The sequence below is a fragment of the Corynebacterium sp. HMSC05C01 genome (assembly GCF_001807155.1).
In the GTDB taxonomy this organism is placed as follows: Bacteria; Actinomycetota; Actinomycetes; order Mycobacteriales; family Mycobacteriaceae; genus Corynebacterium; species Corynebacterium coyleae.
This window is the reverse complement of record NZ_KV787940.1, coordinates 1-55511: the sequence shown is the minus strand read 5'-3', so window position 1 is coordinate 55511 and position 55511 is coordinate 1. Positions and strand designations below refer to the sequence as shown.

Below are 55511 nucleotides of genomic sequence, written 5' to 3'. Positions count from 1 at the left end.
CATCCCGCTCACCGCGTTTTTCCTCCCGGCGTTTTTCGTCCTCGGGCTCGCGCCTGTGGTGATCAGCCTCGGGAGCAACCTCATCAACTTCTGAAAGGAACAATCATGACTCGCATTTCCACCTTCTTCATCCAGCGTTTGCGTAACGACGCCGGAATGTCAACCATCGAATATGCTTTCGGTTCGTTGGCGGCAGCTGCCCTTGCCGGGGTGCTGTATCTCGTGGTCAACGGCGACGGGGTCGTTTCCGCGATTGAGAACGTGATCACCAGCGCCCTGACCAACACCCCGGGCTAATGACCACGATTGAAACGGCGCTTTCGATGGCCACGCTCGTGGTGGTCACGGCTGCGATCGTGGGCGGCATTGCCACGATGTCCGCCTACATCGCCGCCGTGGACATCGCCGGTGCTGCTGCCCGGGCGCACGCCATGGGGGTGGATTACACCGCCCCGCGCGGCGAGGTGAGCATGCACGAGTCCGCAGGCCTGGCCACCGTTACCGCCGCCGTACCCGCCCCGATTGGCACCATGCGCGCCACCGCGGTCTTCCCCGTGGAGTTCTAATGCGCAGATTGCTTATCGACGACACCGGCTCCGCCACCGTCACCACCACAGGCATCATCACCGCAGTGGTCTCCTTGGCCCTTGCGGTGGTGGTCACCGGGGCCCGCACCGCCGACGCACACCGCGCTCGCGTGGCCGCGGACCTTTCCGCCGTCGCCGCAGCCACCGCGCTGTACCGTGGCGCCGATGCCTGCACCTGGGGCAACGCCACCGCCAACCACAACGGCGCTGAGGTCACCTCGTGCGAGTTCGTCGAAGGCGACGTCATCGTGGCCGTGCGGCTGCGCCACGCCGAAGCGACCGCCCGCGCCGGGCCGTAATGGCTAGCCGGTCAGCCAGTCATGCTCACCAGCGCGCCGAGCAACTTCAGTGCGGCGTGCTTATCCAGTGGCTGGTTGCCGTTGCCGCACTTCGGCGATTGCACGCAGGACGGGCAGCCGTCCTTACAGCCGCAGGACCGCACCGTTTCGTAGGTCGCGGCGATCCACTCGTGGAAGCGGGCAAAGCCCTCGTCGGCAAAGCCCGCGCCGCCCGGGTGGCCGTCGTAGACAAACACCGTGGGCAGCATGGTGTCCTGGTGCAACGCCGTGGACACGCCGCCGATGTCCCACCGATCGCACGTGGCCAAAAGGGGCAGCAGGCCGATCGCGGCATGCTCCGCGGCGTGCAGCGCGCCGGGGATCTCGCCAGCCGTAATACCCAGTTTGTCCAGCACCATCGGGTCGATCGTGTACGCCACCGCGCGGGTGACTAGGCGTTGCTCGGGCAGGTCGAGGGGGATGTGTTCGGAGACGGTGCCGTCGGCAAGCCGGACGACATAGCCGGTGACACGGTCGATGACCTCCACGTCCACACTGGCCACCCACAGTCCCGGCGACGGGTTTTCCAGATCTGTCGGCTCGCCAAGGATCGTGATGTCGGTCGTGGAGCGCGCCTGCGTGGAGTAATCCGGCCGCTCCGGCGCCACCAACGCCACGTAATCGTCCAGGTCTAGCGACTGCACCACAAAGTATTCGCCCTGGTGGATGTACACCGCGCCGTCGTGCACCTGGCTCATCGCACGCCCCGCATCTACGGTGCCCAACAGCCGCCCGTCGGTTACATCGACGATCATGACTTCCTCACCCACGCCTCCGCGAATGCTTACCGACGAATGCGCCGTCTCCGGAGTGACCTCCCCCTCCAACTGGGGCACCGCAAACCACCCCTGCGGCCGGCGGCGTAGCAACCCCTCGGCGGTGAGGTCGTTGACAACGTCGGTGGCGTTGAAGGCGGCGACGTCGTCGTCGCTAAGCGGACGCTCCACCGCTGCGCAGTACATGTGCCCGCGCAGGATGTAGGGGTTGGCCGGGTTGAACACGCTGTTTTCTACCGGCCGGCCCAACAGTGCTTCGGGGTGGTGAACCAGGTAAGTATCCATCGGCTCGTCGCGCGCCACCATCACCACCACGGAGCCCTGGCCGCGCCGGCCTGCGCGCCCGGCCTGCTGGCGAAACGACGCAACCGTGCCCGGAAACCCCGCCATGACCACCGCGTCCAGGCCCCCGACGTCGATGCCAAGCTCAAGCGCGTTCGTCGTGGCCACGCCAAGCAGATCGCCGTTATCCAGACGCTGCTCGAGGGCGCGGCGATCCTCCGCGAGATACCCCGCACGATACGAGGCGACGCGTTCGGCGAAATCGGCACGGCCCGCCACCACCAGGTCCTCCTGGGCGCGCATAGCCACCGTCTCCGCCGCGCGGCGCGAGCGTACAAACGTCAACGTGCGCGCACCCTGCAACAGCAGCGTGGACATGATCGACGCGGCCTCCGTCGTCGCCGGATACCGCACCGGCGCGCCGTTTTCGCCCTCGGCGCCCTCGATAAACCCCGGCTCCCACAACGCGATGGTGCGCTCGCCGGTGGGCGCCGCATCTTCCGTCACCGCAACAACCTCGCGCCCGCACAGCCGCGACGCCTGGCCCGCAGGATCCGCCGCGGTCGCCGAGGCGAAAATCAGCGTCGGCTCAGACCCGTACGCCCTCGCGATCCGCAGCAACCTGCGCAGCACCAACGACACATTCGCCCCGAACACACCCCGGTAGATGTGGCACTCGTCCACCACTACGAACTTCAAATGGCGCAGCAGCCTCGCCCAACGCTCGTGCGCACCGAGCAGGCCCGCGTGCAGCATGTCCGGATTCGTAAACACATAGCGCGTGTGCTCCCGGATACCCGCCCGCGACTCCTGTGGCGTATCCCCGTCATACGGCGCCGGGTGTACCGACGACAGCGCCGCATTCCCCCGCGTCATGGCAAGCGTTGCCTGCAACTGGTCCGAACCCAACGCCTTCGTCGGCGTCAGATACATCGCGCACGCCTTCGGATCCGCCGCCAACGCGGAAAGCACCGGCAACTGATAGCCCAACGACTTTCCCGACGACGTGCCCGTCGCCACCACCACATCCCGGCCCGCCCACGCCAACTCCGCGCACTGGGTTTGGTGGGCGTAGGGGAGGGTGATGGCGTCGTCGATAAGCATCTGCTTCAACCCCGGCTCCACCCACTCGGGCCACTGTCCAAACACCGCGAGACGAGCCGGCTCATGCTCCACATGCGTCACCGTCGCAGCAGGGAAACGCTGCGCAAGCACCGAAACGAGCTCATCGCCAAAACCAGAAACCATGATGGTGAGCCACTTTAGCCGGGCCAAAGCAGTGCCCCCGACAACAAATCGTGGCAGACTGGGCAACGGTCACAGATTTTGTGTGCGCCTCATCAGGTGCTCGCGAGGATTGTGCACGCGGGCACCAGGACCAAACAGGCCCTGGTGGACGACAAAAACATGCAACATTTTGAAAGGTTTCACCATGGCAACCGGAACTGTTAAATGGTTCAACGCCGAAAAGGGCTTCGGCTTCATCGCACCCGACGACGGCTCCGCCGACGTCTTTGTCCACTACTCCGAAATTCAGGGCTCCGGCTTCCGCACCCTCGAAGAAAACCAGCAGGTCGAGTTCGAGGTCGGCGAAGGCGCCAAGGGCCCACAGGCCCAGCAGGTTCGCGCCCTCTAAAACAGCGCGAATCCCCCGGACGGTACACCCGCCCGGGGGAAATTTTTATGCCTACACCGCACTAATTCCGCGGCGAATATCAGAACGCTCGAAGATCTGGTTCTGCAGCTTCTGAATCACAAACCCCACAAGCGAACCCAGCACTACACCCAGCACCATGCCCAGAAGCGGGTACTGCTGCAGGAGCGTGCCACCCAAATACCCCATGCCGACACTCAGGCAGGCCCACAGGATCACGCCGATGGTGTCGAAAAAGAAGAACTTAAACCAGTTGTAACGCACCGACCCCAGCACAATCGTGGCCACCCAACGCGCCCACGGGAGGAACCGCGCAACAATAATCATCGCGCCCGCACCCCGGTTCATGTTGGCCCGCACCCACGTAATCGCCTGGCCAGCCTTCGAATCCGGATCCAACCTATCCACCCGGTGAATCAACTTCGCGCCTAGGGCGAAACAAATATTGTCGCCGATAATCGCACCGATAATCGCCGCGATGATCACACCCCACACGTTTGGCACACCACGCGACGCGGAAAACGCACCAGCCAGATTCAACACCGTTTCAGACGGCACCACCGGCGCCAACGCATCCGAAACGATCAGCAACACGACGAGTGGGTAAAAGATCGGCAACCCCATCAACGTATGCAAAAACTCAATGAGTGAATCGACCACGCTGCGTCCTCCTTTCCACCCCAACAACTCCGCGCCAGGGCACCAACGCAGTGTAATGCCAGGGGCGAGAAAATCCCCCGTCCGTATAACCATGTGCTAGTTGTCTGATAAGAATGAGGAAGTTTTACCGCTCATACGCTTAGTGGGAATCGAGGAAAGGTCAGCGTGACTGCAAACGGCAAGACTCTCGTGATCGTGGAGTCCGCGACAAAGGCGAAGAAGATACAGAAGTATCTCGGCGACGATTACATCGTGGAAGCATCGGTGGGCCACATCCGTGACCTGCCGGGCCGCGCCGCCGACATCCCCGCGAAGTACAAAAACGAGCCGTGGGCAAAACTCGGCGTCAACCCGGAGAAGGGCTTCGACCCGATCTACGTCGTGTCCGCTGACAAGAAAAAGAAGGTCACCGACCTGCGCGCCAAGCTCAAGCAGGCCGACAAACTCCTGCTGGCAACAGACCCGGACCGCGAAGGTGAAGCGATCGCGTGGCACCTGCTTGAAACCCTTAAGCCGAAGGTGCCGGTAGAGCGCATGGTGTTCAACGAGATCACCGAATCTGCCATCCGCGAAGCCGCCGAAAACACGCGCGAACTCGACATGGATCTCGTCGACGCCCAAGAGACCCGCCGCATCCTCGACCGCCTCTACGGCTACGAAGTTTCCCCCGTGCTGTGGAAGAAAGTCATGCCGCGACTGTCCGCCGGCCGCGTCCAATCCGTGGCTACCCGCGTCATCGTCGAGCGCGAACGCGAGCGCATGGCGTTCATCGCCGCCGAATACTGGGATTTGGTTGCTTCGCTCGCCCACTCCTCCGAAGAATTTGACGCCAAACTCGTCTCCCTCGACGGCAAGCGCATCGCCCAGGGCCGCGACTTCAATGACCGGGGAGAGTTGGTGTCGGATGCGGTGGTCGTCGATAAGCAAAAAGCGCATTCGCTTGTCGACGACCTCGGCACCGCACCGATGCACGTCACCGCAGTGGAAGAAAAGCCCTACTCGCGCAAACCCTACGCACCGTTCATGACCTCGACGCTGCAGCAAGAAGCCGGCCGCAAACTCCACTTCACCTCCGCGCGCACCATGCGCATCGCGCAACGCCTGTACGAAAACGGCCACATCACCTACATGCGTACAGACTCCACCTCCCTGTCCAAGCAGGGCCTGGACGCCGCACGCGCCGCAGCACGCGAGCTCTACGGTGCCGACTACGTCTCCGCCAAGCCGCGCGTCTACGACCGCAAGGTGAAAAACTCCCAGGAAGCCCACGAGGCGATCCGCCCCGCCGGCGAACGCTTCGCCACCCCCGGACAACTGGCGGGCGCGCTGGACGCCGAAGAGTTCAAGCTCTACGAACTGATCTGGCAGCGCACCGTCGCCTCCCAAATGGAAGACGCACGCGGCAACTCCACCAAGATCACCATCGCCGCCGACGCCGCCGGTGAGGCTTGCGAGTTCACTGCAACCGGCCGCACCGTCACCTTCCCCGGCTGGCTGCGCGCCTACGCCGACCGCCAATCCAACGAAACCCGCCTGCCGCAACTGGCCAAGGGCGACGAACTGACCACCAAGTCCGTCACCGCCGACGGCCACACCACCAACCCGCCTGCGCGCTACAACGAAGCGTCGCTGGTGAAAAAGATGGAAGAACTCGGCATCGGCCGCCCGTCCACCTACGCGTCCATTATCAAGACGATCCAGGACCGCGGCTACGTCTTTGTCCGCGGCAACGCACTCGTGCCGTCCTGGGTGGCGTTCTCCGTCGTTGGGCTTTTGGAAAACAACTTCGACGCACTCGTCGACTACGACTTCACCTCCTCCATGGAAGACGAACTCGACGAAATCGCCCACGGCAACCAAGACCGCACCAAGTGGCTCACCGGTTTCTACTTCGGGGACGCCGACGCCAAGGAATCCATGGCCCAAGCCCTCGCGCGCCGCGGTGGACTGAAGCACATGATCGAGAACAACCTCGAATCCATCGACGCGCGCGCCGCGAACTCGCTGACACTTTTCGACGACGCCGAAGGCCGCCCCGTCGTCGTCCGCGTCGGCCGCTACGGCCCCTACATCGAGCGCGTCGTCGGTAAGACCGCCGAAGGCGAGCCCGAGTACCAGCGCGCCAACCTGCCCGAATCCGCAACCCCGGACGAAATCACACTCGAGATGGCCGAGAAGCTCTTCGCCACCCCGCAGTCCGGCCGCGAACTGGGGGAGAACCCCGCCAATGGGCGTGTGGTCGTCGCAAAGGAAGGGCGCTTCGGCCCATACGTCACCGAGCTTGTGCGTGACGACGAACGCACCACCGCCGAAGCCCGCGCCGAAGAAATCATCGCCGCCGAGCGCGCCGAAGAGGACAAACAGCGCGCCGAAGAAGGCAAACGCGCCAAGAACTGGGAAACCAAAACCGCCGCCGCGCAAAAAGAAAAGCGCATGGCGCAGTTGGTCGACGAGCAGCTCAAACCCGCAACCGCCTCCCTGTTCGCGTCGATGGAACCGTCCTCCGTCACACTCGAAGAAGCGCTGAAACTGCTGTCGCTGCCACGCGAAGTCGGCGTCGACCCCGCCGACGGCGAAGTCATCACCGCCCAAAACGGCCGCTACGGCCCATACCTGAAGAAGGGCACCGACTCGCGCTCGCTCGCGTCCGAGGACCAGATCTTCTCCATCACCTTGGAAGAAGCCCGCCGCATCTACGCCGAACCGAAACGCCGCGGCCGCGCCGCCGCCAAGCCACCATTGAAGATGCTTGGCGACAACGACGTCTCCGGCAAACCCATGACCGTCAAAGACGGCCGCTTCGGCCCATACGTCACCGACGGCGAAACCAACGCGTCGCTGCAACGCGGCGACACGCCAGAGACGATGACGGACCAGCGCGCCAACGAACTGCTCTCCGCGCGCCGCGCCCGTGAAGCCGAAGACGGCGGCAAGAAAGCCACCAAGAAAAAGACGACAAAGAAGAAGGCAACCAAGCGCGTGACCAAGCCGAAGCAGACCACAAAACGCGTGGTCAAAGCTCGCAAGCGCTAGGGATTGCACAATATAGTGGACAATTCCTTTACAAGGGTTGTGCTGTGCGCTTAGCGTGCATGGCATGACATTTCGCGAGATTCTCGAGGCCCTGGCGCACGCCGACATCAGCGTGCTCCAGGGTTTCGACGAGTCCGCGCCCGCCTTCGCCGCCCTCGATCCCGCCCTGAAACGCAAGTGGGCGCAGGCGCACGCCACCTACTTCGGCGCGACGAAGTTCACCCGCAAACAAGCCGACGCGCGCCGCTTGGCCGCCGGGATGCCGCTCGACCAGATCTGCCTGCTTGAGCGCAAACTTGCCGCCGTCGCCGACCTTGCCGAGCGCTGGCGCCTCCGCCTCGAACTGTTGCGCTTCCGGGGCTCCTACAAAGCGCTGTCGCGGCGTATCGACGACACCATCACCACCCCGAAACCCACCCCCAAGAAGCAGTGCCGCTTCTCCAAATCACGCTCCGGGATGCGCAACATGTCGCTGACCTACTCCGAGCGCGATATCGCGGACCTGGAACACCTGCTGCGCTCGCTCATCGACCCGTCACTGCCCGCCGCCGAGCAAATGGCCGACGCGTTGGTGAGCCTGCTGCGCGGTGGCGCTGGGGGTGCTGACGGCGCCGGTGCCGGCGCTGCTGGGGCTGGCGCCGGGGTCGCCATGCCGTATGCCGCCCCGCGCCCCATCATCCTGGTGCCGCTGCCGGAGTGGACCCGCATCCAGTCCGGCCACGGCGACGAAGTGGAGCTCATCCTTACCGACGGCACCACCATGACCGGCGCCGAATTCCTCGCCCGCGAGTTCGGCGCCGACCTGGAGGTTGCCGCGTTCCACCCTGCAGAGGGGGCGGTGAACCTCTACCGGGCGAAGCGCTTTGCTAACGACAAGCAGCGCACGTTGGCGTCGATGATGTCGCCGACCTGCCCGGTGCCAGGCTGCCGTCACGGAGCCGATCACTGCGAAATCCACCACATCACCGCCTGGCGACACGGCGGGGAAACCAACCTGGCCAACCTCGTGCCCCTGTGCAGTTACCACAACGGCACGAACGACGACGACCCGTGGATCGTCAGACGGGGCCGAATATGCATCCGGGACGGCATCCCAGTGTGGGTCTCACCCAACGGATACGAAGTGCCGAACGACACCCCCGGAGCCATGCAGCTCCTGTTCGGAAACAACTGACCGGGCGCGATTGAGCGCGCCCGCAGGCCTGAGTTCTGCCGCGCTGCGCTGGGCCGGGGCTGCTGCCGCGCCGCGCTGCACTGGGGCCGCGCTGGGCGGTGCCGCCGAGCCCTATGAGCGGTCCGCCATTGTGGAGCGCACCGGGCGCGCCAACTGCGTCATCTTGTTGCGCCCGCGCAACTCCACCGACTTCATCAGCGTCCAGCGCTGCTGCTCAACCTCGTTCGCCGCGCGCAGGGTTGCGGCGTTGGTCAGCACCATGCCCGGGGTGTCCTTCGCCAGGTCGGTGAGGCGGGCGGCGCCGTTGACGGCGTCGCCGATCACGGTGTACTCGAAACGGTCCTTGCCGCCGATGTGGCCAGCGACCACGTGGCCCGAGGCGACACCGATGCCGGCCTTGAGCTCGAAGCCTTCCAAGCCGCGCTGGATTTCACGGGCGGCTTGGAGGGCGTGCGAGGCGGCGTCGTGAAGCGAAACTGGCGCTCCGAACACCGCAAGCGCCGCATCGCCCTGGAACTTATTAATCACGCCCTTGTTGCGGTGCACCACCTCAACGACAACCTCGAAGAACTCGTTGAGTGCCTCCACGACCTCCTCGGGGGTGTGCTGGACGGTGTAGGTGGTGGAGCCGACGACGTCGATAAACAGCACCGCGACCCTGCGTTCCTCGCCGCCGAGCTGCGGGCGCTCCTCAAGCGCCTTCTGTGCGACCTCAGCACCGACGTACTTGGCAAACACGTCGCGAACACGCTGGCGGTCCTGCAGACCCCGCATCATCTCGTTAAAGCCGGCTTGGAGGACGCCGATCTCGGAGCCGTCGTAAATGTCCACCTGCGTATCGCCCTCACCGCGGCGCACACGGTTGATGGCGACCTGCAGCTCCTTAATCGGATCGACGACGATCACCGTCGCAAACGACGTCCCCACAAACCCCGTGAAAATACCCGCCGCGATCAGCGCCACGATCGCCGCCGTCATCTCACCCGGGGTGTCCCGGAAGTAGCCGACGCGCTGCGCCACAGCCAGCAGCAGCACCCCGACCATCGGCACGGCGGAGGTGGTGAACCACGTCAGCATCAACCGAGACGCGATCGGCGGCTGGAGCGTCGAATCCTCGAACCGCCGCGCCAGCGCCGACGCCGCAATCGGACGCACGAGACGCTCCGCCTGCAGATACGTGAGCACCGACACCACAAAACACGTCAGGATGGTGGTGGCGAGGACGACGATGCCCAGGGGGACGTCGACAAGCAACGTGCGCACCGTGACAATCGCAATGCCCAACCCCCACACCGCAACAACGATGATCGTCTGCAACACCGGCAAACGCATCACCAAATGCCGCACCATGTTCGGGTCATGATCATCCGGGCGCCGCTGCCACTCCAGCACCGGCCGGAACAGGAAAAACGTGACGATCATGCCGAGCACAACAGCGATCGCCGCATACAACACCCCGATAAACCCAAGCTGGCCGTTGAGACCTAACTCGTTGACGGCATCCATCGGGATGAGGAAGCGCACGAACAACATGCAGCCCACGGCGCCGAGCAGGTTGGTGCCCAGCACCGTCGCGGCATAGAGAGGCCACGACGTGCCCCAAAGCCACTGCAGCTCGCGCCAGATACGTTCCATGGTCTATCACCTTAGCGCGCGGGTACTCTGGTCACCTGTGACTACCCGCAGCGTTAGTGAGCGTTTGGCTGGCACCCCGGCGGTGCGCGACATCATCTTGTCGGCGGCTGCCACGGCGAGGGGGCAGGGGGATGCGTATGCGATGACGCATGCGTGGCTGTTTACGGGCCCTCCGGGCTCGGGGCGGTCGAATGCGGCGTTGGCGTTTGCGGCGGCGTTGATGTGTGAAAACCCGGACGAGATTGGGTGTGGGCGGTGTAAGGGGTGCCGTGATGCGTTGGCGGGGTCGCATACGGATTTGGTGCATGTGGTGCCGCATACGTCGACGATCAAGGTGGATTTTGTGCGTGATGAGATCGTCGCAAAGGCAGCTCGCTTACCGACGGTCGCCCCCTGGCGCGTTGTCATCATCGAAAACGCGGACCGCCTTGCCACGTCGATCACCACCGCGCCGGCTGACGCGCTGTTGAAGACGGTGGAGGAACCGCCGGAGCGCACCGTGATCATCATGTGTGCGCCGTCGACGGATCCGCAGGACTTTTCGCAGACACTGCGTTCGCGCTGCCGGCATGTGTATGTGCCGTCGCCGTCGGAGGATGAGTTGGTGCGCATTCTCGTCGAAGAGGAGGGGGCGTCGGAGCATGATGCGCGCCTGGCGGCGGTGTCGTCGCTACGCCATATTGGCCGGGCGCGGTTGTTGGTGCGTTCGGAGGCGATTCAGCAGCGTCGCGCGATGGCGATCAACTTGGCCGAGTTGGTGTTTCACGGCCCGCAGGCGTTTCAGGCGGTGGGGTCGTTGCTGAAGGCGGCGGAGAAGGAGGCCGTCGAGGCGCATAAAGCTGACGACGAAGCCGAGCGCGCCAAGCTCGAAAACGCCCTCGGCATGGGTGCGAAGGGGAAGGGGGCGGCGAAGGCGCTGCGGTCGGTGGCGTCGTCGGTGCGCCAGTTGGAGGAGGAGCAGAAGCGTCGTGGCACGCGCCGCAAGCGCGACATGCTGGACCTCGTGTTGGTGGACCTGGCGGGGGTGTACCGGGATGCGATGGTGGTGCAGTCGGGCGCCGAGGTCGGTCTGACGCACCCGGATTTTGAGGGGCTCGCGCGTGAGATTGCCGGCCAGGTGTCGGCGGAGGGGCTCGTGGAGTGCCTCGAGGCGATCGGCCAGTGTCGTGAGCGCCTGGACCAGAACGTGACTCCGGCGGTGGCGTTCAACGGCATGATTGGCCGCATAAGGCTCGCGTGCAACGTGTCTTAACCTGCGGGTTTCGCAGGTCGCGCCCGCTAGGTTAAGCTGTCTTCCCGGTGCAGCATTGCTGCCCGGCCACCTTAGCTCAGTCGGCAGAGCGTCTCACTCGTAATGAGAAGGTCGCGAGTTCGATTCTCGCAGGTGGCTCACCCAAAAGCCCAGGTAAAACGGTGTTTTACCTGGGCTTTCTTTTCGTTTCGCGCGCTCCGGGTTGTCGCTTAACCCACATTGCACAGCTCGGGATACAAAGGGTCTGGCCCTAGGTGCACAAAGACCCCGCACTAGGCGGGGTCTCCGGCAATGTGGAGTTGCACACGACGTGCAATCTCTACGCTTCGAACAGTAATGGAAAGCCATTGGTTGGCACAAGAGGGGCGAGCCTGGGTGGCTCAATTTTTTTGCCCTAGCCCGGGCAGGAAGCGCGGTACGACTTTGCCGACGGCGTTGCGCGGCAGCTTATCGACGAAGTGCACGTCCCGGGGGATCGAGTGATCGGCCAAGCGTGAGCGCACCCAGTCGCGGACGGCTTCCTCGGTGATTTCGGCGGTTTTGACGACCCAGACGGCGATGCGTTTGAAGGTGTCGTCGTCGTCGACGCCGTGGGCGTAGACCTCGCCGATGCCGGGCATGTCTTCGAGCACTTCCACCACGGATTGGGGGTGGACGTTTTCGCCGCCGACGATGATCATGTCGTCGCTGCGTGATTGGACGTGGAGGTAGCCGTCGGCGTCGATGTAGCCGAGGTCGCCCATTTCGATGAGCCCGTCGATTTCGACGGTGGGGGTGTTCGGGTTGGTGTAGCCGCGCAGTGCGGTTTCGTTGTGGAGGAAGATGCGGCCGGTTTGGCCGGTGGGGGCTTCGCGGCCGTTGTCGTCGTAAATTTTGAGAACGGTGCCTGGCGCAATTTTGCCGACGGTGGTGGGGTCTGCCTGCATTTGTTCGGGGGAGGCGGCGGCGGCGAGGGCGAGTTCGGTGGAGCCGTAGATGTTGGCCAGGATGGGGCCGAAGCGTTCGGTGGTGTGGCGCAGTAGTGACGGGGTGACGGCGTTGCCGGCGGTGGCGAGGTAGCGCAGCGACGAGGTGTCGTAGTTTTCGTCGAGGTCCAGCATGTGTTTGAAGAAGATCGGCGAGGAGATGAGGCCGTCGCAGCGGAATGCTTCGATTTGGCGGAAGCAGTTTTCCGGGTCGAATTCGCGTTGCGTCACGATGGTGGAGCGGGTTGCTAGCGCGACTTGGAGGGCGGACCAGCCCCAGGTGTGGAAGATGGAGGCGGTGAGTTGGATGGTGTCGCCGGCGCGCCAGGGGATTGCTTCGAGGTATCCGGCGACCACGAATGGCAGGCGTGGTTCGGGGCGCACGATGCCTTTGGGGATGCCGGTGGTGCCGGAGCTCATCAGGACGAGGTTGCCGTGTTTGGGCCAGAGGGGCAGTCGCTTGTCGACGACCCCTTTCACCACCACGTCCTCATACGCGCGCACCACGGGTATGTGGGGGATGTCGTTGGGGATGCGGTCGGCGAACTCGTCGTCGATAAAGAGGATGTTGATGTCGTTTTCGGCGATGATGCCGCGCAGTTGCTCGGTGGAGGAGCCGATGTTGAGAAGGAAGATGTGGCCTCCGGTGTAGCCCTTGGCGCCGAGGGGTAGGACGATGCCGCGGCCGTTGCGGGCCATGACGCCGATGCGTAGTTCGTCGAGGCCGCGCTCTTCTTTCTGGGCCAGCAGCCACTTGGCTACGGTGCGGGAGTCTTCGCGCAGTTGGCGGTAGGTCAGCGCCCCGGTGTCGTCGATAAGAGCGAGGCGATCGGGCACTGCTGCGGCGCCTTGTTCGATTTCGCGGGCGGTGGTGAACCAGTAGCGCGCGAGATTCGGGATGAGTGCGAGCGCTGCGCGGGGGCCGCCTTCGGCGCTGATGATGCCGGCGCGTGTAACGGCGGGCACGAATCGCGCGAAAGACTTCAGTAAGAACAGCGGACGATGGGTGGGACGCATGAGGATAATGTAGCCTACCGATACGTAAGTGTCTCGCGTGAAAGGATTTTCGTGTCTGTTTTCCGACGTCTCGCAGCCGCCTTTGTGGCCGCTGCCGCCCTCGTCGCCCCACTGACCCCGGCCGCCCACGCGCAGGAGCGCAACATGGTCATCTTCGGCGACTCCGTTATTTCCGACCCCAACATGGGCCAGTGGGCCGCCGGCAAACTCGGCCTCGACCCGCGCGGGCGCTCCGACAACGGCAGCTGGTGCCCGACCTCCGCCACGAACTGGGGCAAGCGCTCCGCCGCGAAACTTGGCCTGCCTGCGCGTGACTACTCCTGCACCGGCGTGGTCACCATTTCGAAGGGGCCGGGCTTCTTTCAGCAGGTCGACCGCGCCATCGCGGACCGCGGCCTGTCGCCAGCAACCGCACGCGTGATCATCTCCGTCGGCTTCAACGACACGTACAACAACAATTCGCGCCCCGACGCCGACGTCCGCCGCGACTTCACCCGCTACATGGTCCCGCAGATCAACCGCATCCGCGCCGCCGCCCCGAACGCGCGCATCCAGATCGTCGGCTACCCGAAGGTCACTGCCGGCGACCGCGTGTGCCTGTTCCACATCGCCCCGAATGCCTCCGATTGGACGCGCTTCCAGGAAGTTCAGCGTTGGGAGAACCTCGCCCAGTGGATGCAGGTCGACGCCGCTCGCGCCGCCCGCGTCGAGTTTTTGGACCTGAAACCGTCCACGATGAACAACAACATGTGCGCCCCGGATAACCAGCGCATGTGGGCTGGCCTGGTCGATTTCTACGGCGGGCCGGGCAACCTGCCGATCCACGTGAACCAGCGTGGCCACGAGCACGTGGCAAATATCATCGCCCGCTCCTAGTCTGGGAGGGCATGACACAGACTGTTCAAGGAGTAATCGCCCGCGAAAAGGGCGCGCCCGTCGAGGTTGTGGACATTGTGATCCCCGACCCCGGCCCAAACGATGTTGTGGTCAAGGTTCAGGCCACCGGCGTGTGCCACACGGACCTTGCCTACCGCGACGGTGATATTGCAGACGAGTTCCCGTTCCTGCTCGGCCACGAAACGGCCGGCGTCGTGGAAACGGTGGGCTCGGATGTCACCCACGTCGAAGAAGGCGACTTCGTCGTGCTGAACTGGCGCGCAGTCTGCGGCGAGTGCCGCGCCTGCCGCAAGGGGGACACGAAGAACTGCTTCAACACCCACAACGCGTCCCAAAGCATGACGCTTGACGACGACACCCCGCTCACCCCAGCCTTAGGCATCGGCTCCTTCGCCGAAAAGACCCTTGTGCACGAGAAGCAGTGCACCAAGGTGGACCCGGAGGCGGATCCGGCCGCGGCGGGGCTGCTCGGCTGCGGCATCATGGCCGGCCTGGGTGCTGCCGTGAACACCGGTGAAGTGCAGCGCGGCGAGTCCGTCGTCGTGTTCGGCCTCGGCGGGGTAGGTCTTGCGGCCGTGGCGGGTGCTGCGTTGGCGGGGGCGTCGACGGTGGTGGCGGGGGACGTCGATAAGCGTAAGTGCGATGTTGCGACCGAGAAGTTCGGCGCAACCCACGCCATCTGCTCCAAGGATATGAGCGAAGACGACGTCATCGAGGCCGTGCGCGACCTCACCGGCGGCTTCGGCGCGGATGTGGCCATCGACGCCGTGGGCATCCAACCCACCTGGCGCCAGGCGTTCTACTCCCGCGACCTCGCCGGCCGCATGGTCATGGTCGGCGTGCCCAACCAGACCGACCACGTGGACATTCCCGCGATCGACCTGTACGCCCGCGGCGGCTCCATCAAGCCGGCCTGGTACGGCGACTGCCTGCCGGAGCGCGACTTCCCCACGTACGTTGAGCTGTACAAGCAGGGACGGTTCCCGCTCGGCGAGTTCGTCTCCGAACGCATCGGCGCCGGGGACATCGAGGAATCGTTTGAAAAGATGAAGCGCGGCGACGTGCTGCGAAGCGTGGTGGAGTTCTAAATGCGTATCGACAACGTCATCACATCCGGCCTGTTCAAACTCGACGGCGGCGAATGGGAGGTGGACAACAACGTCTGGATCGTCGGCGACGACTCCGAGGTCTACATCATCGACGCCGCCCACAACGCCCAAGCCATCGCCGACGCCGTGGGCAACCGACGCGTCAAGGGCATCCTGGCCACCCACGGCCACTCCGACCACATCGACGCCGCGCCCGAGCTGTCGCGGCTTGTCGACGCCCCGGTGTACCTGCATCCCACCGACGGGTTCCTCTGGCAGCGCGAGAACCCAGGCGCGCACTACCGCCCGCTTCTCGACGGCGCCACCTTCGACATCGCCGGCACCGAACTACGCGTCATGTCCACCCCCGGCCACTCGCCGGGCTCCGTGGTCATCTACGCCGAGGAAGCCGGCGAGTTGTTCTCCGGCGACACCTTGTTCCAGGGCGGGCCGGGCGCGACGGGACGTTCCTTCTCGTCCTTTGACACGATCATCCACTCTCTGCAGAAGTCCGTCTTGGACCTGCCACCGGAGACGGTCGTGCGCACCGGCCACGGCGACCACACCACGATTGGCGACGAAGCCCCGCACCTGGAGGAGTGGATCCGCCGCGGCTTCTAATCGCGTTCCGGCGCTGCGCCCGCTGCGCTGCCCGGCGCTTCGGCGTTTTGTAGCGCCACCGCCCGGGCGAGGCGAGCGTAGCGCAGTTCCTGTTCGCGGAAGCGGGTCCAGGTGGAGATCGTCGTAAAGAAAAATGCGATGACCAGCAGGTAAAGCATCAGGTCCGTGCCGCGGTCCACGCCGAGCCAGTTGGCCAGCACGGTCACATCGTCGGGGCGAACGATCGCCCACACGGCGGCGAGGATCATCAGCACGAAGCCCAACTTCACCCACGCCTTCGCGTTCGCCTTGCGGCGGTTAGCGAAGAAGAACCACGCCAGCGCCACAATGGCCAGCAGCAACAACGCCTGAATCATGGCAGCCTCCTTGCCACGAGCCCATCCGCGAGGATGTTCACCCCGTTGATCAACGATTGCCCCTTGGACATGGAGTATTCGGTGTAGAGAATATCCACCGGCTCTTCGTCGACGCGCCAGCCGAACTTCTCGATCATCGCGACGATCTCCGAGGCGTGCGACATCCCGTTCATGCGGATGTTCATCTCGTCGGCGACCTTCTTGTTAAACGCGCGCAGCCCGTTGTGCGCATCCGACAGGCCGAGTTTGCGGGTGCGCGGCGACAGCATCACCACCGTTTTCAGCACGACGCGCTTAATCCACGGCACCTGCGAGTTGTCTTGGCCCGCAAACCGCGTACCGACGACAATATCCACCGGCTCCGTCCGCAACCGCTCAACCATGCGCGCCACGTCTTTGACCTGGTGCTGGCCGTCGGCGTCGAAGGTGACAAAGTACTTCGCGCCGGGCTGCGCACGCGCGTACTCCACGCCGGTCTGGATCGCTGCACCTTGGCCGAGGTTCACCGGGTGGTTGACCAGGTGGGCGCCGGCGGCGCGGATTTGTTCGGCGGAGTTGTCGTGGGATCCGTCGTTGACGGCGACGATGTTGGGGAAGGTTTCGCGGGCGTGGCTGAGCACGTCGAAAATGACCGTGCCCTCGTTGTAACAAGGCACGATCAGCCAAGTGTCTGAAAATCCGGTCATGTCGCTTAAAGAGGTTACTCGCCGCGGTGGAAGAGCACGGAGTAGACGCGCTTAGTTAGCCCGATGGGCAGGGCGCGGTACAGGTTGCGCACGGCGAGGTTCACCAGCGCGCGCGGCCGCGAGATCAGCCCGTATTCGACGAGGTTGGCCTGCATGGTGCGCTCGGCGCGGCGGGTGTCGGCGCTGGCGCGGCGTCGCAGTTGATCGTCGGTGACGCGGAAGTAGGTCAGTGGCTCGTCGAGGTTGGCCAAGGTGTGGCCGGCGGCGATGAGCCGGGCCCACAGGTCGTAGTCCTCCATGAACGGCACGTGTTGGTAGCCTCCGGCGGCTTTCACGGCGTCGGTGCGGAAGGTGACGGCGGGGTGGTTGAGCGGGGAGTTGATCTTCACGTACGCGTTCGGGTCGCGTGGCAGCGTGCGGATGGTGCCGCGGTCGCCGGGGGTGTGTTCGAACTCTTCCATGGCGCTGCCGAGCGCGGCCACATCCGGGTGCGCCTCCAGGTAGGCGAGCTGTTTGGCGAAGCGTTCCGGTTTGGCGGCGTCGTCGGAGTCGATGCGTGCGGTGTAGGTGGCGTTGATCGTCGCTAAGCCTGCGTTGAGTGCCCGGCCGAGGCCGACGTTTTTGGGCAGTTCGACCACGCGAGCGCCATGCTTTGCGACGACCCCACGCACCGCCCCAGACACCTCCCCGTCAAAGACCACCACAACCTCGTCGGCGGGGCGCGTCTGGTCGTTGAGCGAGTTCAGCGTGAGTTCGAGTTCGTCGGCGTCGGTGGCGTGGTAGACGCTCATGAGGGCGGAAAGGGTGGGCATTAGGCCTCCTCGGCGGCGTCGATAAGGTAGCGGCCGTAGCCGGATTTGAGCACGGCCTCGCCGAGTGCGCGCAGTTGGGCGGCGTCGATGAAGCCTTCCCGGTAGGCGGCGACCTCCGGCGAACCGATGACGGTGCCGGTGCGCTTCTGCAGCACTTCGACGTAGGAGCTGGCCTCGCTCATCGAATCGATCGTGCCTGTGTCCAGCCACACATCCCCGCGGTGCAGGCGGTGCACCTTCAGGTCGCCGCGGCGCAGGTAGGCCTCGTTGACCGAGGTGATCTCCAACTCGCCGCGCGCCGAGGGGGTGATGTTCTTGGCGATCTCCACCACGTCGTTGTCGTAGAAATACAAGCCCACCACCGCAAAGTTCGACTTAGGTTGGGCCGGTTTCTCCTCGATGGACAGGGCGGTGCCGTCCGCGTCGAAGTCCACCACGCCGTAGCGCTGCGGGTCCGACACCTCGTAGGCGAAGATCGCCCCGCCTTCAATCTCACGCACCTGGCCGAGCGCTTCCAGGATGCCGGCGCCGTCGAAGATGTTGTCGCCAAGCACCAGGGCGACGGCGTCGTCGCCAATGAAATCCTCGCCGATCAAAAACGCTTGGGCGAGGCCTTCCGGCTTCGGCTGTTCGGCGTAGTGGAGCATGATGCCGAGGTGGGAGCCGTCGCCAAGCAAACGCTCGAAATTCGCCCGATCCTCCGGCGTCGTGATGATCAGAATCTCCCGAATACCAGCGCTGATCAGGGTGGAGAGCGGGTAGTAGATCATCGGCTTGTCGTAAATCGGCATCAACTGCTTCGAGATGCCCTGTGTAATCGGGTACAGCCGCGTACCCGATCCGCCCGCCAGAATGATGCCTTTCATAGCCCCGAAGTCTAGTGGGCAGCCAACTTCCCACTAACTTCCCATGTTGGTAAGTAGTTGGGAAGTTGATTGGGAAGCTCTACTTCGTAAGCCGGTACCGCTGTTTCGGGCTTCGAGAAGGCTCAGTGCGTTCAACTCGCCCTTCTTCCATCAGCTGATTCAAAGCCAACTGGATTGCGCTGCGGCTTCTCCCCGTTGCATTTCTTAGTTCAGTGCTTGACCAGGAATGTTGTTCATCGAAAAGTCGGAGAACCTGTTGGTAAGCCGTTTCATGAGTTTCTTCAGCAGCGACTTTCCTCTTATGAAAAGTCACAGAGAAATGCGTGAGAGAATTACTGAAAACAGGAGGCGGCATAAGCGCATCAGCGGTCGCTCGTGTCATCGTCGCGATACCCGTACCTCTATTTTCAGCGACGAGACCCCCGTCATCGAAATGAAGGTCTTCCAAAAAAGTTGCTAGCTGTTGGTTTCTCGTAGAAGACGCACCAGGGGTTCCCAAATTCTCCTTAGTAACACCGCCGTAAAGTCCGCCAGGATTAGATATGACTAGCCTGTCCACGAACATGTCGATCTGTACTGGTGTGCCGAGTGCAGTCGGGGAATAATCGCGATGCATAAGTGCGTTGACGAGTGCCTCGCGAACTGCGATTTGAGGATAGTCCGGTAAATCTCGGCGGAAAACTCCTTCTATAAGACCAGCAGTTCGCATATTTTTCTCAACTAGGCGGACACCTTCGTCTACCAGCTCGGGGATAGGGCCTCTAAGTCGCGCACTATCCAGCAGTCGAATTCCTTCTCCTACCTCGCCTTTTTCGGCACCTGGATAGAGGGCGAAAGTGACTGTCAGTCGTGGATAGAATTCTTGAGGAAAGTCGCCCATTGCTAACAGTGCTGCGAAGGTAGGGGAGTCGCCTTGGAGCACTTGAAGCCGTCGGAGCGCGATGTCTTCCCCGTCCTTAAAGGTCTTCGGACGTGAATTGCGTTGTTGCTGAAGGTAGGACCGAAGAATATTTTCATCTAAGTCGGTTAAGCGTGCTTCTTCGACGGGAGTGCGATCCCAGCGTGGTTGGTGGCTTTCCTCGCGCAATCGATCCACTTCATACGCGGTAAGGCGATGTTCGCTTTCGCCTAAACGGATATAGCTGCCACCGTAGGGCCCACGTGCGGTGATATAACACGGTTTATCAAACGGAGCCATTTCTTTGAAATGTGCAACGACGACACTGGAACCTTCGAATGGCATGACTTCGACCGTTGGACGGACTGGCGGAGTGAGCTTCTCGCAAAATGAATTTAGAGAGTCTTGAGTTTTCCGGGAATCGAAGTTGGGAACCGGGGTGAAACCCGATTCTTCGTCGATTCCAAAAATGATGATTCCGCCGTCTTTGTTAGAAAAAGCACTGAGTGTTTCCAACATGTTTTTGCCGGCGCCGGATTTAACTTCTACGTGCTGCTGTTCAGTACCGATTATGCGGAGTTTGTCTAGCAGCTGAGCAAGATCGACCGGCAACATGCCACCAACTTACCAATCAACTTCCCATGTTGGTAAGTAGTTGGGAAGTTGATTGGTAAGTTGCCTGCGACCCCAGTTAGCGCAGGCTCGGGATTTGGATTCCCAACTGCGGTGCGAAAGCCGCCGCGATACCGACCACCGCGAGCACGGCGGCGATCACGCCAACCACGATGCCGGCCGTGGAGGAGCCGTCTTCCTTGCTCGGCTGGCTCGCGGGCTTCGTCGGGAACGCAACCGTGGTGTTGCCTTCACCGAGGCAAGCTTCCTCAGCGTCCGCGTTGGCGTTGAGGAAGGCGTTCAGGCCCTCGAAGTACTTGCCAGCGGAGGTTTTCTCGAAGGTGGAGTAGAACTTCTCCATCTGTGCCTCGTTGCCAAGGACATCGGTGAGACCAAGCAAGAGAGCTAGCAGGGCGCCAGCGAAGTTGCCTTCGATATCGCCCTCTTTCTTCCTCGCTTCGACGTAGTAATTATCCCAGTCTGTTTCCTCGGATTCGGTGCCGCCGGCGAGGTTCTGCCCATAGGCAGCTCGCGCGCGCAGCTGCAGATAAAACTTCGCGGTCGACTCATTCATACCTGCCATACCCAGTCGGTTCAGGTACGAGTCCTTGTTCAGGGCGTCGAATGCTGCGTCGAAGGCATCGACAGTCTTGTGGCCGGTGAGTGGTTGCTTGTTGGCGTCGACGAAGTCATTGCCAACGGGACGAGCGGACGGGTATGCGGCTTCGAGCGACAGGTTGATGTCGCGTGCAAACGTCGAGTCGAGTCGGCTTGCCACGTCCTGTTCCATCGATGTCAGGAAATCCTTCTCCGCCGCGGTGAAGGTCACCTTGCATTTGTTTTGGTCGAGGGGGCCGACCTGTGCTGCCTGCGCAGGCGTGACAGCGGAAAAGGCCACAGCGGTGGCAGTAGCAAGAGCAAGGAAGCGCGACGTTTTCATGGAAATCTCCTGGGAACGGGGTGGGGACTTCCGTAAGTATAAGCGGGATTCACCCCCTCAACTGGGCTATCGCATGGCGACGTAGAGCGCGAGTGCTGCCCGCCAGTTTGATGGTGCGAAGCCTGTGGCCTTGATCTTGTCCAGCGACAGGGTGGACTCGCGGGGGCGCACGGCAGCGTCGAGGCCGTACTCCTCGGTGGTCACGGGGTGGACGTCGGCGGGGTCACCGCCCATGGCGATGTAGACGGCCATGGCGATTTCGTCGCGGCCGACGGTGTCGCCGTCAGAGGTGATGTTGTACACGCCGTACTCGGCTTCCGTGGCAAGCAAGTGAGCGATTCCTTTGGCCAGGTCTTCGGCGGAGGTGGGGCGGCCGCGCTGGTCGGAGACCACTTTCGGCGTGGCGCCCTTCTCGGCGAGTTGGGCCATGGTTTCCATGAAGTTGGCGCCGTCGCCGAAGACCCAGGAGGTGCGGATGACGTAGTGTTTGCGCGCGGTTTGGGCGGCGGTGTCGCCGGCGGCTTTGGAGGCTCCGTAGGCGGACAGTGGCGAGGGCACCTCGGTTTCGTCGTGGACTTCGACCGTGCCGTCGAAGATGTAGTCGGAGGAGACGTGGACGAAGGTGAGGTCGTGTTCGTCGGCAAGTCGCGCGAGTGCGGCGGGGGCGGCGGCGTTGGTGGCCCAGGCGGCGGCGCGGTCGGTTTCGGCGCCGTTGACGTCGTTGTATGCGGCGCAGTTGACCACGGCCCAATACTCGGACCAGTCCATCGCGGGTGGCTCGGTGATGTCGAACTTGTCGCGGCCGACAAACAACGCTTCCTCGTCCGTCCAGATGGCACGCAGTGCACGGCCTAACTGCCCGTTGGCGCCGGTGACCAGGATGCGGCGGGGTGGCAGTGGGGTGGCGTCGGCAAGCATGGGGTGTGCTTGGTCGGCGGCGGAGAGTTCGGTGGGGTCGAGCGGCCAGTCGATCTCGCGGTAGGAGCAGTACGCACCGCCGGGGCTGTAGCGCTGGTTGACCAGGTAGATGTAGGTGGTGTCGTCTTCGAGCGCCTGGAAGCCGTTGGCTACGCCGCGGGGGACGAACACGGCGGTGTCGGGTCCGATTTCGCAGGTGAAGGTTTCGCCGTAGGTGTCGGAGCCGGCGCGCATGTCTACCCAGGCGCCGAAGACGCGCCCCGTTGCCACGGAGACCCATTTGTCCCAGGGTTCGGCGTGCATGCCGCGGGTGGCGCCGCGTCGGGCGTTGAAACTGACGTTTTGTTGCCGCGGCACGAGGGCTTGGCCGGCCCAGTTTTCTTTGAACCAGCCGCGGTTGTCTTTGTGCAGTGTGAGGTCGTGGATTTCAAGTCCTGCGATCATTACTGTCCCCTTTGCGCATATTGCTTCTCGACGACACCCTTACCGTCCTCCCACCACCGACGGTTTTCTCGGTACCAGTCGATGGTGTCGCGCAGGCCGGTGTCGAAGTCGTGCTTGGGTGTCCAGCCGAGTTCGGTGCGGAGTTTGGTGGCGTCCATGGTGTAGCGCTGGTCGTGGCCGGGCCGGTCGGCGACGTGTTCGTAGGTGCCGCCCATGATTTCGCAGATTGTTTCGATGACCTGCTTGTTTGTGGTGTGTGGCTGGTTTGCGCCGATATTATAGGTTTCGCCGAGCCGGCCGTGCTCGAGGATGGTGAGGACGGCGTCGTTGTGGTCGTCGACATGGATCCAGTCGCGCACCTGGGCGCCGGTGCCGTAGAGCTTCGCCGGCTGGCCGCACAGGATGTTGGTGATCTGGCGGGGGATGAACTTCTCTACATGCTGGTAGGGGCCGTAGTTGTTGGAGCAGTTCGAAATGGTCGCTTTGATGCCGAAGGAGCGTACCCATGCGCGCACGAGGTGGTCGGAGCCGGCCTTGGTGGCGGAGTAGGGCGACGACGGGTTGTAGGGGGTGGTTTCGGTAAACGCGTCGGTGCCGCCGAGTTCGAGGTCGCCGAAGACTTCGTCGGTGGAGATGTGGTGGAGGCGCTTATCAAATTTGCGCACGGCTTCTAACAGGGTGAAGGTGCCCACCACGTTGGATTGCACGAACGCACCTGGGTCCCGCAGGGAATTGTCGTTGTGGGATTCTGCGGCGAAGTGGATGACGGCGTCGGTGCGGTTGACGAGGTCGTCGATAAGCGATTGCTCGCAAATGTCCCCCTGGACGAACTCGACGCCCTCGGGGACGTTGGCGCGGTTGCCGGCGTAGGTGAGTTTGTCCACCACAACGACGCGGTAGCGCTGCGCCGCCATGCGTGCGAAGTTCGACCCGATGAAACCGGCGCCGCCGGTGACCAGCAAAGATTCCATATCGCGTTACCTTACAAGGCCTGCGAGGTGCACGAGCGCACCGACAACCGGCCCGACGAGCAGGGCGACGGTAACCGAGGTAGCCACGCCCCACGGCGCGATGAAGAGGACCGCGAAGGCGATCAGCGTTGCCGCGACCCACCCCGCGACGTAAAACGCATGCCGTTCCAGCGCGAGTACTGCCACGCCGGTGATCATGAGCATGCCCATAAACGCCGAGGCGAACGTGAGCAGTCCGAGCGTGAGGCCGGCGACGAACAGTTCCGGTTTGAACGCGAGTCGCAGGATCCATGGGCCGATGAGCCACGCGGCGACGAAACCGACCACGCCGAGGGCGAGCACCGCGCCGATGGGGGCGGCCAGCGCCTTGTAAATACGGTCGCGGTGTTCCACGAACCGCACCACCAGCGCGGATTGGAAGCGTTGCAGTGGCACGAGCACGGGTGCGCGGGTGAGCATAACGGCATTCGAGATCGCGGCGACGGTCAGGGAGGTCTGCGGGTCGTCGGGAAACGCGGCGCTGACGGCGGTGGGGAAGCCGGTGATCAGCGCTGCGGAGGCGCCTGAGGCGGTCATGGCGGAGAGGACGCGGCGCACGAACGTGGCGCGGTCCACGTCCAAGGCGACGCGCACCGGGTCGACGGCGAGGATGACCACCCAGCTCAGGGCGCCGATGACGGTGATGATGAGGAACTCGCGAAGCCCACCGCCGAGCAGCAGCGTGAGCACGGCGAGGACCAGGCGCGCGCCGGAGTCCAACGCCACGAGTGCGGCGTAGCGCTCCCACAGTCCCGCGCCGGACAGCACGCCGGAGAGCACCGATTGGAACGCGTAGGACAGCAGGCCGAACGCCAGTAGCGCGGTGGCCAGCGTCGGGTCGGAGGGAACGATCGTGCCCATGCCGAACAGGCCGAACACCGCCACGAGCGCCAGCGCCACCCCGCCGATGACCGCACCCATGCGCCACGGGTTGGCGTTGCCGCGAGTGCCGTCCTCGCGGGCGGCGGCGACGGCGCGGGTGGTTTCGTGGGTGATGCCGTCCACGATCCCGGCGCAGGCGAAGAACAACCCCCAGTAGGCCAGGAAGTACCGGTAGCCGGTTTCTACGTCCAGCGCCCACCCGGCGACCCAGACGACGACCAGCCCGCTGATGGCGGCGAACACTGTCGCCAGCGAGAGGTGTTTCACGGGCACTCCGGCAGTTCGGCGTGCTGTACCCAGGCGTCCAGAATCCCTGTGACCTGCGCGGCGTCGGCGCCGTTGCGGGCAAAGGCGTCAATGAGCGTTTGCGTATCGACGATCCCGTCCGCGTTCGCAGCCACATAATCGCGCACCGTGTTGAAGAAGACTGGGTCGCCGACGCTTCGTCGTAAAGCATGCAGCGTGATCGCGCCACGTTTGTACACGCGGTCGTCGAACATGTCGCGCGGGCCCGGATCCGCCAGGGTAAACCGCATGGGGGTGAGTTTGTCGTAGTGGGTGCGCACGGAGTCGTCGATAGGCATCTGTCCTGCGTGATCCGCCCACAGCCACTCGGCGTAGCAGGCGAAACCCTCGTTGAGCCAGATGTCGCGCCAGTGGCCGATGCCGAGCGAGTTGCCGAACCATTGGTGCGCCAACTCGTGCGCGATCAGCCGCTCGTTGCGGCGCAGGTGGTTGATGCCGAAGATGGACAGGCCCTGCGCCTCGAGCGGGATTTCCAGCGCCTCCTCGTGCACGACTACCTGGTAGTTCTCAAACGGGTACGGCCCGAAGACGGTTTCAAAGTAGTCCAGCATCGCCTGCTGTTTGTTTAGGTCGCCGGGTTGCGCGCCGGGCAGCCATGCGACGACGTTGCGGCCGAGCTCCACGCGTTGGAACTGGCCGACCTGCACCGTGGCCAGGTACGTCGGCATGGGGTGCGCGGTGGTGTTGGTCACGGCGACGTAGTCGCGGTCGGTGCGCACGTTAAACGTGTAGGTCGCCTTCTCGTCGGGGGTGTCGTTGCAGGGGAACCAGGTGGGTGCGCCGTTGGGCTGGTTGGCGGTCAGCGCGCCGTTGTCCAGTTCCTCCCAGCCGAGTTCACCCCACGCGGTGCGTCGCGGGCGGGGGTTGCCGCCGTAGCGGATGGTAAGGGTGAATTCGGTGTGGGCCGGGAGGTCGTCGTGAAGCGAGATGCGCAATTTTCCACCCGACTGGCGGAAGCGCTTGATGCCACTGCTTATCGACGACTCCACGCGCCGAACCGCAAGCCCCTCCGCCATATCCAACGTCAGGTGGTGCAGGGCTTCGGTGGTGGTCAGCGTCAACGTTGCGGTGGCGTTGAGCCGGTTGGGTCCGACGATGTAGTCGAAATCCAGGTCGTAATGCGTGACGTGGAACCCACGGTTGGGTTCCACGCCCGTGTAGTTGTCGCTGCGGCGTTTCATCGCCTGCGAAGTCTAGTCCAGCGCGGGCTTACACCCCGAGTGCCGGTGCGATAGTGGTGCGCCAGGCCTTGTCCAGGTCGTCGCGCCAGTACGGCCAGGAGTGGGTGCCCACGTTGCGCAGCTCGAAGTGCGCCGGGATGTTCAACCCGTCGAGCTTTGCCTTGAGGTCGTGGGTGCAGGTGTTGATCGCAGCCTCGATCACGCCGCCTTCTACCTGCAGCGTTGCCGCGCCGATGTGTGCGATCGGGTCCGGTGCGCCGAGGCCGATGAGGTAGCTGACCTGGTCGCTGCGCCCCGCCAGGCCGGTGCCCGCGGAGACGTAGAGCTTCAGGCCGCGCAGTTTCTCGGCGTTGAGCAGGGCGTCGTTCCAGCGGTTGTACGGTCCGCCCATTGGGCCCCACATCATCTCCGGGGTGACGGTTTTGAAGTCCTGGGTGGCCGACGCGCGGTTCACGGTGATGCGGGCGAAGTTGTAGCCGGCTGGCGAGGACGTCGCCGCGCAGCCGGAGAACGACGCCGCCGCCTTGTACATGCCCGGGTTGTGTTGCGGCAGGACGAGCGCCGAGGTGCCCGACATGGAGAACCCGGCGATCGCTCGGTTGTTATTTGCACCGAGGGTGCGCTCAATCGGACCAGGCAGTTCCTTGGTCAGGAACGTCTCCCACTTCTGCGGGCCGTTGAGGTAGCGGGAGCGCACGGTTGGGGCGACCCAGTCGGTGTAGTAGGAAAAAGCGCCAGCCTGCGGGATGACCACGTTGACACCCTTGCCCGCGAAGTAGTCCTTGGTGGTGTGCAGGTGGATCCAGTCCTGGTCCTGCTCCGCACCGCCTGCGCCGTTGAGCAGGTAGAGCGTCGGCGCCCCCTGGACGCGCTGACCGGCCGGGTTGGTGGCGGGGATGACGGCAACCGGGATGTCACGGTTCATCGACGGGGAGAACACGTTGTAGGACAGGACCGTTTTGTGGTCGACCTGCTTCACCCAGGACTGCGGCTTGCCGGTGTGGATGACAGTCGGCGGGTTTGCCGTGGCGTCCCACGCCTTGACCACGCCAACCGGCTGCGCCACCGCGGGAGTCGTACCGCATGCGAGGGCGACGGCGGTGAGTGCTGCGAGCGCAGCTTTCTTCAAGGTCTTCATGAGGCGGGTCCCCGTTTCTGTAACGAAAGTGTGTTGCCTGACGACATTCGAAGCGTCATTGTACGGTACATACGTTAAACCTGTGGCTATTGTTACAGATGTTCCACGTTTTGAAAGGAAAGCGACATGAACCCGATCGAATCCGTCCAGCTGCAGATCAATGAGGTCCTCGGCCAGCTCATCCACTTCGGCTCCTCGACGTCCTCCACGATCGCCTACGGCCTGGGCATGTTCTAAAAGCTAGAAAAAGAGGCACCCTGTGGCAGGGTGCCTCTTTTTTATTGCCTGTTTTTACAGGCGCGGTTACAGGCCGAGTGCCGACTTGAACACGGTCTCGTAGGAGCGCTTCAGGTCGTCGCGCCACACCGGCCAGGAATGGGTGCCCACCGGGCGCAGCTCAGCGTGAGCGACCTCCGCACCGTTGGCACGCGCCTTGACCAGGAAGTCGTGGGTGCAGGCGTTCATCGCGGCCTCGATCGCGCCGCCTTCGACCAGCAGGGTCGCGGCGTTCGCGGAACCCTTCACAAACGCGTCGGAGGAGTCCAGGCCCGCATCTTCGAGGCGCTTCCGCAACGTGCCCGGCATGTCGGTCTCCGCTGCGAGGCCGGTGCCGGTGGAGATGTACACCTTCGTGTCAGTGCCCGCCAGAGCTGGTGCGTTGACTAGGGCATCGTAGCGGCGGTTGTAGTCCGAACCCATCGGGCCGAAGATGTACTCAGGCGTCATGACACCCGGTGCAGCACGGTCCACCGTGAGGTTGATGAAGAAGCTCGGCAGCGGACGCGACGTTGCCGGGCAGCCGGAGAACGAGCCGACGGCCTTAAACATGTTCGGGTTGTGCTCAGCGAGCAGCAGCGACGAGGTGGCGGACATAGACATGCCGATCACGCCACGGCGGTTCGGGTCAGCCTTGATGTACGGCTCGATGGTCTGCGGCAGTTCCTTGGCCAGGAACGTCGACCACATCTGCTTGCCCTTGTAAAACACGTTTTTCTCCGTCGGCGGCTCTGCAGCCCAGTCGACGTAGTACGAGAACGCGCCCTCCATCGGGATGACCACGTTCGCGCCCGAGCGACCGTAGACCTCGTGGACTTCTTCGAGGGCCTGGGAAACCCAGTCGGTGTCCTGCTCGGAGCCACCAGCGCCATTAAGTAGGTAAACCGTCGGGGCGTTCTCGACCGTTTCGCCCTTGTCGTTGGTGGCGTAGAACACCGCGACCGGAATGTAACGGCCCATCGATTCCGAGTACACGCGCAGCGCTTCGTTCTTCCACACGTGCTGGTTGTCGGCCAGACGCTTGACCCAGCGCTGCTCCGCGCCGCTCATCGTCTTCGGCACCTCGCCGAGTTCCTTGATCGCCGGGTGCTGCTGCATATCCTCACCCATCGGGTTCAGCTTCGCCGCATCCTCCGAAATCACCGTGGCGTCCGCATCTGTGTCAGCGGCTGAGTCGTCCTTGGCGTCCGCGTCGTCCTTCGAGGTGAGGTCCTCGTTGGTCGTGTCCTTGCTGGAGCCCTCCGGTACCAGCTCGGACGTGGTGGGGGTGGGCTCGTTCGAAGTTGGGGTTTCGGACGTTGCCGACGTTGTCGACTTCTCTGTCGGCTCGGTCGGGGTGGTCGTCTCCGAGGTGGTGGTCTCAGGCAGTGTTGTATTCACTGTCGACTGGGCAGCGCTGAGGACGGCGGGGGTGTCGTCGTCAAGCGAAGATGCGTAATGGACAACGGGAACGGCACCTGCTGTAACAAGGGCGACAGCGGCTACGGCGATGGCCGGACGCGTGAGTTTCACGGAACTGTGCTCGCTTTCCTAAAGACTTGGGGAGATCCTCCGCCACATTTTGCCAGACGGGGACGTACCATATGCATCGTGAGTAAAGAACATTTTGACGTTGTTGTCCTCGGCGCGGGCCCCGGTGGCTACGTCGCCGCCATCCGTGCAGCTCAGCTGGGTAAGAAAGTTGCTGTCATTGAGAAGCAGTACTGGGGCGGAGTCTGCCTCAACGTAGGCTGCATCCCATCCAAGGCGCTGATCAAGAACGCTGAAGTCGCTTCGATCTTCAACCACGAAGCAAAAACTTTCGGCATCAAGGGTGACGTGGAGTTTGACTACACCGACGCCCACAAGCGTTCCCGCCAGGTCTCCCAGAAGATCGTCGGCGGCGTGCACTACCTGATGAAGAAGAACAAGATCCAGGAAATCAACGGCCTGGGCTCCTTCAAGGACGCCAAGACCATCGAGATCACCGAGGGTGACGACAAGGGCAAGACCGTCACTTTCGACGACTGCATCATCGCCACCGGCGCCGTCGTGCGCACCCTGCCGGGCATCGAGCTGTCCGAGAACGTCGTCTCCTACGAAGAGCAGATCCTCAACCCTGAGGCTCCGGAGAAGATGGTCATCGTCGGCGCAGGCGCGATCGGCATGGAGTTCGCCTACGTGCTGTCCAACTACGGCGTTGACGTCACCGTCATCGAGTACCAGGACCGCGTCCTGCCGAACGAAGACAAGGACGTCTCCAAGGAAATCGCCAAGGCGTACAAGAAGCTCGGCGTGAAGCTGCTCACCGGCCACGCCACCACCGAGGTCCGCGACAACGGCGACTCCGTCGAGGTCGACGTGAAGAAGAACGGCTCCGACAAGACCGAGACCCTCAAGGCCGATCGCGTCATGATCTCCGTCGGCTTCGCACCGCGCACCGAGGGCTACGGCCTGGAGAACACCGGCGTTGAGCTCACCGACCGTGGCGCCATTGCTATCGACGAGCGCATGCGCACCAACGTCGATCACATCTACGCCATCGGCGACGTCACCGCGAAGCTCCAGCTCGCCCACGTCGCAGAGGCACAGGGCATCATCGCCGCCGAGACCATCGCGGGTGCAGAGACCCTCGAGATCGAGGACTACATGATGACCCCGCGCGCCACCTTCTGTAACCCGCAGGTTGCTTCCATGGGTTACACCGAGGAGCAGGCCAAGGAGAAGTGGCCGGACCGCGACATCAAGGTCGCGACCTTCCCGTTCACCGCAAACGGCAAGGCAGTCGGCCTGGCTGAGACCGCTGGCTTTGGCAAGCTCGTCGCGGACGCCGAGTTCGGCGAGATCCTCGGCGCCCACCTCGTTGGCGCGAACGTTTCCGAGCTTCTGCCGGAGGTTGTGCTTGCACAGCGCTTCGATCTGACCGCTGGTGAGATCGCTCGCTCCATTCACATCCACCCGACCCTGTCTGAGGTGCTCAAGGAAGTTGCCCACGGCGTCGAAGGCCACATGATCAACCTCTAATTGATCGCCGCATAAAAAGGGGCGCGACCGCACAGGTCGCGCCCCTTTTTTATGTTGTGGTGCGGATCGTCTAGCTGCCACTAGACGATCCGCACCATATTGAACATGGGTTGCGTTATCACCTGGGAAAACGCGGGCGAGGTGCGTTGATCGTCTGGTTGTGCTGCCGAGGAAGCTAGACGATCAGCAAAAGCGGAACGCGGCGCCCCGGCTGGCGGGGTGCCGCGTGGGGTCGTCGATTAGCGAGTGCTTATGCGCCTGCGACTGCTGCTGCGAGCTTGTCCAGGGACTTGGCTAGGAAGTCGTCGTTGAACTTCTCGGTCATGCCCAGCAGGTTCTCCTCCAGCTCATCGCGCTGGTAGGTGAGCTTCACGGTGGTGTTGTCGGCGTCGATCGGCTCGAGCTCGTAGAGCCACTTCGCGCCAACCTTCACCTGGGCGGTGGTGTTTTCCACGTTCTTCCAGCCAATGATGCGGTCCGGCTGGATGGCGAAGACCTCGTTGACGGTCTGGTAGTCGCCGTCCTCCTTGGTCATGTTCATAGTGAACGTGTCGCCGACTGCCTTGAGGCGCTCGGCCTGATCGGCGGAGACAACCATGCCGGAGTCGTCGGTCTCGGCGTGGCGCTCGGGGTTGGACAGGATGTCGAAGATCGCGGCCGCAGGGGCATCAATCTGACGGGTTGCAGAGTTCTCGGTGTTCTTGTCAATAGCCATGGGGGCCAGCGTACCGATTTCGCCCCGAGCTGGCAGTTAGGTGAAACTAACCAACCAAAGATTGACACTTAACGGGGTGAGGATTGTTGGCTATCCACCATCAATGCCTCGCGGTGAGGAAGGTCACAAAGTGCGGTGCGTACTGGGGAGAGGGGTCAAGTGTCGGTTGAAACTTGGGAAAAACATGGATCGGCCTGCAATTCAGGTGTGTGTAACCGGCGCGATTCTCATAGAGTATTAGCGACACTGGAGGTGCCATGACTGTACAAAACGCAGACCGTGAAGCCATTCGTCACGGAAAAATTACTGAAAAGCCGCTGCGCGAGCGGCCGTCCTACCCAACATGGGCCATCAAGCTGACCATGGCCATCACCGGCCTCATCTTCGGTCTCTTCGTGCTTGGCCACATGGTGGGCAACCTGAAGATCTTTATGCCGCTGCACGCCGACGGCTCCGCGCCGATCGACGACTACGGCGAGTTCCTCCGCACGATCGGCGAGCCGCTGTTCCCGCGTGAGGGCTTCCTGTGGATTATTCGCATCGTGCTGCTCGCCTGCCTGGTGCTGCACGTTTGGGGAGCATTCGCCCTGCACGGCCGTTCGAAGAAGTCCCGCGGTCGCTTCAAGCGCACGGGCCTGATGGGTGGCTGGCAGTCCACCGCGACCCGCGCAATGCTGGTCACGGGTGTCATCCTGCTGCTGTTCATCGTGTTCCACATCCTGGACCTCACCATGGGTGTTGCTGTGGCTTCCGACGAGTTCGTCCACGGCGCAGTCCGCAACAACCTGCTGGCTACCTTTGGCCCAGGTCGTTGGTGGGTCACCCTGGTTTACGTTGTCGCGAACCTGGCACTGCTGCTGCACCTGACCCACGGCATCTACCTCGCTGTGTCTGACCTTGGCTGGTTGGGCAAGCGCGGTGAGGGCCTCATGGTCGTGCTCGCGTACATCCTCCCGTTCATCGTCGTCGCCGGAAACGTCATCATGCCGATCGCTCTTGCGGCCGGCTGGGTCCCGGACTTCGTTCGGTAATGGCCAAATAGGAGAAACAATATGACTACCTCTATTTCCTCGAATCAGGGTTCGCACGGCGAGCAGGCCTCCACCGAGACGCCGGCTGCTGGCCAGGCCCAGGCCCAGGCGTTCCGTCAGCCGGAGTCGGCTGCTGCTGGTGTCACCCCGGGTGAGATCCTGCAGTCCAACGAGCCAAACCGCGACGAAGTGCGCATGAAGGACATGTGGGAGTTCCAGAAGGACCACATGAACCTGGTGTCGCCGCTGAACCGTCGTAAGTTCACCGTCCTCGTTGTTGGTACCGGCCTGTCCGGTGGCGCAGCTGCTGCGGCACTTGGCGAGCTCGGCTACAACGTCAAGTCCTTCACCTACCACGATGCTCCGCGTCGTGCGCACTCCATTGCTGCACAGGGTGGCGTCAACTCCGCCCGCGGCAAGAAGGTGGATAACGACGGTGCTTACCGCCACGTCAAGGACACCGTGAAGGGCGGCGACTACCGCTGCCGCGAGTCCGACTGCTGGCGCCTGGCTGTCGAGTCGGTCCGCGTGATCGACCACATGAACGCCATTGGCGCTCCGTTCGCTCGTGAGTACGGCGGCACCCTGGCCACCCGTTCGTTCGGTGGTGTGCAGGTCTCCCGTACCTACTACACCCGTGGCCAAACAGGCCAGCAGCTGCAGCTGTCCACCGCTTCGGCTCTGCAGCGCCAGATCCACCTGGGCAACGTTGAGATCTTCACTCACCACGACCTGATGGATCTGATCATCACCCAGAAGGACGGCAAGAAGCACTGCTCCGGCATTGTGACCCGTAACCTGATCAACGGTGAGATCACGCCGTTCACCGGCCACGCAGTCATCCTGGCTACGGGCGGTTACGGCAACGTGTACCACAAGACCACGCTGGCGAAGAACTCCAACTCTTCCGCCATGATGCGTGCGTACGAGCGTGGTGCCTACCTGGCGTCCCCGTGCTTCGTCCAGTTCCACCCGACTGGTCTTCCGGTCAACGCGAAGTGGCAGGCAAAGACCACGCTGATGTCGGAGTCGCTGCGTAACGACGGCCGCATTTGGACCCCGAAGGAAAAGGGCGACGACCGCGACCCGAACACCATTCCGGAAGACGAGCGTGACTACTTCCTGGAGCGTCGCTACCCGGCCTTCGGCAACCTGGTGCCGCGTGACGTTGCGTCCCGTGCGATCTCCCAGCAGCTCAACGCCGGCTACGGTGTTGGCCCGCTGCACAACTCCGCATACCTGGACTTCTCCGACGCGATTGAGCGCCTCGGCGAGGACACCATCCGTGAGCGTTACTCGAACCTGTTCGAGATGTACGAGGACTCCACTGGCGACGACCCGTACAAGGCTCCGATGCGTATTGCACCGACCGTCCACTTCACCATGGGCGGCCTGTGGACCGACTTCAACGAGATGACCTCCATCGACGGCCTGTTCGCCGCCGGTGAGTGCTCCTGGACCTACCACGGTGCAAACCGTCTGGGTGCTAACTCGCTGCTGTCCGCATCCGTCGACGGCTGGTTCACCCTGCCGTTCACCGTCCCGAACTACCTGGCAAACCACCTCGGTGAGGAGAAGCTCTCCGAGGACTCCCAGGAAGCCAAGGACGTTGTTGCTGAGGTGGAGGAGCGCATCGCGCGCATCATGTCCATCCGTGGTCCGGAGCCGCACGGCCCGGAGCACTTCCACGAGCAGCTCGGCGACATCCTCTACGAGCACTGTGGCGTTGCCCGTACCGTGGAGGGCCTGGAAGAGGGCATCCGTAAGATCCGTGCACTGCGCGAGGACTTCTGGACCAACATTCACATCCCGGGTACCGCGGATGACATGAACCAGACCCTCGAGGCAGCGCTGCGCCTGGTTGACTACATCAACCTCGGCGAGCTCATGTGCATCGACGCTCTTGACCGCGACGAGTCCTGCGGTGCTCACTACCGTATGGATCACCTCACCGATGACGGCGAGGCAGAGCGTGACGACGACAACTGGTGCTTCGTCTCCGCGTGGGAGCCGGCCGGCGAAGGCCAGTTCATCCGCCACGCTGAACCCCTGTACTTCGATTCGATCCCGCTGATGGCAAGGAACTACAAGTAATGAAACTGACACTTGAAATCTGGCGCCAGGCTGGTCCTGACACTGAGGGCAGCTTCGAGACCGTCCAGGTCGACGACGCTGTGGAGCAGATGTCCATCCTGGAGCTGCTCGACCACGTCAACAACAACTACGTCGAAGAGGGCAAAGAACCGTTCGTGTTCGCCTCTGACTGCCGCGAAGGCATTTGCGGCACCTGTGGCGTACTGGTCAACGGTCGCCCGCACGGTGCTGGCCAGAACACGACGGCCTGCCTGCAGCGCCTGTTTAACTACAACGACGGCGACACGCTCAAGATTGAGCCGTTCCGCTCCGGTGCATTCCCGGTGATCAAGGACCTGACTGTGGACCGTTCCGCCCTGGACCGCGTCATGCAGCAGGGCGGCTACGTCTCGGTCAACGCCGGTACCGCTCCGGATGCTGACACGCTGGCTGTGAACCACAAGGACGCAGAGACCGCGCTTGACTACGCGGCCTGCATCGGCTGTGGCGCTTGTGTGGCTGCCTGCCCGAACGGTGCTGCGCACCTGTTCACTGGCGCGAAGCTCAAGCACCTGAAGCTGCTGCCGCTGGGCAAGATGGAGCGCGGCCGCCGTGCCCGCAACATGGTTGATGAGCTGGAGACGAACTTCGGCCACTGCTCGCTGTACGGCGAGTGTGCTGATGTTTGCCCGGCCGGTATCCCGCTTGATGCAGTCGGTGCGATCAACGCTGAGCGTGCCCGTGCTGCCTTCAAGGGTGGCGACGACTAGATCTGCCGTATACTCCGAGGTATTGGAGTCCTGGTAGAACCAGCAGTAGTAGAAGGAAACATCATCATGGGTTCTCATGCAGTTGCAGATATCCACAGCGAGTCTTTCCCTGAGTACCAGAGCAGGATCGAGGACACGTACATCGAGGGCTACGATCCGGTATCCCTGGGTGCGCCGCACTCGTCCCTGAACCGCAACTTCACCTGGGTTGCGATGGGTCTGCTCCTGTCCGCACTGTTCGGTGTTGGCCTGGCAGTGTGGGGCTGGGGTGCGATGGTCTACGGCTTTGGCTCGCAGACTCACGGTCTGGCAGAGCGTCTGCTCATCCTGGGCGTCGCTGAGGCAGTGATCACCACGGTGCTCGCCTTCATCTTCATCGGCCTTGGCCGGAAGGATTACAAGGAGTACCGCAAGCGCACTGGCCGCGTGAACTAACGCGCTGGACGCTTTTGCCCTCTTCGTTTCGGCGGAGGGGGCATTTTTCGTGCCCATGTCGGCCGGGCTGCTTTAATCGGGGGCATGACTGATCAGTTGATGCCAAGCCCAACCAATGAGGCGGAGCGGCGCCGCGTCCTGCGAAACCACAAGATCGCGGTGACAAGTTTGCTTGGGGTTGCTGCGGTGATCTTCCTTGCGTGCTCGTGGGCGCAATCCCAAGGCGCAACGGCGGCGTGGATTGGTTACGTGCGTGCTGCGGCGGAGGCCGGCATGGTGGGTGGTCTGGCCGACTGGTTTGCGGTGACGGCGTTGTTTAAGCACCCGATGGGGATTCCGATTCCGCACACGGCGATCATCCCGAACAAGAAGGATCAGGTTGCGGGGGCGCTGAGCGACTTTGTCAGCGAGAACTTCCTGAATGCGCGCACGATTACGCAGAAGGTGATGGATGCGGGCATCCCGGAGCGGGTAGGCACGTGGATGGCGCAGCCGGCGAACGCGGAGCGTGTCAGCGAAGAGGTGGGCACGTTCGTGGTGCGCATGGTTGAGGGCATCGATCCGAAGGAGGCGGAGCGGTTCATCGATTCGCAGGTGATCGACCGCTTTGCGGAGCCGATTTGGGGCCCGCCGCTGGGCCGTGCGCTGGAGGGGTTGATTGCGGATGGCAAGGTGGAGCCGGTGGTGGATGACATGGTGGCGTGGGGTCGTCGCAAAGTAAATGGCATGGAGGACACGGTCGTTTCACTTATCGACGAACGTATGCCCCGCTGGGCACCCCAATTCGCCAAAGACCTCGTGGGGCAGCGCGTGTACGACGAGTTGGTGTCGTTCATGGCGGACGTGGACGCGGACCCGCAGCACGAGGCGCGCAGGGCGCTGCGCCGACAGATCAACGACTTCGCGCAGGACCTGCAGTTTGATGGGGAGATGATCTCGCGCGTGGAGGCGTTGAAGGGCGACATCATGGCGTCGAACGCGGTGCGTTCGGCGTCGGCGGGGATGTGGGAGCAGTTGTCCACAGCGTTGGTGGAGGCGGCCTCGGATCCGTCGAGCACGCTGCGCAGGAAGATCGCGGATGCGTCGATGGAATGGGGCGCCAAGCTTCGCGACGACCCCACTGTCCGCGCCGATGCCGAAGCACGCCTGGAAAAGATCACCCACTACGCGGCTGAGAACGGCGCGGAACAGATCGTGGGCATCATCGCGGAGACGATCGAGCGCTGGGATGGGGAGGAAGCAGCGGAGAAGATCGAGCTGATGGTGGGGCGTGACCTGCAGTTTATTCGTCTGAACGGCACTGTGGTCGGTGCACTGGCCGGTTTGGTTATTTACACTGTGACACAGCTCTTGTTCTTTTAGATGAAAGGTAAAACTATGGCTGACAACAATGGCGAGATCCGCAACAACCTGCGCGACGCTGGCGAGGCCCTGCTGCTGGCAGGTTCTTCCCTCGGTGCGGCGCTGGGCAAGGTAGCCGGCGAGCTCTCTGAGCGTTTCCAATCCACGTCCGATGAGGCTCGCACGAACTTGAACGCGGCGACGTCGGAGGGCGACGTGCGCAACGTGGCCAACAACTTCGTCGATGAGGCGGAGAAGCTCTTTAACTCCCTGCGTGAGCGTGATCTGCAGATCTCCGACGACCTCAAGGAGACTGTGACTACGAAGGTAAATGAGGTGCGCGCTGCGCTCAACGAGCGTCTGGATAAGGCTCTTGACGGGGTCGACGACAAGGGTGTTATGAGCGATATCCGCTCGCGTTTCGACGGCCTGGTGGAGCGCCTCCAAGACCAGTTCACCAACACCACCGGTGACGGCGATATTATCGACGGCGAGATTCTGGAGACGGACGAAACCGACTCCAACAACACCGCTAACTAGAAGGTTGGGATATGGATACCGCGGCTCTTGAGCAGATCCAGTTCATCACGACGCTCCCGTCACGCGCGAGCTTCCTCATGCTCTTCGCGGTCGGCATCGCAGGCCTTGTGGCTGCCGGGCTCGTGGCGACGACCCGCCCCGACGCGTTCGAAGCAGCAGGCCGCCAGTCCAAGGGCGCCTGGATTGGCATCCTGGCGCTGTCTGCGGTGGCGTGCATGCTCGGCCTGCCGTTCATCGCATGGTTTGGTGCGGTGGCGATCGGTATCTACTACTTCGACATCCGCCCCCAGATCAAAAACATTCTGGAGGGCAACGCGGGCTGGTAGCACGCCCGCGCCGCCGCAGCGCCGCCGCAGCGGCACCGCTTAACCCTGCTGGGTCGTGAACCCGGCGGGGTTTTCTTGCATCATCTGCAGTTCGTTGAAGTTCACGTCGGTGCCCACCATGGAGACTTGGAGGCCGCCGTCGATGACGCGGAAGTCGTCGATACGCATGGTGCTGTTGGCTTCCTGGGCCATGCCGTTGGACAGGGCGCCGCTGATGGCGTCGGCGACACCGTCGGGCAGGTCGAAGCCGAACAGCGAGGTGTTCTCGGCCTCGAGCGCGAGTTGGCCGTCGCGCATGGAGGGGCGCAGTTCGATGCCTGCGACACCGCCGCTGAACTCGACGGTGAAGGTTCCGGCCTCGGGGTTCGCGGTGACGTCGCTGACGTTGATGAAGTTGGCCAGGAATCCGGCGTCCTCGCCCATCTGCTGCTCCAACTGCTGGTTGAGCATGGCGCGGACGTAGTCGGTGGGCAGATCGGAGGTCAGGTGGAGGGTTTCGGCGACCGGGTCGCCACCTGCGATGTGGACGTTGTCCATCTCCACGACGGCGGCGGGCGCGCCGGTGAAGGTGTTGCCGTCCACAACCAGGGTGGAGTCCTGGTCGATTTTCATGTGGGGGAACTTTCCACCCAGCAGGCCGAGTGTGACTGGCTTTGGGCCGAAGGACACCGAGGTGCCTTCCGGGGCTTCGGACGTGACCTGGTGGGACACGAACGCGCGGATGCCTCCTTCCGCAACGGCGAACAGGAGGAGTACTCCGACGATGATGGAGAGGGTGACTTTCCAGGCTTTGGTCATGCGGGCCAGTTTAGGAACTTGGGGCGATGGCGTTCCACTCGACGGTCACGGAATTGTCGGAAAAGCGGCGCCGCTGGGGCGTGATCGGCCATTTTGCGGCCAGGTCGTCGAGGGCGTGGCGCCAGCGCACGCGCGGGCCGTGGGGTTCCCAGCCGGCGGCGTGTTCCCAGGCGGTATCGGCGTCGGTAAGAAATGCGTGGATGGCCTCGCCGGGCACATTGCGGTGGATCAGCGCTTTGGGGAGGCGCTCCGCCACCTCTGAGGGGGTTGCGGTGTGGAAGGGATCCCAGGAGAGGGTTAAGGAGACGGGGCCGGTGTCGTCGAGAAGCAACCATGCGCAACGGCGCCCAATCTCATCGCAGGTGCCTTCGACGAACAGGCCGCCCGGCGCAAGGCGTGAGCAGACGGTGTCCCACACGTCGGGGACTTGGTCGACGTCGTATTGGCGCAGCACGTTGAAGGCGCGCACGAGGTGGGGGCGGTAGCCAGCAAGTTCGAACCCGCCGAGCTCGAAACGCACGCCGTCGCGGGGCGGCAGGACGCGCTCCGGGTCGATCTCTAAGCCCACGACCTCGATGTCGGGGCGGATCTGGCGCAGCCACCCGGCCCATTCGACGGTGGTGGCATGCGAGGCGCCGTACCCCACATCCACCGCCAGCGGATTGGGCACGGCGCGCAACAGGGACTGGACCCGCGGATGAAAGCGGGTCCAGCGATCAGATCTGCGCAGACGATTAAACCCGGTCGTGCCGCGGGTGATCACCCCGTAGGGTTTGCCCGCCGCACCCGGGTTATCGGCGCGGAGATTGTGATAGTGGGGGATTAGAGGTTCTCGCTAATCCACTGCTCGGTGAGCTTCGCTTCGTTTTCCACGATCTCCTCGAGTGCCTCGGCGACCTTCGGCTCGAGGGCAGCGCCCATAAACGGGATGTTGACCTTGGCTTCGAGCTCGTAGTCAAGCTTGGTGTTGTCGCCGTCGCGGGTTGCTGTGTATTCGGCGCCGAGGTCCACCGGGGTGCCCTTGACGTCGCCGGTCATGGTGTGCTTGGCGGTGTCGCCGTCGAGCGCGCCTACGGTGACGACGCGCTTGAGCTTCAGGTCCTGGGACACCATCGCCTGTGCTGCCGGCGGGAGGATAGAGGTCGGCAGAATCTCAAAGAGGGTTGCGGTGTTGTCCGCGAACTCGTTGAGCTCGCCCGGTTCCGGGGAGAGTTTCTCTGCGATGAACTCCCAGTATTCGCGCGTGGCGTAGGCTTGCGCGACCTTTTCGATCGGCTGGTTGATGGTCACAGTGATCTCACTACGTGCAGTCATGGGTCACAGACTACCGTTGTTGGCGTGTCAACCCCATCATTTGCCTCTCTGACCACGTTGCGCGTCGGCGGTTCGCCGGCCGAGATCATCGAGTGCACCAGCGCCGAAGCACTCGCCGAGACCGTTGCGCGCCTTGATCGCGCCGGTTCGCCGCTGCTTGTTGTTGGCGGCGGGTCCAACCTGCTTGTTGCGGAAGGTGCGCTCGATCTGACTGCTGTGTTGGTGCGCAACGAGGGCATCTCGCTTATCGACGACACCACGCTGCGCATCCAAGCCGGCACCGTCTGGGACGACGTGGTTGCCTTTGCCGTCGACCATGGCCTCGGTGGTATCGAAGCCTTGTCGGGCATTCCGGGTTCCGCTGGTGCGACCCCGGTGCAAAACGTCGGCGCGTATGGCTCCGAGATTTCCGACGTGCTGACCCGCGTGCGCCTCTACAACCGCGAGACGGGTGCCGACGAGTGGATGTCCGCCGATTCCCTCGACCTGGCGTACCGCTACTCCAACCTGAAGTTCACCTCGCGTGCCGTGGTGCTGGAGATCGAGCTGGCGCTGGAGAAGACCGACCAGTCGATCCCGCTGCGCCACCTGGGCGGGGAGCGTGTGTCGCTGGCGGAGGCCCGCGCATCCGTGCTGGAGACGCGCCGGGCGAAGGGCATGGTTCTCGACGCGGATGACCACGACACGTGGTCCGCGGGCTCGTTTTTCACCAACCCGGTCGTGCCCACCGCGCTGGCGGATGAGATCGAGGCCAAGGTCGGCGAAGACCACATGCCACGCTTTGCCGCTGGTGAGGGCCAAGAGAAGTTGTCTGCGGCGTGGCTGATCGAGCGCGCCGGCTGCCCCCGCGGATTCCCCGGTGAGGACGCGCCAGCGCGCCTGTCCACCAAGCACACCCTCGCCCTGACGAACAGGGGTAACGCCACGGCGGACGACATCGTGGCGTTGGCGCGGAGGGTGCAGGGGGTCGTCGACAAGCAGTTTGGCGTTGAGCTGCACCCCGAGCCGGTCTGGGTGGGCCTTTAGCGCTGCTCGAGCTTGGACAGCAGGTCCTCGCGGACCTCGCGGCGGCGTAGCTTGCCCATCTGGTCCTTGGCCAGCTCCTCGAAGTGGTAGAAGGTGCGCGGCACCTTGTAACGGGTGAGGTTCTCGCGGGCGAAGTCCTTCAGGCCGTCGGGGTCGAGGGCGGCGCCGTCGCGAAGCACGACGCAGGCGACAACATCCTCCGAACCGTCGGAGCGTGGACGTCCCACGACGGCGACATCCTCGACGTCCTTGTGGGTGCGGATGACCTCCTCAACCTCCGCAGGGTAGACGTTGAACCCGCCGGTGATGATGAGCTCCTTGATGCGGGAGACGAGCTTGATAAAGCCGTCCTCCTCCATCACACCCATGTCGCCGGTGCGGAACCAACCGTTGTGGAAGACCTTCTCGGTGGCCTCAGGGTTGTTGAAGTAGCCGGAGAACACCTGCGGGCCCTTCGCCAGGATTTCGCCGTCCTCGCCGTAGGGCATGTCCTTGTCCGGGTTGTCCGGGTCGACGATGCGGATCTCGGTGTCGGGGAAGGGGATGCCAATGTAGCCGGGGCGACGATCCGCGGTCTGCGGGTTGCCCACGATGATCGGCGACGTCTCGGTCAGGCCGTAGCCTTCGACCAGGCGACCGCCGGTGGCGCGCTCCCAGCCCTCGATAATCTCCTTCGGCAGCGACGACGCACCCGAGAAGCCAATCTGGACCGGGGACAGGTCGATGTTCTTCTTCTCCGCAGCCTGCAGGATGCGCTCGAACAGGGTGGGCACACCCGGAATGAATGTTGGCGGGGTTTTCTTGATGGCCTTCATCACAAGAGGCATCTGCGGGGCTGGCAGGAGCACAAGTTCTGAGCCGATCAGCATGGTCAACGTCAACGAGAACGTCAGGCCGTAGGCGTGGAAGAACGGCAGGGCCGCCAGCATGCGCTGGTTGCCCTCTTGGAGTTCCTTTACCCACGCCTGGCCCTGCAGCGGGTTGGCAACCAGGTTTGCGTGCGAGAGTGCCGCGCCCTTCGGCGCGCCGGTCGTGCCGGAGGTGTACAGGATCACCGCGGGGCTTTCCGGAGTGATCTCTGCTGGGGTTTCCAAGTCAGTGCCCAGCCCACCGATGGCGGAGCTGGTCAACGACTCCCACGGCACCGTGTTGCTGCACGGGCCGGTGAGCGCTGCGCGGGCTTCCATCACCTTTGGCAGCGGCAGGCGCAGCGCGAGCTGCTGGGCGCGTGGCATGGCCTTGATCATGTTCACGCTGACCACGGTTTCCAGCGGAGTGTCGGCGCGCAGCTGCTCAAGCGTGTCGGCGGCCTTGTCCCACACGATTGCCACACGGGCGCCGTGGTTCTTGAATTGTGGGCGCAGCTCGTGGGCGGTGTAGAGCGGGTTGTGCTCGACGACAACACCGCCGATCTTCTGCACAGCAAAGAAGGCGGCGACGTGCTGCGGGCAGTTCGGCAGCATGATGGCCACGCGGTCACCCGGGCGAACGCCGAAGGCTTTCAGACCTGCGGCGGCGCGGCGCACCTCGCGGTCGAGCTCGCTAAACGTCTGGGTGCGGCCGAAGAACCTGGTGGCGGTGTTGTTGCCGTTGGCGGCCAGGTTGTCGTCGTAAAGATCGTTCAGCGTGCGGTTGCCGTACTCCAGCGAGTGGGCGGTCCACTCGGGGTAGTACTGCAGCCAGGGGGCGTCTCCATTGGTTGGGGAGGGTGAAGTCATGGTGACCACCCTACGCCCATCTACCTACGGTTGGGTAAGAAGACTGACGAGAGTGTCGCGAACCTCACGGCGACGAATCTTGCCCGTCTGGTCCCGGTTCAGCTCCTCGAAGTGGTAGAACTCGCGCGGCACCTTGTAGCGCGTCAGGTGCTTGCGGGCGTAGGCCTTGAGGCCTTCGGGGTCGAGCGCGGCGCCGTCGACAAGTGTGATGCACGCGACAACGTCCTCGGCGCCATCCTCGCGGGGGCGGCCGACGACTGCGATGTCGTCGATATCCGGATGGCGGCGAAGTACGCCCTCCACCTCGTCCGGGTACACGTTGAAGCCACCGGTGATGATCATCTCCTTGATGCGCGCCACCAACTTGATCCAGCCGTCCGGCTCCATGACGGCCATGTCGCCGGTGCGGAACCAGCCATCGTGGAACGCGTTCTCGTTCGCCTCCGGGTTGTTCAAATAGCCTGCGAAGACCTGCGGGCCACGGGCGAGCAGCTCGCCTGGCTCGCCGTCGGGCATGGTGCGAGAGGGGTCGTCCGGGTCAGCGATGCGGATCTCCGTATTGGGGAAGGGGAGACCGATGTAGCCCGGACGACGTGTGCCGTCGAGGGGGTTGCCGGCGAGGATCGGCGAGGTTTCCGTCAGGCCGTAGCCCTCGATGAGGCGCCCGCCCGTGGTGTTTTCCCACAGTTCGATCGTCTCTGCAGGCAGGGTGGATGCGCCGGAGATCGACGTGTGAATCGAGGAAAGGTCGACGTTGTCTTTCTTCGCCCATTCGATGATTTTGGCGTACAGCGTGGGCACGCCCGGCAGCATCGTAGGCCGCGTTTTCAGGATCGCCGACTGGTACAACTGCGGCTGCGGTGCGGGCACGAGCACGATCTGCCCGCCGACCGTCAGTGGCAGGCCGTAGTTCAACGCAAGGCCGTAGATGTGGAACATCGGCAGCACGGCGAGCACCTTTTCGCGCACCGCACCCCAGTCCTCCAGCCACTCGATACCCGCCTTGAGGACCGAGACGATATTGCGGTGCGACAGTGGCGCACCCTTGGGTTTCCCGGAGGTGCCTGAGGTGTAGAGGATAAAGGCGGTGGTTTCCGGTTCGATCGGTGGCAGGTGCACCGTGCGCGAACGCGTCCGCAGTAGGTCGGTGAAGTTCATGGTCCCTGGGGTGGGGGCGCTGAGCTCGGCGCGCTTCTTCTTTACCGGCGGAATCGGCAGCGCGAGCAATGCCTTGAGGTGCGTTGGCATTTCGTCGATCATGTTGACGGCCACAACGGTTTCCAGCGGGGTGCGTCCGCGCAGGGAGAGGAAGGTGTCCGCTTCACGGTCGAAGACAATCGCAATCTTCGCTCCGTGGTCGTTGAACTGTGGCTCGAGCTCGTCTGCGGTGTAGAGCGGGTTGTGTTCGACGACGACCGCGCCCAGTCGCAGGATTGCTGTGACTGCGATGACGTGCTGCGGGCAGTTGGGTAGTGCAACCGCAACGCGGTCCCCAGGTTGGACGCCGAGTTTGACCAAGCCGGCTGCCGCGCTGCCGACGTGATCGTTGAGCTCAGCGTAGGTGAGCTCCTTGCCCATGAACCATGTTGCAGCGCTGCGCGGTTGGGTGGCCACGGCCCGGTTGAACCAGCTCACGAGCGTGTCTGTGCCGATTTCGGGACGCGGGTTCGTCCATTCGGCGTATTGCTCAATCCAGGCCTGTGTGTCTGCGGCGCCCATTGCATCCTCTCGGTTATGGTCATGTGTAACTAAACGTGTTGCGGAGTATAACTTACTCTTGCGTAGGTTGTGAATGGGTGCGCGCAAGAAATTGATCATCTACACTTGCCCGCATCACATATTTGGGGAAATACGGGGGGATTTTTCATGACCACGTTCCATGACGCCACGCTTCGCGACGCTGTTGCCATGCCGGAGCTTGAACTCACACCACCTGAGGTGCTCGATCAAACCAACCTGGTGGATCCGGTGAAATCGCCGCCGAAACAGGGCTGGCGCAAAATGATCCACACCGCCACTCGTGGTCGCATCAACCCGGGCGGTTCGCGCAAAGAGCTCGAGGAGCAGCAGCTTATCGACGCCATCCGTGCGCCCCTGCGCGGCGACTACCGCATTGCGGTGATGAGCCTGAAAGGTGGCGTCGGTAAGACCACAACCACCGTTGGCCTTGGAGGCGTGTTCGCACAGACCCGTGGGGATCGCGTCATCGCCATCGACGCCAACCCGGACCTGGGCACACTTGCCCAACGCGCAGCAACCGCGCCACCGGCCACCATCCGTGACCTGCTCCACGCGCCGGAAACGCACCGCTACCCGCAGGTCCGTGCCTTTACTAACCAGGCAGCATCGCGGCTCGAGGTGATCGGCTCCGAGCGAGACCCGGCGGTCTCCGAGGCGTTTTCGGAAGCCGACTACCGCCACGCCATCGACATCCTGCAGCACCACTACAACGTCATTCTCACCGACTGTGGCACCGGCCTGATGCACTCCGCGATGGCGGGCGTGCTCGACCTGGCCAACGCGCTTGTGCTGGTCACCTCACCTGCTCTCGACGGCGCGCAGTCCGCATCCGCGACCCTCGACTGGCTCAACCTCCACGGCTACGACCAGTTGGCCGCCAACGCTGTCGTGGTCATTTCCTCATCCGCACCGGGCAAGCCGACCATCGACATGGGCAAGGTTACCGAACACTTCGCCTCGCGTACGCGGGCGGTACACACGATCCCGTACGACAGGCACCTGGCGGAAGGTGCGGTCGTCGATTTGGAGCGCATGGCCGCGGCAACCCTGAAGTCCTATCAGCACCTGGCGGCTACGGTGGCGGCGGACTTCGGTGCGTGGCACCGGCACGCGGCGCACTAAAGGCCTTTGTAGACCTCGCCACGCGGCGCGATGCGCAGTACTTCCACTAGAACGACTTTTTGCTGAACTGAGTAGATGATCCGGAACCCGCCAACCCGGATTCGGAAATCGTCGTAGCCGGTTAATCGGACACAACCGGCGGGGAATGGATTAGCGGAGAGCGCTTGTAAGGCTTCGGTAATTCGCTCGAAGGTGTTTCGGTCGCTTCGTCGAATTTTTCTGAGGTCACGACTGGCTTGGTTGGTGAGCTCGACTTGGTATTTCATTGACACCCCCTAGAAAATGTGTACAGTGTGTACCAACTGTACACAGTATGAATGAAGGGGTGGTGCACTGTGAAAGCGCCGGAAGACGCAATTGCGCTTGTTGAATTGCGGAATCGCTTAGGTGAGACGGTTGACCGAGCGAATTATGCAGGTGAGCGGGTGTTGATTACCCGGAACGGGAAGTCTGCTGCAGCTATCGTGCCGGTTGAAGACTTGGTGCTGTTGGAAGAGCTAGAGCAGGTCGCTGACCGCGAACTGCTACGCCGTGCCCGTGAGGAGGACGACGGAACGAGGACACCGCTCGAGGTGGTTCTCAAACAGCTCGCTGAGGAAGACTTGCAAAGCCATACCAACGCGCAGTGACGCAGGGTTTTGCGCCGCGCTAATCTGGCCCGCATGCGCGTCGCCATGATTTCAATGCACACCTCTCCGCTCGAGCAGCCGGGAATCGGTGATGCCGGTGGCATGAACGTCTACGTTCACAACATTGCGACCCAACTGGCCCGCCAGGGCACGCAGGTGGATGTGTTCACCCGTGCGACGCGGCCCAGCCAGGGCGAGATCGTCGAGGTCGAGCCAGGCTACCGGGTGATCAATATCGTCGCCGGGCCGTATGAGGGGCTGGAGAAAGAAGACCTGCCGACCCAACTCGCTGCGTTCGCCGGCGGGGTGGTGCAGTTCTGCCGAGCAGACGAGCGCTCTTACGGCCTGATCCATTCCCACTACTGGCTCTCCGGCCAGGTGGGGTGGTTGCTCGCCGACCTTGCTGGGGTGCCGCTGGTGCACACCGGGCATACGTGGGCGGCGGTGAAAAACGCCTACGGTGTGGGTGGCTCGGAGTCGGAGGCGCGCCGTATTTGTGAGCAGCAACTCGTGGACAACGCCGAAACGCTCGTGGTCAACACCGAGGATGAAACCAGCGAGCTTGCCCGCTTCTACGACGTGGACCCGTCGAAGATCTCCGTGGTCAGCCCTGGTGCGGACACGGAACTGTTCACCCCTGGCACGAACCGCAACACGGAACTTGCACGCCGCCACCTGGGCATTCCGTTGCACGCGAAGGTGGTTGCGTTCGTCGGCAGGCTGCAGGATTTCAAGGGCCCGCAGGTGTTGTTGCGTGCGATGGGGGAGGTCGTGCGCCGCGGCAGCGTCGAAGGTCCGTTGCGCGTGATCATCTGTGGTGGGGCGAGCGGGTCCGGTTCGTCGGTGGAGCACTACCGTGCGATCGCGGACGAGGAGGCGCTGGGTGCCACCGTGCGTTTCCTTGGCCCGCGTCCGCCTGAAGAACTCGTCAGCATCTACCAAGCAGCGGACGTCGTCGCGGTGCCGAGTTACAACGAAAGCTTCGGCCTGGTCGCCGTGGAAGCGCAGGCCACAGGTACGCCGGTGGTGGCGGCGAAGGTCGGCGGGCTCCCGATCGCGGTGTGTGACGGGGAGACCGGCCTGCTGGTGGGCAGTCACGACACCAACGAGTGGGCGGATGCACTGGAGCGGTTGCTTATCGACGACTCCACGCGCATCCACATGGGCGAATCCGCCGTCCGCCACGCGGCCCGGTTTAGCTGGGCGGCGTCGGCAGACCAGCTCGCGGGCGTCTATAAGCAAGCGCTCGACGGTTACGACCCCTGTGAGGCTCCCCGGATCCCCGGCGGCAACTAGCGGATGATCGCGTTCACGGCGGCGCTGATCTCACCTGCACGCTGGTTGGCTGCGGCACCCGCACGTCCGGCAAGCTCCTGCGCTGCGGCAACCGGGTCTGCTGCTTGGGGAAGACGCTGCGCCTCCCCGGCGAGGCGAGCAGCATCAGCCTGGGCACCGTTGACTGCGCCGGTGAGTTTGTGGAACTTCGACGGTGCCGGCGCGGGCTTGTTGGCGGCGGCTGGGTTGTGTTGGGCGATTTCGTCGCGAAGCGTCGCAAACTCCGCGCGCGGCGCCGGCTCAGCAGGAGTAAACGCCTGATTTACCTGACCGTCGGGGATGCCGTAGGCGGACTCGAGCGCACGATCGACCTGCTGGGAGTTGCCGAAGGGGCCGTATCCGATGACGGTCAACCCGATGGCCTCGCCCGTGCGCGGGTCGTAGTTGATGCCGCCGGAATCACCCGAGGCGTAGTTCAACCCGACGTGCCAGATGAAGTTCTGGGTACGAAACACCTGGGTGCCGCATGAGCGGCCGGTGCGCATGCCGTCTTTGCAGATGGGCTGGCCAAAGTTGTCAAAGCTGATCAGCTCGTTGCCCAGGCTGCGGTAGTCCTTCACCCCGGTGATCGCCACGTTCCGGGAAGGTGCAGAACCCCACTGGTCGCGGGAGGTGGACCAGCCGGAGGCAGAAACGCCTGGGTCGAGGCGGACCATGGCCCAGTCGGGCTCGTCGATAATGCGGTAGAAGTCCATCAATTCGCCGTTGCCCAGCTCGAACTTCTTGCGCTGCGTATCAATGGTGCCCACGTGCGGGTAGCGCACCCCGCCACCACTTCGTACCGGCGCGTACACCTCCGGGCGCACCGTTTTATCGTCCACGTCGAAGCAGTGCGCGGCGGTGATCATGATCCGCTTCGTCTGCCCGTCAGGGGTGCGCACCACACCGGAAGGGCCCTGGCTGCAGCGCGAGGTGTTAGCAAACGAATTAGAGCCCTCGAACAGTGTGGCCACGGGTGCGCCGGGGGCGGCAAGCGCAGGCGCTGCGGCAGCAGATGGGGCAGTGGTCAGTGCCGCGGCGACGGCAACCGCGGCGGCGTAGCGAAAAACCTTGAGCATGCCCACGACACTAAACCTCTTTCGTGGCATGCTTAAAGTCATGGGTAACGGAAAGTTGATTCTTGTACGTCACGGTCAAAGTGAGTGGAACAAGTCGAACCAGTTCACCGGCTGGGTGGACGTCGACCTGACAGAGCAGGGCGAGCGCGAAGCCGTCAACGCCGGCAAGCTCATGGTTGAAAAGGGTGTCCTGCCGGACATCGTGTTCACTTCGCTGCTGCGTCGCGCGATCCGCACCGCCAACATTGCGTTGAACGCAGCGGACCGCCACTGGATCCCGGTTGTGCGCAACTGGCGCCTCAACGAGCGCCACTACGGCAAGCTGCAGGGCCTGAACAAGGCGGAGATCCGCGACAAGTACGGCGATGAGCAGTTCATGGAGTGGCGTCGTTCCTACGACACTCCGCCACCGGCGATCGACATCGATAACGAGTACGCGCAGACCAACGACCCGCGCTACGCGTTCCTGCCGGAGGTGCCGCGCACCGAGTGCCTGCAGGACGTTGTGCGTCGCTTCCTGCCGTACTACGAGGAGGCAATCTTGCCGCAGCTGCTGCAGGGCAAGACTGTCATGGTCGCAGCGCACGGTAACTCTCTGCGTGCGCTGGTGAAGTACCTCGACGGCATTTCCGACGAGGACATTGCGGCGCTGAACATCCCGACCGGCATGCCGCTGCTGTACGAAATCGGCGAGCGCGGCAAGGTGCTCAACCCGGGCGGTACCTACCTCGACCCGGAGGCTGCCGCTGCAGGCGCTGCCGCTGTGGCGAACCAGGGCAAGAAGTAGCGCTTAGGCTGTGTCGCCAGTTCTTGCGTTTATTCTCGGCGCGCTCGTCGCCGTCCCCGCTGTCCACCTCGGGCAGCGGGCGTTGCGTTGGCATGCCCGAAACAGCGCGGACGACCACGATGAACACACAGGCGTGAGCACTGTCAGCGATATGTTGCACCTGGTGACACAGGGATCGCCCACCGGCATCGTCGTCGTTGGAAGAAATGGCAAGGTGCAACTGTCCAACGCGCGTGCTCACGATATGTCGCTTGTGCACGACGGCACCGTCAACCCCCGCGTATTCGATGTTGCGGAGCAGGTGATGGACGATGCGGAGCAACGTGTCATCGACATGGAGATGCCACAGCGCACCACCGGTAACCGCATCCGTAACGTGCGCGCGGTAGTTGCTCCGTTGACGCTGACGGATAACTCGTCGGTGATCATTTACGGCTCCGACGAGTCTGAGAATGTGCGGATGGAGCACGCGCGGCGTGATTTCGTCGCAAATGTCTCGCACGAGCTCAAAACCCCCGTCGGTGGCATGTCGCTGCTGGCGGAGGCGCTTCTGCAGGATCCGACTGACCCGGAGATGGTCGAATACTTCGGCGGGAAACTGCACAAGGAAGCGCACCGCATGGGGGAGATGATCACGGACCTGATTGCGCTGTCGAAGTTGCAAGGCGCGGAAGCGCTGCCCGACATGGCGCCAGTGCGTGTCGACGACATCATCGACGAAGCCGTCATCCGCAACCACGTCACCGCCGAAAACCGCAAGATTGAGATCAACCGTGGCGCCCCCACTGGGCTGTACGTGCTCGGCGACAAGTCGATGCTCACAGTGGCGGTGGCCAACCTGATATCCAACGCGATCAACTACTCGCCGGATGGGCAGCCGGTGAGCATCACACAGAAAACGGTGCGCGACAAAGCGGTGCTGATCCGTGTCACGGACCGCGGCATCGGCATTGCGCCCGAGGACCAAAAACGCGTGTTTGAGCGGTTCTACCGGGTGGATAAGGCCCGTTCTCGCTCGACAGGTGGCACTGGCCTGGGACTGGCGATTGTCAAGCACGTGGTTGCCAACCATGGCGGTAACATAACCGTGTGGTCCAGGCCCGGCACCGGCTCAACGTTCACCATTGAGTTGCCGATCTTTGACCCGGAAACTGTTCACGCCTCTGCTGGCAGAAAGGAACTTGAGCAGCAGTGACGACCATCCTTATCGTCGAGGACGAAGAGAACTTATCGGACCCGCTCGCGTTTTTGCTGGGCAAGGAAGGGTTTGAGACCAAGATCGCGCCGGACGGTCCGACGGCGCTGCAGCTCTTCGACTCTGAAGACATCGATCTGGTTCTGCTGGATCTCATGCTGCCAGGGATGAGCGGCACGGAGGTGTGCCGAAAGCTGCGTGCGGAGTCGTCGGTGCCGATCATTATGGTCACGGCGCGTGACAGTGAGATCGATAAGGTTGTCGGCCTGGAGCTGGGGGCGGACGACTACGTGACCAAGCCGTACTCCACCCGCGAACTCGTCGCCCGCATCCGCGCGGTGCTGCGCCGCGGTCCGGAGGCGGAAAGTGTGGAGGAGGCCGACGACCAGCTGCTGAAGGGCGGCCGGGTGGTCATGGACATCGACCGTCACACGGTGCTCGTGGACGGCCAGCCGGTGCCTATGCCGCTCAAAGAGTTCGACCTGCTCGAGTACCTCATGCGCAACGCCGGCCGCGTGCTCACCCGCGGCCAGTTGATCGACCGCATCTGGGGCGCCGATTACGTGGGCGACACCAAGACCCTGGACGTGCACGTCAAGCGGTTGCGTTCCAAGATCGAGGCTGAGCCGAAGCGCCCCACCCAGCTGGTTACCGTGCGCGGCCTGGGTTACAAGTTCGAGGCCTGATCCGTCGCGGGGTGGGTGGCTTTCGCCTCCCGCGGCAGGTTCGCGCGAGCCTCGCAATGCTTTGCGACGATCGCATACGGGACCTCACCAATCAGCGCAATCAACTCGTCCTTCATGGACTGCCAAATCGGCTTGAGGCTGCCGTTGTTCGGGGTGTGGCACTGCGGTGAGGCGGTGCACCACCAGTCGAAGTCCTCGCCGCCGTCGCCCCATTGGCGGCGGTCGTACTCACCGATGGTGGTGCGCAGGATCTCGTGGCCGTCGCTACGCTCTTGCCATTCATCCTCGCGGGAAAACGGCACCTGCCAGCACACTTCCGGCTTAGTGCCAACGATGTTGTGGCCTTCCGCCATCGCCCACTGGTGCAGCGCACAGCCCGCACCGGTCGGGTGGCCGGGGCGGTTAGCAAAGATGCAAGCGCCGTCGACCACCTTCGTCTTGATGTGTGGGCCGTCGTCCTCTTCGTCACTGTCGTCCCACTCCAGCCACGGCTCGAGCCACGTGGGGTCGTCGGCCTTGAAGAACTCATCCGTGTCGGCCGGACGCAACTGCCAGTACTTCGCCGGCATCAACGCAACGGAGTTATATACGGTGTCGCGGTCTTCTTCGTCGGCAATGTATGCGCCGTGGATGCAGCAGCCGACCGCCTGGTTGGATTCGTCGATACCCAGGCACTGTGACGTGCCAAAGCGGCATGACCAGGTGGACTCGAGCCAGGTCAGATCTAGCGAAAACGTGTGGTCAGGGTCCTCCGGGTGGACAAACTCAAACCATTCGCGCGGGAATTCCTGGGCCGTTTCCCTGCCTGCCGCAATGGAGCGACCTGCCGGGGAATCTGCCGGAAAGCCAAGAAAAACAGGATTCGGGGCTGGTTGATTCACACTTGCACACCGTAGACCCGTTACGCTGAGGTGGTGCGATTAGGTGTATTAGACGTCGGAAGCAACACCGTCCATCTTGTGGCGGTCGATGCATACGGTGGCGGACGCCCCACCCCGATGAGTGACTGGAAGCAGCCGCTGCGGCTTGTCGAGTTGCTGGATAAGAAAGGCAACATCGAACAAAAAGGCATCGACAAACTTGTCGACGCCTGCCAGGAAGCAGCCGACCTCTCCAACAATCTCAAGTGCAAAGAGGTCCTTGCCTTCGCCACCTCGGCAGTACGCTCCGCGACGAACTCCGAGGACGTGCTGAAGCAGGTGAAGAAGAAAACCGGCGTGGACCTAGAGATCCTCTCCGGCGAAGAGGAAGCACGCCTGACCTTCCTCGCCGCCCGCCGCTGGCACGGCTGGTCCGCCGGCCGCATCACCAACCTGGACATCGGCGGTGGCTCGCTCGAGATTTCCTCAGGCACCGAAGAAATGCCGGACCTGGCAGTGTCGCTGGACCTCGGCGCTGGCCGTCTGACCCACGAGTGGTTCGACACCGACCCGCCAGAGCGTAAGAAGATCAACATGCTGCGCGACTACATCGACGCGGAACTCGCCGGCCCCGCCGAAGAATTTAAAGCACTCGGCGAGGTAGGCCTGGCGGTGGGTACGTCGAAGACGTTCCGCTCCCTTGCCCGCCTTACCGGTGCAGCACCATCGTCGGCAGGTCCGTTCGTGCAGCGCACCCTCACCGCACCCGGTCTGCGCCAGCTCATCGCGTTCATTTCACGCATGACAGCAGCGGACCGTGCGGAGCTCGAAGGCATCAATGCGGACCGATCCCACCAGATCGTCGCCGGTGCCCTCGTTGCCGAGGCTGCAATGCGCGCACTAAATATTGATAAGTTGGAGATCTGCCCGTGGGCCTTGCGTGAAGGCGTGATTCTGAAACGCATCGACCAGGGCGGTTTGAATGCCGATAAAGGAGACGACGAGTAAATGGCCGACAAGCAGCTCACGGTAGCCGAGCTCCTCGCGCGCGCCGAGAAGGAAAACCCTTCGGCCACACGACGCCCCCGGCGCCGCCGCAGCCTCGAAGACGGTGGCGTTTCGGTCGCCGAGCTCACCGACTCCTTTAAGAAGGTCAACGTCAAGCCTGTCGAGGCGAAGCACTCGAGCGTGCCTATCGACGCCCCCGCCGAACCGGCAAAGACCCCCAAGCAGGAGAAGCCTGCGGAGAAGCCTGCCAAGCAGGAGAAGCCTGAAGAGGCAGTGGCCAAGGCGAAGCCGACTCAGGCTCCGCCTGCCGAGGACGACACCCACGTCATTCCGGTCGTGCGCGAAGGCGCTGCCAAGCCGGCAGGAAAGCCGGCAGAGAAACCTGCTGCTAAGCCTGCGGAGAAGCCTGCAGCACAGGCCACGGCACCGGCGGCGCCTGCGGCAGCTGCGGCTGCTGTGGCGGCTCCTCAGTCGGAGGAGAAGCCGGTAGATGAGGTAGTCGTCGATAAGCAGGATGCGGAGCTCGACCTGTTCGAGAACGACCTGCCTGATGAGGACGTCCGCGACATCGAAGTCGAGGACGCCTCCATCAACCCGATTCTGATGGTGCTGCTCGTTGGCCTGGGCGTGCTGCTGGGTGTGCTTGGGTTCCTGGCATTCAAGTGGCTGTGGGCGCACGTCATCCCAGTTGTTGCGGTGCTGCTTGGCATCGTCGCAGTGGTCGGCGTGGTTTTCGGTGTGCGTGCGATGCGCACCGGACGTGATGGTCTGAACATGGCGCTTGCAGGTATCGCTGCAGCAGTTATGGCATTTGGGCCCGCGTTGATCTAAACATGGCAACCATGGCAAACATCGCAATTATTGGCGCCGGAAATATCGGCGAAGCGCTCCTGTCGGGTCTGATCCAGTCCGGTTACGACCCGGAGAAGATCACGGCGACGAATAGGTCGTCGCAACGCAGCGAAGTATTGCGTGAGCGCTACGGCGTGCGCACCACCAACGACAACCACGAAGCCGTACAGCACGCCGACGTCGTGTTCCTGTGCGTGAAACCCGCGGGCATCCTCGACGTCATCGCCGAAATTGGCGAAGGCTTTGGCGACGCCGACAACACCCCGGTCCTGGTCTCCATGGCAGCAGGTATCACGCTGGCAGCGATGGAAGAGGCAGTGGCGCTCGCAGGCGCCCCGATCGCGCGCGTTATGCCGAATACGCCCATGCTCGTCGGTAAGGGCGTGCTTGCGGTGACCTACGGGCGTTTCGTTGACGACGAGCAGCGGCAGACCGTCGATGAACTGCTCGCCGCCGCCGGCGAGGTTGTCACCGTCACCGAACCGCAGATCGACGCAGTGACCGCAGTGTCCGGCTCCGGCCCTGCGTACTTCTTCCTTGTCACCGAAGCGATGGTGGACGCGGGCGTGTCCCTCGGCCTGCCGCGCGACCTTGCGGAGCGTCTGGCTAAGGCCACCGCGGCCGGTGCAGGCGCGATGCTGGAAGGCGAGGATGGGCCCGTGCAGTTGCGTGCCAACGTTTCGTCCCCGGCAGGCACAACCGCGCGTGCGATCCGCGAGTTGGAGGAGTCCGGTCTGCGTGGTGCGTTCTACCGCGCGATGGAGGCCTGTGCGCGCCGGTCGAAGGAACTTGGCGAGGAATAACCCCGGTAGTCACACCCGTCACAACTGATGCTGTGTGTTCACTACCTGCACTCTGAAAAAATTCTCTCCCTTAAGTCGCACTCAACCCATGTTTCACGTTAGGGTGGTTGGAGCACGTGCGTGTTCGTCCTGCGGGAGGGGAAGCCTGCAGCGCGTTTGCGTGCCGAGAGGTAAGAATTAAGTGGTTAATGAAGATAAAGGAAAGTTCCTGACGGTCGCCGAAGTCGCGGAGATTATGCGCGTCTCCAAGATGACCGTCTACCGCCTCGTTCACTCCGGCGAACTGCCTGCCGTCCGCGTAGGCCGTTCGTTCCGTGTCAACGAAAACGCGGTGAACGAATACCTGGAGTCCTCCGTCTACGACGTGGGGTAAAACCACTCCAGACCCCTACGAAACGCCCGTTCCCACCTGATTTCAGTGGGGGAACGGGCGTTTTCGGTTTTTGGCTGCTGGTCTGCACGCCTGTATGCTTGGCGTGTTCAGGTTGGCCACAACCTGTGGGAGTGTGCACCTCCCACTGTTCCGCGCAAGCGGTCGTGCCGACCACGTACGTACGAAGCAACGTTAGAAAAGAGGAAGCCTTATGGGTTCAGTTATTAAGAAGCGCCGCAAGCGTATGTCGAAGAAGAAGCACCGCAAGATGCTCCGCCGCACTCGTGTGCAGCGTCGTAAGCTCGGCAAGTAAGCCAAGCGCCGCCCGCCTCCGTATTCGTGGAGGCGGGCTTTTTGTTTGTCCCGGGTGGGGTGGATGGTGGGCTGTGGGTGTGTCCCTATATATGGCGTCGGATTGGGGTTGGGGCGGATGGTGGGGTGGTGTTCTCCTGGTCTGTGGGCTGATCGTCTAGCTGGGCTTGTGATGCTGCTAGACGGTCTCGTTTTGGCCTCTGTGTTTGCCCTGGTGGTGTTGGGGTTGTTTGTCGTTATGGGGCTGATCGTCTAGCTGGTGTTTCGGGGTGCTAGACGATGAGCGTTGGGGTGGTGGACTGGTGTGTTCGTGGGGTTGAAACACAGTGTTTTCGTGTCTTGAGGCCTGTTATGGCG

56 protein-coding genes and 1 tRNA gene (1 of these 57 running past the window's edge) are annotated in these 55511 nt (G+C 63.2%); 32 read left to right on the top strand and 25 right to left on the bottom strand.

From position 1 onward, the window contains the following. The 4 genes in view from HMPREF3145_RS01745 to HMPREF3145_RS01730 are tightly spaced (at most 11 nt apart) and all read left to right on the top strand, a layout consistent with a single transcriptional unit that may run on beyond the window. Positions 1 to 94 carry the 3' portion of a type II secretion system F family protein gene (locus tag HMPREF3145_RS01745; protein ID WP_070421542.1) on the top strand. It extends 464 nt beyond the left edge of the window, so 94 of the gene's 558 nt are visible here — the last part of the coding sequence; its start codon lies off the left edge, out of view; its stop codon occupies positions 92 to 94. 11 nt (positions 95 to 105) lie between these two features. Then, on the top strand, positions 106 to 297 hold the full coding sequence (locus HMPREF3145_RS01740; protein WP_070421541.1) for a DUF4244 domain-containing protein: 192 nt from the start codon (positions 106 to 108) through the stop codon (positions 295 to 297). Next, complete coding sequence (locus HMPREF3145_RS01735) at positions 297 to 566, top strand: hypothetical protein (protein WP_070421540.1); 270 nt, start codon at positions 297 to 299, stop codon at positions 564 to 566. Before HMPREF3145_RS01740 ends, HMPREF3145_RS01735 begins: the two co-directional genes overlap by 1 nt. Then, positions 566 to 886 (top strand): Rv3654c family TadE-like protein, encoded by a 321-nt coding sequence (locus HMPREF3145_RS01730; RefSeq protein WP_070421539.1) that lies wholly within the window; start codon positions 566 to 568, stop codon positions 884 to 886. Before HMPREF3145_RS01735 ends, HMPREF3145_RS01730 begins: the two co-directional genes overlap by 1 nt. Before the next feature lie 11 nt (positions 887 to 897). Here the strand turns inward: HMPREF3145_RS01730 and HMPREF3145_RS01725 are convergent, their stop codons facing one another. Further along, entirely contained in the window at positions 898 to 3231 is a 2334-nt protein-coding gene (locus HMPREF3145_RS01725) for a DEAD/DEAH box helicase (protein ID WP_070421538.1), read from the bottom strand. A 184-nt stretch (positions 3232 to 3415) separates the two neighbouring features. Between HMPREF3145_RS01725 and HMPREF3145_RS01720 the strand changes: the two genes are divergently transcribed. Further along, a complete protein-coding gene (locus HMPREF3145_RS01720) occupies positions 3416 to 3619 on the top strand; it encodes a cold-shock protein (protein ID WP_070421537.1) in 204 nt (67 codons plus the stop codon). A 51-nt stretch (positions 3620 to 3670) separates the two neighbouring features. On the opposite strand, the gene HMPREF3145_RS01715 is transcribed toward HMPREF3145_RS01720, so the two are convergent. Next, complete coding sequence (locus tag HMPREF3145_RS01715) at positions 3671 to 4297, bottom strand: DedA family protein (RefSeq protein WP_070421536.1); 627 nt, start codon at positions 4295 to 4297, stop codon at positions 3671 to 3673. Between the two features lie 165 nt (positions 4298 to 4462). Between HMPREF3145_RS01715 and topA the strand changes: the two genes are divergently transcribed. Both topA and HMPREF3145_RS01705 read left to right on the top strand, forming a co-directional pair. Further along, positions 4463 to 7330 carry a type I DNA topoisomerase gene (topA, locus tag HMPREF3145_RS01710; protein WP_070421535.1) on the top strand — a complete coding sequence of 956 codons (2868 nt, stop codon included), beginning with the start codon at positions 4463 to 4465 and terminating at the stop codon, positions 7328 to 7330. A 64-nt stretch (positions 7331 to 7394) separates the two neighbouring features. Further along, complete coding sequence (locus HMPREF3145_RS01705) at positions 7395 to 8504, top strand: HNH endonuclease signature motif containing protein (protein WP_070421534.1); 1110 nt, start codon at positions 7395 to 7397, stop codon at positions 8502 to 8504. Between the two features lie 111 nt (positions 8505 to 8615). Here HMPREF3145_RS01705 and HMPREF3145_RS01700 read toward each other — a convergent pair whose 3' ends face one another. Then, the gene (locus HMPREF3145_RS01700) at positions 8616 to 10139 is read right to left on the bottom strand and encodes an adenylate/guanylate cyclase domain-containing protein (RefSeq protein WP_070421533.1); all 1524 of its coding nucleotides are present in this window, start codon (positions 10137 to 10139) and stop codon (positions 8616 to 8618) included. A gap of 37 nt (positions 10140 to 10176) precedes the next feature. On the opposite strand from HMPREF3145_RS01700, the gene HMPREF3145_RS01695 reads away from it, so the two are divergent. Further along, on the top strand, positions 10177 to 11391 hold the full coding sequence (locus HMPREF3145_RS01695; RefSeq protein WP_070421532.1) for a DNA polymerase III subunit delta': 1215 nt from the start codon (positions 10177 to 10179) through the stop codon (positions 11389 to 11391). 65 nt (positions 11392 to 11456) lie between these two features. Further along, positions 11457 to 11529, top strand: a tRNA-Thr gene (locus HMPREF3145_RS01690). 242 nt (positions 11530 to 11771) lie between these two features. Here the strand turns inward: HMPREF3145_RS01690 and HMPREF3145_RS01685 are convergent. Further along, positions 11772 to 13373: an AMP-binding protein gene (locus tag HMPREF3145_RS01685; protein WP_070421531.1), complete on the bottom strand. Its 1602-nt coding sequence runs from the start codon at positions 13371 to 13373 to the stop codon at positions 11772 to 11774. A gap of 51 nt (positions 13374 to 13424) precedes the next feature. Here HMPREF3145_RS01685 and HMPREF3145_RS01680 point away from each other — a divergent pair, with 51 nt between their 5' ends. From HMPREF3145_RS01680 to HMPREF3145_RS01670, 3 genes are read left to right on the top strand one after another with little or no spacing between them, the layout of a single operon-like run. After that, positions 13425 to 14249, top strand: coding sequence for a GDSL-type esterase/lipase family protein (locus HMPREF3145_RS01680; RefSeq protein WP_070421530.1), 825 nt, complete (start codon positions 13425 to 13427; stop codon positions 14247 to 14249). Between the two features lie 11 nt (positions 14250 to 14260). Then, positions 14261 to 15358, top strand: a complete 1098-nt coding sequence (locus HMPREF3145_RS01675) for an S-(hydroxymethyl)mycothiol dehydrogenase (RefSeq protein ID WP_070421529.1) — start codon at positions 14261 to 14263, stop codon at positions 15356 to 15358. After that, a complete protein-coding gene (locus HMPREF3145_RS01670) occupies positions 15359 to 15979 on the top strand; it encodes an MBL fold metallo-hydrolase (RefSeq protein WP_070421528.1) in 621 nt (206 codons plus the stop codon). On the opposite strand, the gene HMPREF3145_RS01665 is transcribed toward HMPREF3145_RS01670, so the two are convergent. The 12 genes from HMPREF3145_RS01665 to HMPREF3145_RS01610 all read right to left on the bottom strand — a co-directional run bounded on the left by HMPREF3145_RS01665 (position 15976) and on the right by HMPREF3145_RS01610 (position 28816). Then, entirely contained in the window at positions 15976 to 16335 is a 360-nt protein-coding gene (locus HMPREF3145_RS01665) for a DUF2304 domain-containing protein (protein WP_070421527.1), read from the bottom strand. The genes HMPREF3145_RS01670 and HMPREF3145_RS01665 overlap by 4 nt on opposite strands. Next, positions 16332 to 17021, bottom strand: a complete 690-nt coding sequence (locus tag HMPREF3145_RS01660; protein ID WP_070421526.1) for a glycosyltransferase family 2 protein — start codon at positions 17019 to 17021, stop codon at positions 16332 to 16334. Before HMPREF3145_RS01660 ends, HMPREF3145_RS01665 begins: the two co-directional genes overlap by 4 nt. Positions 17022 to 17035: 14 nt before the next feature. Continuing rightward, positions 17036 to 17833 (bottom strand): glycosyltransferase, encoded by a 798-nt coding sequence (locus HMPREF3145_RS01655; RefSeq protein WP_070421525.1) that lies wholly within the window; start codon positions 17831 to 17833, stop codon positions 17036 to 17038. Next, on the bottom strand, positions 17833 to 18699 hold the full coding sequence (gene rfbA / locus HMPREF3145_RS01650; RefSeq protein ID WP_070421524.1) for a glucose-1-phosphate thymidylyltransferase RfbA: 867 nt from the start codon (positions 18697 to 18699) through the stop codon (positions 17833 to 17835). The genes HMPREF3145_RS01655 and rfbA overlap by 1 nt, the downstream gene beginning before the upstream one ends. A gap of 79 nt (positions 18700 to 18778) precedes the next feature. Then, positions 18779 to 20212 (bottom strand): ATP-binding protein, encoded by a 1434-nt coding sequence (locus HMPREF3145_RS11405; protein WP_070829323.1) that lies wholly within the window; start codon positions 20210 to 20212, stop codon positions 18779 to 18781. A gap of 76 nt (positions 20213 to 20288) precedes the next feature. Then, the gene (locus HMPREF3145_RS01640; protein WP_070421522.1) at positions 20289 to 21149 is read right to left on the bottom strand and encodes a hypothetical protein; all 861 of its coding nucleotides are present in this window, start codon (positions 21147 to 21149) and stop codon (positions 20289 to 20291) included. 66 nt (positions 21150 to 21215) lie between these two features. Continuing rightward, complete coding sequence (locus HMPREF3145_RS01635) at positions 21216 to 22511, bottom strand: sugar nucleotide-binding protein (RefSeq protein WP_070421521.1); 1296 nt, start codon at positions 22509 to 22511, stop codon at positions 21216 to 21218. Then, positions 22511 to 23482, bottom strand: a complete 972-nt coding sequence (gene rfbB, locus HMPREF3145_RS01630) for a dTDP-glucose 4,6-dehydratase (protein ID WP_070421520.1) — start codon at positions 23480 to 23482, stop codon at positions 22511 to 22513. Before rfbB ends, HMPREF3145_RS01635 begins: the two co-directional genes overlap by 1 nt. A 6-nt stretch (positions 23483 to 23488) precedes the next feature. Next, complete coding sequence (locus tag HMPREF3145_RS01625; protein ID WP_070421519.1) at positions 23489 to 24670, bottom strand: polysaccharide biosynthesis protein; 1182 nt, start codon at positions 24668 to 24670, stop codon at positions 23489 to 23491. Next, positions 24667 to 25890 (bottom strand): M1 family metallopeptidase, encoded by a 1224-nt coding sequence (locus HMPREF3145_RS01620; RefSeq protein ID WP_070421518.1) that lies wholly within the window; start codon positions 25888 to 25890, stop codon positions 24667 to 24669. Before HMPREF3145_RS01620 ends, HMPREF3145_RS01625 begins: the two co-directional genes overlap by 4 nt. Positions 25891 to 25918: 28 nt before the next feature. Next, positions 25919 to 27028, bottom strand: a complete 1110-nt coding sequence (locus HMPREF3145_RS01615; RefSeq protein ID WP_070421517.1) for an alpha/beta hydrolase — start codon at positions 27026 to 27028, stop codon at positions 25919 to 25921. 303 nt (positions 27029 to 27331) lie between these two features. Further along, entirely contained in the window at positions 27332 to 28816 is a 1485-nt protein-coding gene (locus tag HMPREF3145_RS01610; protein ID WP_141740780.1) for an alpha/beta hydrolase, read from the bottom strand. Between the two features lie 78 nt (positions 28817 to 28894). Here HMPREF3145_RS01610 and lpdA point away from each other — a divergent pair, with 78 nt between their 5' ends. Further along, a complete protein-coding gene (gene lpdA, locus HMPREF3145_RS01605; RefSeq protein WP_070421516.1) occupies positions 28895 to 30307 on the top strand; it encodes a dihydrolipoyl dehydrogenase in 1413 nt (470 codons plus the stop codon). Between the two features lie 250 nt (positions 30308 to 30557). Here the strand turns inward: lpdA and HMPREF3145_RS01600 are convergent, their stop codons facing one another. Next, entirely contained in the window at positions 30558 to 31022 is a 465-nt protein-coding gene (locus tag HMPREF3145_RS01600; RefSeq protein ID WP_070421515.1) for an SRPBCC family protein, read from the bottom strand. A gap of 257 nt (positions 31023 to 31279) precedes the next feature. Here HMPREF3145_RS01600 and HMPREF3145_RS01595 point away from each other — a divergent pair, with 257 nt between their 5' ends. The 7 genes from HMPREF3145_RS01595 (at position 31280) to HMPREF3145_RS01565 (ending at position 37538) form a co-directional block, all read left to right on the top strand. After that, the gene (locus HMPREF3145_RS01595; protein ID WP_070421514.1) at positions 31280 to 32053 is read left to right on the top strand and encodes a succinate dehydrogenase cytochrome b subunit; all 774 of its coding nucleotides are present in this window, start codon (positions 31280 to 31282) and stop codon (positions 32051 to 32053) included. Positions 32054 to 32074: 21 nt separating this feature from the next. Further along, positions 32075 to 34147, top strand: coding sequence for a fumarate reductase/succinate dehydrogenase flavoprotein subunit (locus HMPREF3145_RS01590; RefSeq protein ID WP_070421513.1), 2073 nt, complete (start codon positions 32075 to 32077; stop codon positions 34145 to 34147). Next, entirely contained in the window at positions 34147 to 34896 is a 750-nt protein-coding gene (locus HMPREF3145_RS01585; RefSeq protein WP_070421512.1) for a succinate dehydrogenase/fumarate reductase iron-sulfur subunit, read from the top strand. The genes HMPREF3145_RS01590 and HMPREF3145_RS01585 overlap by 1 nt, the downstream gene beginning before the upstream one ends. A gap of 66 nt (positions 34897 to 34962) precedes the next feature. Continuing rightward, positions 34963 to 35331 carry a hypothetical protein gene (locus tag HMPREF3145_RS01580; RefSeq protein ID WP_070421511.1) on the top strand — a complete coding sequence of 123 codons (369 nt, stop codon included), beginning with the start codon at positions 34963 to 34965 and terminating at the stop codon, positions 35329 to 35331. Between the two features lie 84 nt (positions 35332 to 35415). Next, on the top strand, positions 35416 to 36693 hold the full coding sequence (locus tag HMPREF3145_RS01575) for a DUF445 domain-containing protein (protein ID WP_246817460.1): 1278 nt from the start codon (positions 35416 to 35418) through the stop codon (positions 36691 to 36693). 15 nt (positions 36694 to 36708) lie between these two features. Beyond that, positions 36709 to 37212, top strand: a complete 504-nt coding sequence (locus HMPREF3145_RS01570; RefSeq protein ID WP_070421509.1) for a CGLAU_01105 family protein — start codon at positions 36709 to 36711, stop codon at positions 37210 to 37212. Between the two features lie 11 nt (positions 37213 to 37223). Continuing rightward, on the top strand, positions 37224 to 37538 hold the full coding sequence (locus tag HMPREF3145_RS01565; protein WP_083279324.1) for a DUF2516 family protein: 315 nt from the start codon (positions 37224 to 37226) through the stop codon (positions 37536 to 37538). Between the two features lie 39 nt (positions 37539 to 37577). On the opposite strand, the gene HMPREF3145_RS01560 is transcribed toward HMPREF3145_RS01565, so the two are convergent. From HMPREF3145_RS01560 to HMPREF3145_RS01550, 3 genes are read right to left on the bottom strand one after another with little or no spacing between them, the layout of a single operon-like run. Then, positions 37578 to 38336, bottom strand: coding sequence for an LmeA family phospholipid-binding protein (locus HMPREF3145_RS01560; protein WP_070421508.1), 759 nt, complete (start codon positions 38334 to 38336; stop codon positions 37578 to 37580). Positions 38337 to 38346: 10 nt separating this feature from the next. Beyond that, a complete protein-coding gene (locus tag HMPREF3145_RS01555) occupies positions 38347 to 39159 on the bottom strand; it encodes a class I SAM-dependent methyltransferase (RefSeq protein ID WP_070421507.1) in 813 nt (270 codons plus the stop codon). After that, positions 39159 to 39650, bottom strand: coding sequence for a DUF2505 domain-containing protein (locus HMPREF3145_RS01550; RefSeq protein WP_070421584.1), 492 nt, complete (start codon positions 39648 to 39650; stop codon positions 39159 to 39161). Before HMPREF3145_RS01550 ends, HMPREF3145_RS01555 begins: the two co-directional genes overlap by 1 nt. A 24-nt stretch (positions 39651 to 39674) precedes the next feature. On the opposite strand from HMPREF3145_RS01550, the gene HMPREF3145_RS01545 reads away from it, so the two are divergent. Then, positions 39675 to 40676: a UDP-N-acetylmuramate dehydrogenase gene (locus tag HMPREF3145_RS01545; RefSeq protein ID WP_141740779.1), complete on the top strand. Its 1002-nt coding sequence runs from the start codon at positions 39675 to 39677 to the stop codon at positions 40674 to 40676. Here HMPREF3145_RS01545 and HMPREF3145_RS01540 read toward each other — a convergent pair. Next, the gene (locus tag HMPREF3145_RS01540) at positions 40673 to 42394 is read right to left on the bottom strand and encodes a long-chain-fatty-acid--CoA ligase (protein ID WP_070421586.1); all 1722 of its coding nucleotides are present in this window, start codon (positions 42392 to 42394) and stop codon (positions 40673 to 40675) included. The two genes, HMPREF3145_RS01545 and HMPREF3145_RS01540, sit on opposite strands and share 4 nt — an antisense overlap. A 24-nt stretch (positions 42395 to 42418) precedes the next feature. Then, a complete protein-coding gene (locus tag HMPREF3145_RS01535) occupies positions 42419 to 44212 on the bottom strand; it encodes a long-chain-fatty-acid--CoA ligase (RefSeq protein ID WP_371325688.1) in 1794 nt (597 codons plus the stop codon). Positions 44213 to 44260: 48 nt separating this feature from the next. On the opposite strand from HMPREF3145_RS01535, the gene HMPREF3145_RS01530 reads away from it, so the two are divergent. After that, positions 44261 to 45256, top strand: a complete 996-nt coding sequence (locus tag HMPREF3145_RS01530) for a MinD/ParA family ATP-binding protein (protein WP_246815474.1) — start codon at positions 44261 to 44263, stop codon at positions 45254 to 45256. Here the strand turns inward: HMPREF3145_RS01530 and HMPREF3145_RS01525 are convergent. Further along, positions 45253 to 45522, bottom strand: a complete 270-nt coding sequence (locus tag HMPREF3145_RS01525; protein ID WP_070421505.1) for a type II toxin-antitoxin system RelE family toxin — start codon at positions 45520 to 45522, stop codon at positions 45253 to 45255. The two genes, HMPREF3145_RS01530 and HMPREF3145_RS01525, sit on opposite strands and share 4 nt — an antisense overlap. Before the next feature lie 69 nt (positions 45523 to 45591). Between HMPREF3145_RS01525 and HMPREF3145_RS01520 the strand changes: the two genes are divergently transcribed. Further along, a complete protein-coding gene (locus HMPREF3145_RS01520; RefSeq protein ID WP_246815475.1) occupies positions 45592 to 45885 on the top strand; it encodes a type II toxin-antitoxin system prevent-host-death family antitoxin in 294 nt (97 codons plus the stop codon). 33 nt (positions 45886 to 45918) lie between these two features. Beyond that, positions 45919 to 47181, top strand: a complete 1263-nt coding sequence (gene mshA, locus HMPREF3145_RS01515) for a D-inositol-3-phosphate glycosyltransferase (RefSeq protein ID WP_070421503.1) — start codon at positions 45919 to 45921, stop codon at positions 47179 to 47181. Here the strand turns inward: mshA and HMPREF3145_RS01510 are convergent. Continuing rightward, positions 47178 to 48278 (bottom strand): chymotrypsin family serine protease, encoded by a 1101-nt coding sequence (locus tag HMPREF3145_RS01510; protein ID WP_141740778.1) that lies wholly within the window; start codon positions 48276 to 48278, stop codon positions 47178 to 47180. The genes mshA and HMPREF3145_RS01510 overlap by 4 nt on opposite strands. 40 nt (positions 48279 to 48318) lie before the next feature. Between HMPREF3145_RS01510 and HMPREF3145_RS01505 the strand changes: the two genes are divergently transcribed. From HMPREF3145_RS01505 to HMPREF3145_RS01495, 3 genes are read left to right on the top strand one after another with little or no spacing between them, the layout of a single operon-like run. Continuing rightward, complete coding sequence (locus HMPREF3145_RS01505; protein WP_070421582.1) at positions 48319 to 49065, top strand: phosphoglyceromutase; 747 nt, start codon at positions 48319 to 48321, stop codon at positions 49063 to 49065. Between the two features lie 10 nt (positions 49066 to 49075). Further along, complete coding sequence (locus HMPREF3145_RS01500; protein WP_070421501.1) at positions 49076 to 50260, top strand: sensor histidine kinase; 1185 nt, start codon at positions 49076 to 49078, stop codon at positions 50258 to 50260. Continuing rightward, entirely contained in the window at positions 50257 to 50946 is a 690-nt protein-coding gene (locus HMPREF3145_RS01495) for a response regulator transcription factor (protein WP_070421500.1), read from the top strand. The genes HMPREF3145_RS01500 and HMPREF3145_RS01495 overlap by 4 nt, the downstream gene beginning before the upstream one ends. Here the strand turns inward: HMPREF3145_RS01495 and HMPREF3145_RS01490 are convergent. Beyond that, positions 50928 to 51827 carry a DUF3109 family protein gene (locus HMPREF3145_RS01490; RefSeq protein ID WP_070421499.1) on the bottom strand — a complete coding sequence of 300 codons (900 nt, stop codon included), beginning with the start codon at positions 51825 to 51827 and terminating at the stop codon, positions 50928 to 50930. The two genes, HMPREF3145_RS01495 and HMPREF3145_RS01490, sit on opposite strands and share 19 nt — an antisense overlap. Before the next feature lie 33 nt (positions 51828 to 51860). On the opposite strand from HMPREF3145_RS01490, the gene HMPREF3145_RS01485 reads away from it, so the two are divergent. The 5 genes from HMPREF3145_RS01485 (at position 51861) to HMPREF3145_RS11400 (ending at position 55155) form a co-directional block, all read left to right on the top strand. Continuing rightward, positions 51861 to 52814 (top strand): Ppx/GppA family phosphatase, encoded by a 954-nt coding sequence (locus HMPREF3145_RS01485; RefSeq protein WP_070421581.1) that lies wholly within the window; start codon positions 51861 to 51863, stop codon positions 52812 to 52814. After that, positions 52815 to 53645, top strand: coding sequence for a hypothetical protein (locus HMPREF3145_RS11765; protein ID WP_070421498.1), 831 nt, complete (start codon positions 52815 to 52817; stop codon positions 53643 to 53645). It abuts the gene before it with no gap. Positions 53646 to 53656: 11 nt separating this feature from the next. Continuing rightward, a complete protein-coding gene (proC, locus tag HMPREF3145_RS01475) occupies positions 53657 to 54469 on the top strand; it encodes a pyrroline-5-carboxylate reductase (RefSeq protein ID WP_070421580.1) in 813 nt (270 codons plus the stop codon). A gap of 181 nt (positions 54470 to 54650) precedes the next feature. Then, positions 54651 to 54842 carry a helix-turn-helix domain-containing protein gene (locus tag HMPREF3145_RS01470; protein WP_070421497.1) on the top strand — a complete coding sequence of 64 codons (192 nt, stop codon included), beginning with the start codon at positions 54651 to 54653 and terminating at the stop codon, positions 54840 to 54842. Positions 54843 to 55053: 211 nt separating this feature from the next. Further along, the gene (locus HMPREF3145_RS11400) at positions 55054 to 55155 is read left to right on the top strand and encodes a 30S ribosomal protein bS22 (RefSeq protein WP_003855542.1); all 102 of its coding nucleotides are present in this window, start codon (positions 55054 to 55056) and stop codon (positions 55153 to 55155) included. The last annotated feature ends 356 nt before the right edge of the window (positions 55156 to 55511 follow it).

Excerpts from the sequence above, each read along its gene's own strand:
- HMPREF3145_RS01510 (WP_141740778.1), bottom strand. The coding sequence starts at position 48,278 with ATGCTCAAGGTTTTTCGCTACGCCGCCGCGGTTGCCGTCGCCGCGGCA.
- HMPREF3145_RS01535 (WP_371325688.1), bottom strand. The coding sequence starts at position 44,212 with ATGATCAATTTCTTGCGCGCACCCATTCACAACCTACGCAAGAGTAAG.
- HMPREF3145_RS01705 (WP_070421534.1), top strand. The coding sequence starts at position 7,395 with ATGACATTTCGCGAGATTCTCGAGGCCCTGGCGCACGCCGACATCAGC.
- HMPREF3145_RS01550 (WP_070421584.1), bottom strand. The coding sequence starts at position 39,650 with ATGACTGCACGTAGTGAGATCACTGTGACCATCAACCAGCCGATCGAA.
- HMPREF3145_RS01735 (WP_070421540.1), top strand. The coding sequence starts at position 297 with ATGACCACGATTGAAACGGCGCTTTCGATGGCCACGCTCGTGGTGGTC.
- HMPREF3145_RS01590 (WP_070421513.1), top strand. The coding sequence starts at position 32,075 with ATGACTACCTCTATTTCCTCGAATCAGGGTTCGCACGGCGAGCAGGCC.
- HMPREF3145_RS11400 (WP_003855542.1), top strand. The coding sequence starts at position 55,054 with ATGGGTTCAGTTATTAAGAAGCGCCGCAAGCGTATGTCGAAGAAGAAG.
- HMPREF3145_RS01570 (WP_070421509.1), top strand. The coding sequence starts at position 36,709 with ATGGCTGACAACAATGGCGAGATCCGCAACAACCTGCGCGACGCTGGC.
- HMPREF3145_RS01700 (WP_070421533.1), bottom strand. The coding sequence starts at position 10,139 with ATGGAACGTATCTGGCGCGAGCTGCAGTGGCTTTGGGGCACGTCGTGG.
- HMPREF3145_RS01615 (WP_070421517.1), bottom strand. The coding sequence starts at position 27,028 with ATGAAGACCTTGAAGAAAGCTGCGCTCGCAGCACTCACCGCCGTCGCC.
- HMPREF3145_RS01620 (WP_070421518.1), bottom strand. The coding sequence starts at position 25,890 with ATGAAACGCCGCAGCGACAACTACACGGGCGTGGAACCCAACCGTGGG.
- HMPREF3145_RS01640 (WP_070421522.1), bottom strand. The coding sequence starts at position 21,149 with ATGAAAACGTCGCGCTTCCTTGCTCTTGCTACTGCCACCGCTGTGGCC.
- HMPREF3145_RS01675 (WP_070421529.1), top strand. The coding sequence starts at position 14,261 with ATGACACAGACTGTTCAAGGAGTAATCGCCCGCGAAAAGGGCGCGCCC.
- HMPREF3145_RS01660 (WP_070421526.1), bottom strand. The coding sequence starts at position 17,021 with ATGACCGGATTTTCAGACACTTGGCTGATCGTGCCTTGTTACAACGAG.
- HMPREF3145_RS01505 (WP_070421582.1), top strand. The coding sequence starts at position 48,319 with ATGGGTAACGGAAAGTTGATTCTTGTACGTCACGGTCAAAGTGAGTGG.
- HMPREF3145_RS01670 (WP_070421528.1), top strand. The coding sequence starts at position 15,359 with ATGCGTATCGACAACGTCATCACATCCGGCCTGTTCAAACTCGACGGC.
- HMPREF3145_RS01600 (WP_070421515.1), bottom strand. The coding sequence starts at position 31,022 with ATGGCTATTGACAAGAACACCGAGAACTCTGCAACCCGTCAGATTGAT.
- HMPREF3145_RS01740 (WP_070421541.1), top strand. The coding sequence starts at position 106 with ATGACTCGCATTTCCACCTTCTTCATCCAGCGTTTGCGTAACGACGCC.
- HMPREF3145_RS01665 (WP_070421527.1), bottom strand. The coding sequence starts at position 16,335 with ATGATTCAGGCGTTGTTGCTGCTGGCCATTGTGGCGCTGGCGTGGTTC.
- HMPREF3145_RS01560 (WP_070421508.1), bottom strand. The coding sequence starts at position 38,336 with ATGACCAAAGCCTGGAAAGTCACCCTCTCCATCATCGTCGGAGTACTC.
- HMPREF3145_RS11405 (WP_070829323.1), bottom strand. The coding sequence starts at position 20,212 with ATGTTGCCGGTCGATCTTGCTCAGCTGCTAGACAAACTCCGCATAATC.
- HMPREF3145_RS01585 (WP_070421512.1), top strand. The coding sequence starts at position 34,147 with ATGAAACTGACACTTGAAATCTGGCGCCAGGCTGGTCCTGACACTGAG.
- HMPREF3145_RS11765 (WP_070421498.1), top strand. The coding sequence starts at position 52,815 with ATGGCCGACAAGCAGCTCACGGTAGCCGAGCTCCTCGCGCGCGCCGAG.
- HMPREF3145_RS01685 (WP_070421531.1), bottom strand. The coding sequence starts at position 13,373 with ATGCGTCCCACCCATCGTCCGCTGTTCTTACTGAAGTCTTTCGCGCGA.
- HMPREF3145_RS01525 (WP_070421505.1), bottom strand. The coding sequence starts at position 45,522 with ATGAAATACCAAGTCGAGCTCACCAACCAAGCCAGTCGTGACCTCAGA.
- mshA (WP_070421503.1), top strand. The coding sequence starts at position 45,919 with ATGCGCGTCGCCATGATTTCAATGCACACCTCTCCGCTCGAGCAGCCG.
- rfbA (WP_070421524.1), bottom strand. The coding sequence starts at position 18,699 with ATGAAAGGCATCATTCTGGCGGGCGGATCGGGTACGCGGCTGTACCCG.
- HMPREF3145_RS01720 (WP_070421537.1), top strand. The coding sequence starts at position 3,416 with ATGGCAACCGGAACTGTTAAATGGTTCAACGCCGAAAAGGGCTTCGGC.
- HMPREF3145_RS01580 (WP_070421511.1), top strand. The coding sequence starts at position 34,963 with ATGGGTTCTCATGCAGTTGCAGATATCCACAGCGAGTCTTTCCCTGAG.
- HMPREF3145_RS01540 (WP_070421586.1), bottom strand. The coding sequence starts at position 42,394 with ATGACTTCACCCTCCCCAACCAATGGAGACGCCCCCTGGCTGCAGTAC.
- HMPREF3145_RS01655 (WP_070421525.1), bottom strand. The coding sequence starts at position 17,833 with ATGCCCACCCTTTCCGCCCTCATGAGCGTCTACCACGCCACCGACGCC.
- HMPREF3145_RS01725 (WP_070421538.1), bottom strand. The coding sequence starts at position 3,231 with ATGGTTTCTGGTTTTGGCGATGAGCTCGTTTCGGTGCTTGCGCAGCGT.
- HMPREF3145_RS01565 (WP_083279324.1), top strand. The coding sequence starts at position 37,224 with ATGGATACCGCGGCTCTTGAGCAGATCCAGTTCATCACGACGCTCCCG.
- HMPREF3145_RS01575 (WP_246817460.1), top strand. The coding sequence starts at position 35,416 with ATGACTGATCAGTTGATGCCAAGCCCAACCAATGAGGCGGAGCGGCGC.
- rfbB (WP_070421520.1), bottom strand. The coding sequence starts at position 23,482 with ATGGAATCTTTGCTGGTCACCGGCGGCGCCGGTTTCATCGGGTCGAAC.
- HMPREF3145_RS01530 (WP_246815474.1), top strand. The coding sequence starts at position 44,261 with ATGACCACGTTCCATGACGCCACGCTTCGCGACGCTGTTGCCATGCCG.
- proC (WP_070421580.1), top strand. The coding sequence starts at position 53,657 with ATGGCAAACATCGCAATTATTGGCGCCGGAAATATCGGCGAAGCGCTC.
- HMPREF3145_RS01730 (WP_070421539.1), top strand. The coding sequence starts at position 566 with ATGCGCAGATTGCTTATCGACGACACCGGCTCCGCCACCGTCACCACC.
- HMPREF3145_RS01635 (WP_070421521.1), bottom strand. The coding sequence starts at position 22,511 with ATGATCGCAGGACTTGAAATCCACGACCTCACACTGCACAAAGACAAC.
- HMPREF3145_RS01595 (WP_070421514.1), top strand. The coding sequence starts at position 31,280 with ATGACTGTACAAAACGCAGACCGTGAAGCCATTCGTCACGGAAAAATT.